The organism is Henriciella litoralis (genome assembly GCF_002088935.1).
In the GTDB taxonomy this organism is placed as follows: Bacteria; Pseudomonadota; Alphaproteobacteria; order Caulobacterales; family Hyphomonadaceae; genus Henriciella; species Henriciella litoralis.
Window position 1 is genome coordinate 1342369 of the sequence record NZ_NCSS01000006.1, and the last position, 56271, is coordinate 1398639.

The following is a 56271-nucleotide window of genomic DNA, read 5'->3' on the forward strand; positions in this document are numbered from 1 at the left end:
AGGCGGTCGTTTCAGCATACATAACCGAGCGTTGGGCGGGTTCATCACGTTTCATCAACGCCGCCCAGATTGTCCCGGTATAGTCCACATAGACATCGATCGAGCTGCTCGCGAGGGCATCAAAGGCGACCGTCGTGCCCAGCCCATCACGGATTTCGACCCGCGCGCCCTGCTCCTCAAGAACCCGCTTCAGCAGGTCTGCAAGAATATACTGTTCGGTAAATCCCTTGCTGCCCACCGTGATGATTTGTCCTTCCAAGGATGCCAGCTCAACACCGGGCGCTGCGAGGTTCGCGGCTGGCGCACCGGTCCGGGCTGACGACGGATAGAACACGGTCAGCGCCGGCAAGATGATCAGGAAGAGCCCGACAAGCCCCGCCCCTGCCCTTAGACGAGAGCGATCACGGGCTGACTTTTCGAATTGCGCGATCACCTGATCCAGCGCGAGCGCCAGCGCGGCCGAGACAAGACAGCCAAACAGCACAGCGCCCCAATTACGGGTCTGCAGTCCCTGGAAAATATAGTTGCCGAGACTGCGGGCCCCGACCGGCGTCGACAGCGTCGCCGTGCCGACAACCCAGGCTGATGCGGTCCGCAGACCGGCAACGATGACAGGCGCGGCCAGCGGCAAATCAATCTGGCGCAAGCGCTGATTGGCCGTCATGCCGACGGCGAAGGCCGCCTCGCGCACATCCGCATCGACGCCCTGCAGGCCAACGATCGTATTGCGCAAAATCGGTAGGATCGAATACAGCGACAAGGCTGCAAAGGCGGGCCAGAAGCCGATCATGCCGCCCATCAAGGGCACCATCAACGCAAGCAGCGCGATCCCCGGAATGGTCTGAATGACACTGGCAGCTCCAAGCGCCGGACCGGCAAGCTGTTTTCTCCCGGCAGACAGAACGCCCAGCGGCAAGGAAATCATGAGGCCTGTCAGCAAGGCCCCCAGCGCGAGCTTCAGATGCCCGGCATAATGGCCCGGAAAGACCGCCCACTCTTCTGCAAACAGCCCGCTCAATGCACTTTCGCCTCAAACGCCCGCGAGATGCCCGCAGCCATTTTCTTGGGTGCCTCCAACAGCGTTTCGACCGTCTTTGACGCCGGCGAGGCAATAAGCTCTTCCGGTGTGCCGATTTGAACGATCCGACCACCGTCCATCACCGCGATCCGGTCCGCCAGGGTCAGCGCTTCGCCAAAATCATGGGTCACAAGAACGAAAGCAAAGCCGAGTTCACCGCGCATGCGAACGATGTCGTCAATCAGGGCCGACTTGGTCAGCGGGTCCAGTGCGGCAAACGGCTCGTCCATCAGGACGACCTCCGGTTCACCAGCAAGCGCCCGTGCCAGACCTACACGCTGGCGCTGCCCGCCCGAAAGCTCAGAAGGATGGCGCGCACCATAGTCAGCCGCTGGCAGGCCAACCATATCCAGCAATCTCTCCAGCTTCGACGATTGCCGGTCCTTCTCCCAGCCAAGCAGCTGGGGCGTGACCAGCACATTCTCCGCGACCGATTTGTGCGGGAAAAGCCCGGCATTCTGAATGACAAAGCCGATCCGGCGACGCCATTCATGACCGGGCATGTCGAAGGCGTTCACACCGCCCAGACGGACTTTGCCCTTATCCGGCTCAATCAACCGGTTCAGCATTTTCAGTGTTGTCGTCTTGCCGCAGCCGGAATGGCCGATCAGCGCCAGCGTTTCGCCTGCATCCAGCTCGAAGCTCACCTCATCCACGGCGACCGTGTCGCCGAAAAACTTTGAGAGCCGTTCGGCGGTCAGTAGCATGGCAGATCACCGCATCCGCAAGCAGGCCGCCTAAAGCGAAAAACCCCACAGACTGCGGATGGGCCAAAGATCAAAGCTAAATTCCTATCCGGAAAGGTCTTCAGACAGAACCGTCATCTGGAACTGGTAGGACGTCTCGCCCTCATCGACATCCTTATAGATGACCGCGATGAATTCGGCGCCAAGATAGGCTTCAACCGAGTCATCCGTCTGCGATCGGGGAACGAGGCGAATGCCAGGATTCAGCTTCTCTTTCAGGTACGTTTCCAGCCGCAGCATCTCTTCTTTATTCATCGTGCTCATCTTTATCTCCTAATGGTCGCGCTCACGGCTAACGCAATTGACGAGCCGCTTAAATGCTAAAGACCCTACTTTTCTCAGTTGCTGTAATAAGTCGGCGGTACGTCGTCTTCTGGCTCTATAATAGGCGGCGGGTCGTCCGGCTCTTCGGGCTTTTTCTTTGGATTGGCGATCCGCCACATGATCTTGAGAATCCAGAACAGAAACTCGATCACCGCGCGCGCAATCAGCGTCATGATAATTCCGAAGATCGTGTTCTCATTGACCAGCGTGCGAAACAGAAACTTGCCGCGATCATTCATGTCCGGATCGCGGATTTGCCCTTCGATCCAGTTTGTGAAGTCCGACAGCCGATTGAGCATGTCAGGAAAGAATGCAAACCCCAGCATCATCAAAATGATGACCATGAAAAAGGTCGCAACGATCTTCGACGAGACGAGCGTAAACCCGCCAAACAGCTTCATCATGTTGCCGTCCCTATAGCTGGCCCGCCCCCGTTTTAAGGGAAAGCGCTAAGCTTAGCCAGCCAGACTATTTCGCATCTGGAATCGTCTGATCCATATTGCGCGCAGGCGCACGGCTTTCACCGCCCACGGGACGCGCCGGAACGCCGGCCACAGTCGTGCGCGGCGGAACATCTTTCAGAACCACACTGCCGGCGGCGATCTTTGCCTCATCGCCGATCGTGATATTTCCCAGCACCTTGGCGCCCACCGAGACAAGAACGCCCTTGCCGATTTTCGGATGGCGGTCGCCAACTTCCTTGCCCGTCCCGCCAAGAGTGACCCCCTGAAGGATCGAACAGCCGTCGCCAACGGCAGCTGTCTCACCGATCGTAATGTCCGTTGCGTGGTCCAGCATCACCCCGACGCCCATTTTCACCGCCGGATGTATATCGACGCCGAAGCGTTCGCTTGCGCGCGATTGAAAATGGAAGGCCAGTGTCTCGCGGCCCTCCCGCCACAACCGATTTGCGATACGCTGGGTCTGCAGGGCGAGATAGCCTTTGAAAAACAGGAATGGCTGCAGCAGTCCGCGGCACGCCGGGTCCCGCTCCAGCACAGCTTGCATGTCCAGTTCCGCGGCTTCCACAAGCGCATGCTCGTGATCATAGGCATTTGCGATCACCTGACGGATCTGCTGCGCGCCCATTTCCGGGCCTGCCAGCTTTTCAGCCAAATGAAACGCCAATGCCTGACAGAGCGTGTCATGCGACAGGATTGCTGCATCAATATAGCTCGAGAGCGTTGGCTCATCTGCAGCTGCTGCACGCGCTTCGAAACGCAGGCGCTTCCATGGCGGCGGCGGAGCGCCAATGTCAGGATTGTCGACCATAGTGAAACCTGTTTGCGTCTGTCTGCGACTTGAAATGGAATGCGAAGCGGGCCGCTTCAACCCTTCCCTCGCGTTTTCAGCGCTTCCCATGCCCGGTGATATAGCGGATCGCAAATCCGCTGCGCAGCGTCCTGACGACTTCCCCTGTGAGGCTTCCAACCGTCACGATCTCGCCAACATGCGGCGCCGGACCGTCCGCAGTGAACGCAGCTCCAGTCAAGGAAATATCAATGGTTCGGCACTGAATGACCCGGCCGTCTGCGCGCGTCACCAAAGCAGGGCCGCCGCCAGCATGTCTTGGCGCGACGCGCTCATCCGACAGGCCAAGCTGTTTGTAATTGCAAAGCCATGTCAGCCGGTCCGCAATCTTGCCCAGCTTATGCGCTGTGCTGAGGAACCGCACCGCAAATCCATCATCTGTGGGCCGAATAACTTCTGCCTCGAGGCGCCCCAGATCATCCAGATAGCAGACAATTCGTTCACCCGCCGACGGCTTTACGTCGGCTCGAAACGCGGCACCACCACAGGAAATGTTCACAACGACGAGACTGAGATCATCGGCGCCGTCCATCAGGAAACGGCCACCCAGCGCTAATTGAACACGCTTGTTGAGGCGGCGGTCCTTCGCCGTCTCTGTACGCGCCAAACGCCTCACCCTGCCGGGCTGTGCAGTTTCCATCATCGCCTCCTGGCTGTCCCCAAACAAGCCTGGCAAATCAGCCGACCATTCCACAATTTAGACAGCTTTTGTTCACAAATGGTTGAAGGTTTCGACAAAGCTGACACTATCGTCATTTATTAACGAGAAACGAAGAATTTCTGGAGGATGCCAGCCATGGCGAAAGAAACGTTTGACTATGTCATTGTTGGCGCGGGCAGCGCCGGCTGTGTGCTTGCCAACAGGCTGAGTGCAGATCCTGACATCAAGGTCTGCCTGGTTGAAGCCGGCGGCAAGGATAATAGCTTGATGGTCCGCATGCCGGCCGGTGTCGGCAATCTGATCAAGGATGCCGGCCCTCAGAATTGGGGCTTCTACACGACTCCTCAAAAACACATGGGGGATCGCAAGCTCTGGTGGCCCCGCGGCAAAGGATGGGGCGGCTCCTCCTCGATTAATGGCATGGTCTATATTCGCGGCCATGCACGTGACTATGACCAGTGGCGGCAGATGGGCCTGAAAGGCTGGAGCTATGAAGATGTCCTGCCCTATTTCCGGCGCTCGGAAGGCTATCGCGGCGACGCATCTGTTCACCATGGCGTCGACGGACCGCTTGTGGTTGAGGAAAGCCCGCTCGACTCGGTCGCCTATAACAGCTTCATCAAATCCGGCCAGCAAGCCGGATACCCTTACACGCCAGACTTCAACGGCGCGCAGCAGGAAGGCGTCGGCCCCTATCAGCGCACGATAAATGACGGCGAACGCTGGAGCGCGTCATTTGCCTATCTGCGCCCCATTTTGAAAAGCCGACCAAATCTGACGGTCCGCTCAACCGCGCTCGTCAGCCGGGTGGTTTTCGAAGGCAAGCGGGCGATTGGTGTTGAGACCGTGGCCAAGCCTGGCGCGCAACCCGAAATGATCCGGGCCGAGCGCGAAACCATCATTTGCGCAGGCGCAGTGCAATCCCCGCAAATCCTGCAACTGTCGGGTATCGGCGCGGCGGCGGACCTGTCTGCGCATGATATTCCAGTCGTGGTCGACAGCCCCGATGTCGGTCGAAACCTGCAGGACCATCTCGACGTGTCCGTCGTTCACAAGATGACGCAAAAACTTTCAGCCTATTCACAGCAGGCTGGCCTCAAGAAGATCGCCGTCGGCCTGAATTACCTCATCCGCAAGCGTGGCCCCGGACGGGACAACTTCCTGCAAGCTGGCGCATTCCTGAAATCGCGCGAAGGCCTCGACCGCCCGGATCTGCAGCTTCACTACGTCAACGCCATGATGATTGATCACGGGCGCACAGCGGTCGAAGCGGACGGGTTCACCATCCATGCCTGTCAGCTGCGCCCAGAAAGCCGCGGCACGATCAAACTCGCGAGCTCAAACCCGTTCGATCATCCGCTGATTGACCCGAACTACCTCGCCACTGAGGAAGACCGGCGCGCCATGCGCCAAGGCGTCCGGATCAGCCGCGACATCGCCCGCCAGGAAGCCTTCAACCATCTGCGCGGTGAAGAATATATGCCAGGTGAAAGTGTCCAGACCGATGCGGAAATCGACGCTTTTATCCGGGAGAATGGCGAAACCATCTACCATCCGGTCGGCACCGTCCGCATGGGAACGGACCCTCACGCCCCGCTTGATGGCAATCTGAAAGTTCGCGGCGTGGACGGCTTGCGCGTCGTCGACGCGTCCGTCATGCCAACCTTGATCGGCGGAAATACCAACGCGCCGACCATCATGATTGCGGAAAAAGCTGCTGATCTGATGCTCGGGCGCAAATCCCCGCTGCCGGCAGATATGTCTGAGCCCGCCTAGGCGGCGTCGAGTTTGGCGTCCCAGACGCTGCGGATATGAACATCGGCCTCCGGGCCGAGGTTCAGCCAGGCCAGCCGGCCCGATGTGGCATTGGCGATCATCACCTGATCGCCAGACACGATCGTCGCCTGCAGCTTTTCGCGTAGCTTGTTTTGCTTGATCGACGAGCGCAGCGCCCAGACGCCAGGCATGATCTCGGCGAATTTGCCCAGTCGGTTGAGAACGCTGATCAGCTGCATTTCGCCGGTGCCGGTCAGGCGGGCAATGATCAGATAGTTGGACACTTCGGCGGCCGTCGTTTCGGACTCCTGCGTGCGCATATGGAACATCTCAAGCAGAGCCGGGTGTTGTTCGGCTGCGAGAAACGCCCCGCCATCTCCGTCGGCAATCTTGGTGCCCGGCCGAATGCGGCGCTCATAGATGAAGGATTGCATCTGCCCCAGCGTATAGGGCCCGTAAACCGTACCGCTAACCAGCACCCGCCACTGCGGTGGGTCAATTTTAGAAAGATCGAGAGCTTTCTGAGCTGACATGAATTCCTACCTGTCTTTCGACATCCTATCTGCAGACAAACCCGATCATGCGCCCAAAGGGTAATCAGCAGGTTACGCACGCAAAGAAAATACAGGCGTTTGCTGCATGATTACTTGGCAGACTCGCCGCAATAGATGGCACGCAAGATGCGAGCGCCCTATTCAGCAGGTTTTGGCGAGTAATTGCTACGCCCCCGAAGAGAGCGATAAAGCCTGCGAATGGGCTTCATCGTCATGATCCGATACGCCGCTGGCGTGAAATAGAGCGCCAGCAGGGCCGATCCTGCAACGCCGCCAGCAATCGCCGTCGCTAGCGGTAACCAGAAGACATCTCCGGTCAGGATGATCGGCACAAATCCGCCCATTGTCGTCAAGGTCGTCGCCACGATGTGACGCGTCGCGTCGACGACGATTTCCCTCTGCGCCAGCACGTCATCGGCCCGCGCCGCCGCACTCCCCTGCAGAAGTGACAGGACCACAATCGAACTGTTGATCGAAATACCCAGCAGCCCCAGAGCACCGACGATCGCGTTAAAGCCGAGCGGCAGGTTGAACATCCACACCCCGCCAAAAGCGAGCCCGACCGACAGAAAGCCCGTCACCAGGATCAGCAGGGACATCCGGAACGAATTGAAGACCAGCGCCACCGCGCCTGCCATGATCAGCACGAGCGGCACAGCAAGCGACATCAGATTGCCCATCGCATCAGACCGCGTCTGCGCCTCGCCGCCAATGATGATGTCATAGCCGGGCGGTGTGCTGAAGCCGGACGCCTCAAGCGATGCCTGAAATTGCTCCATCACGGGCGGCGGTAGAGAAAACGGCTCGGTAAAGCCGTAAATCTGGTTCACCCGCTGGCCATCGAGGCGCGTGATAACCGCGGTCTGCGGGTCAAGCGTAATCTCGCCAAGCGAGGCCACGGGCGTCCCGGCCCCGTTCGGGCCATTCCCAATGGTTTTCGAGCGCAGGTCTGCCAGTTGCGACCGGCGCGATTGCGGCGCGATGACACGAACCGGAATTTCCTCAATGCCTTCCAGGATCGATCCGGCAGGAACCCCATCCAGTTCAGCCCGCACATCATTTGCCAGATTGGCCAGCCGTTCACCGGACATGGCGGTCAGCGCTTCGTCCGCGCGTATCGTCAGTATGGGCGCGCCCATTTGCAGGCTGGCCTGGGTGTAGGTGATGCCTGGCGTCGCAGACAGGATCTGACGGCTCTCATTGCCAAGCCGGTTCAGGATTTCGAGGTTATTGCCGCGGATGAAATATTCGATAGGCGCGTCGACGGGCGGGCCTTGCTCGAAGGGCAGCGCAAGGAATTGCGCATCTGGGAACTCGACACGCAATTCGTCCTGGATCTGGCGCACCATCAGCCGGGTCGAACGGCTGTCAGACAATTGCACCCAGCCCGCCGCAAAACCCGGCACGCCTTGTGTATTATTGAAGGAGTTATAGTAGACGCGCGGCGCAGGCGCCCCGAGCGTGAAGTTCACCATCTCAACGTGCGGATAGCCTTTTAGAAGTTCAGTCGCTTTCAGCGCGGCGCGCTCTGCCTCATGGATCGTTGCGGTCGGCGGTAGCGAAATCTCAACCTGAAACTGGTCGCGCTCGGTCTGAGGGAAAAATTGCAGCGGCAGACTGCCGCCGAGCATGAACCCGCCAATCGCCGGGACAAGTCCGATCGCAAGCCCAAGAACCGGAAAGCGAAGTATGGTGCCGATGGTCCAGCGGTATCCGTCGGTTACGGCATCGATTGAGATGCCATCGCGGAACCAGTTCTTCCTGTCGGTTGGTTTGCGCGCCCGGTCAAAACGCCCCGCCATGAAAGGAATGATCGTCATTGCCACCAGGAAGGACGCTGAGACAGAGAAGATCACCGAAACGCCAATCATCCCGATAAACTCACCGGCGCCGCCTGGCATCAAGGCGATCGGCGCGAAAGCCAACGCCGTCGTCAAGGTTGAGGCGAAGAGCGGACCGAACAATTTGCCGATTGAGATGTCGATGGCATCGATAATCGAATGTCCACGCCCGCGCTCCTGATCATACTCATCGTAGACTACGATGGCGTTGTCGATCAGCAGACCCAGCGAGATCACCAGCCCCGTCACCGACATCTGGTGCAGCGGAAAGTCGAAGATCTTGAACAGGATCAGAACCAGCGCCACCGTCAGCGGCAGGGCCGTACCCACGACAAAAGCAGCCCGCCACCCCATCACAAGGAAGAGCGCCAGAAACACGATCAGTGACGAGTAGAGCAAATTCTTCGCAAGGCCATTGAGGCGTTCGCCAGTATATTCGCTCTGGTCGAACAGGACCCTGACATCGATCTCGGCCGGGGAGCCGGCTTCGAACTCGGCGATCAGTTTGTGGGCGTCGTCAGCCCATTGATCGACCCGCCGGTTCGATTGAATGTAAGCGCTTACGACGATTGATCGCTGGCCATTGGTCAAGTTCATCGCCGTCGCAGGGTCTTCTATTCCCTTGCGAACATCTGCGATATCTCCCACCCGAAGGGCTGTCCCATTGTCACGCTGGATCAAGGGGACAGAGCGTATGCGCGAAATCCCGTCAAAGGCCCCGCCTATTTCGACTCCAACATCGGCCGTATCGCCGCGCACCTGCCCGGCGGGGGCTCTCGCATCAGCCGTCGAAATCAGTTGCGCTGCCTGGTTCATTGAAAGCCCGGCTGCCGCTAGCGCCTCAGGGTCTATGACAACCCGAACCTCTTCTTCCGGCAGACCAAACGTCTCTGTTTCCTCGGTCCCCGGCAGATTCTGGAAACGATCAGACAGGTTGCGCGCATACCTCGACATGACCGCCAGTTCCGGCTCGCCCTCCCCCGTCCAGACAAGGCCGACAAGCATCGTCGACGCGCCGACATATAAGCGTCGCACGTCAGGTGTGCTGGACCCAGGTGGCAGATTTGAGCGCGCGCTTTCGACCTTGCCCCTGATAAGCGTCCAGGCGTCATCGACTTCGGCTTCCGACAGGTCTTCATCGATCCGGATCGTGACCTGTGAAACGTTCTGGCGCGAGACTGACTGAACTTCCTCAACTTCCGGCAGCTCGCGTATCGCGGACTCAATCGGGTCTGTGACCGTTGCCTCCATGCGTTCTGCATCAGCGCCGGGCAGCGTCGTCAGCACAAACCCATAACGCTCGATCAGCGTCGGGTCTTCCTGACGGCCGAGGGTCAGGATCGAGCCAGCCGCGCCCGCAAGCGCCACCAGGATGAAAAGAACGCTAAGACGCGGCAGACGATAGAAGAGCGTGCGCATGGCCGGGATCTATCCTTCCACGTCTGTGGCAAGGGCGGTTGGCGAAAGCCTTGGCAGCACTTGTTGTCCCGGCGTGATGCGTTGCAGGCCATTCAGGATGACCCGATCACCGTCGGAGACAGCGCCGCGGACATAAGCGCGCTCGCTTTCGCTCTGGATCACTTCAACAAGGCCGGGTTGAGCTACCCAGCCATCATCTTGCTGGCGTGCGATATAGACAGACCAGAGACCGCGCTGGTTTTCAGCGAGCGCGCTGACAGGGACCCAAAATCCCGGCTCGTTGACATCGCGCTGCATTTCCAGCCTGACGACGGCGCCGGTGGATACCTTGGACGGATCAATAATGTCGAACACGCTGGTCACCGTGCGCTGACCGGCATCAATCACGCCGGTAACGGATTTCAGACGCGCATCGACGGGCCCAAGATCACCTTTCAAAGTGTAGACCCGGCCGGGTTCGAGCTCCGCTGCCAAATTCGCTGGCAGGCCGATGCGGGCTTCGAGCGCGGTTGTTTCAACCAGCTCAAAGACAGGCACGCCGGGCGAGGCGATCGCGCCTTCGTCATAACGCCTTTCCGTAATGACACCGGGATAGGGCGCGGTGATACTTGATAGATCGATCTGAACCTGAAGCGTCGCAGCTTGCGCTTTCGCAGCATCGATACGCGCCTGCGAGGTTGCGGCCTGAGCGCGCGCTTCATCGACGCGCTGCTGGGCAACATGCCCCTTCTCCAGAAGGGTCTGCTGACGGTCCACCGTCGTCATAGCCAGCCTGTGATTGGCCTCTGCCTCTTTCACCTGTGCCCGCGCCGATGTCAGCTGGGACCGCAAGGCGCGCGTGTCGAGCGCGGCGAGTAACTGCCCATCGGTCACCCGGTCGCCGACATCAACATTCAACACAGCGATGCGACCGCCAGATGAAAAACCAAGACTGCTCGACCGCCGGGCATTCACGATGCCTGTAAATTGCTCGTCGAGACCGAGTGTCGACTGGATACGCACGGGCATCACATCAACGCCGAGCGGCGCTGGCGCTTTGGTTATCACGAGCGGACCTTCGCTGGAGCGCTGGCTTAAAACAAAGAGGGCGAGGCCGATTATCGCGACGGCGATAACCGCAATGAAGAGCAGGCCTTTTGCCAGATTCGGGCTCGGCTCACGCTTGGGCGGGCCGGATGGATGTGTCGATTGATCAGACATTCGAGGCCTCCCCAGCCTTGATGAAATCTACATTTGGCCGTTCGAGGCTTCGGATCAGAAGGTCGGCGTGGAAACTGATGAAATCGGCCTGAGACAGTTTTTGCGGCATTCCCTTAAGGAGCGGAAACTCCGGTAGGTGGGCGATCATCATCGAAAGGCCATGCATCGAGGCCCACAAAGATTTTGCCGCGTCGGTCGGGTCGAGGTCCTCACGCAAGTGTCCTTCGCCGATGCCTTCGGCCATCATTCCGCACAGGACTTCAAACGCTCTGCGCTTGTTTGTGTCATCGTAGCCGTGCTCAGGCAGGTCGCTGTTCAGGACAATGCTGGAAAAAGCGGCGACGTAATGGTGAGGCTTCTCGATCGCCAGGACGATATAGCCACGCACACATTTGCGGGCGCGGACCAGAAACGGTTCGTTTCGATCCACGATCTCGTGGACGCGTTGAAGCAAGCGACCAAAAAACGTCTCCTTGAGTTCCTCAACAAGGTCGTCTTTTGAATTGAAGTATTTGTAGATCGCAGCCGGTGAATAATCGATCTCGTCCGCGATCCGGCGGATCGACAGTCCGGCCTCGCCTTCCTGGGCGAAGACACGTTCGGCGGCATCGAGGATCGCCCCGCGCACCTTGATACGGCGCCGCTCCGCCGGAGTTATTTCAAGCTCGTCCATACCCTGCCCGCCCGCTTTTGACATCCGATCATAGCCCGGATTTGCCATAGAAGCAAAGCCTGTTCATTTTGTGAACACTGTTCACTTATAAAAGTGCGTTCACCCGCACAAATGACATTGCCTCAAGGAAATCTGCGGCGCCCGACCTATGAACGCGGCATGGCTCAAACTATGTAGTGGCCATGACAAATATCTTTCCGCCCGCCCCGACCGTCGGCACGCCAATGTTGCCGGTTCGGCCTTCGCAAGAGACCCGCGAATTTCTTGCCCTCAGACGCTCTGCCAACAAGGCGTGTCTCGGCAGTCCGGGCCCCACGCCGTCGCAGCTCGATGAGATTATCGCTGCCGCGACACGCGTGCCAGATCATCGCCGACTGTCTCCATGGAAGTTCATCGTTTTTGAGGGCGATGCCCGCCGCCAGTTCGGGGACGCTGCCGCCGAAGTCCAGAGAAGTGAAGACCCTGGTCTCGATGCCGGGGCATACACATTCACAGCCGGTCTGCTGATGCGGGCGCCAACTGTCGTTGCGATCATTTCATCGCCGACGGAAGATGGACGCACACCTGTCTGGGAGCAGGAATTATCCGTCGGCGCCGTCTGCCATAATTTGTTGCTCGCGGCGAACGCCGCGGGATGGGCAGGCTGCTGGCTGACCGAATGGATATCCTTTTCCAAAGGCATCGACCGCCTGCTTGGACTTGCAGAAAATGAGCGTGTCGCAGGCTTCATCTATCTCGGCACCGCCACAATGAACCCACAGGAACGCGCCCGCCCCGAAACAGCGCAGCTGATCACGCGCTGGGCCCCATAGGTCCGAGGGCCGCCCAAAGGACAATATGTTTTCTTTCATCAGGCAGAATGCGCGATGGATCGCTGGCGGATTTCTGCTGACCCTCTTTTCCTCCTTCGGGCAGACCTTCTTTATTGGGCTGTCGGGCGAAGAACTACGCGCCAAATTTGATCTCACCGACGGTCAGTTCGGGCTCACCTACATGGTCGCGACGCTGGCCAGTGCGCTCACCCTGCCGTGGCTGGGCCGGACGCTCGATTATATGCCGGGCCGGCGGGTCATATTGTTTGTACTGCCCTGTCTGGCCGCCGCATGTCTTCTCATCGCCTACGCTCCCAATGTCTTGGTCATGGTTCTGGCGCTCTATATGCTGCGCCTGTTCGGTCAGGGCATGATGACCCACACCGCATTGACGGAAACCGGCCGCTGGTTCGCAGCTAGCCGGGGACGAGCCATCTCTCTCGTATCGCCGGGCGTTGAAGCGGGTACCGCCATTCTGCCAGTCACTTTCGCCGTGGTGGCCGCGATGACCGGATGGCAAGTCGCCTGGGTTCTGTCCGCTGCGACGCTTCTGCTCGTCACACTTCCGGCTGTCAGCCTTCTCTGGGCGGTCGATCGCCAGCCCACGCAAGCCGAAGCGTCCTCAAAGCCGGCACGGACAGCGCGCGACTGGCGGGTCGGCGAAGTGCTTCAGGACCCGCTTTTCTATGTCATGCTCGCCTGCGTCCTGGCCCCACCCTTCATCGGAACGACGATCTTCTTCCATCAGGACTATCTTATCGAGCTTCGCGGCTACAGCCCACTCGCCTTTGCTGGCGCTTTTCCGATATTGGCCCTGACCAGCGTCTGTTTTGCGCTTGTCTGCGGCCAGCTTGTCGACACGTTCGGAGCCTCAAGGCTTCTGCCCTACTTCCTGCTGCCACTAGCCACGGCAAGCGCGGTGGCCGGTCTGCTGGACGCCGTCTGGGGCATCTACATCTTCATGTTTCTGATTGGGGTCTCGAACGGGTTTACGTCCACCCTGCTCGGCGCGCTCTGGCCTGAGACGTATGGGGTCAAATATCTCGGCTCCATCCGTGCGGTCATCGTATCTGCAATGGTGTTCTCGACCGCGCTTGGGCCGGGCGTCACCGGCGCTCTGATTGATGCCGGTGTCGCCCTGCCCGATCAGCTGATCTGGATGAGCGGCTGGTGCCTTCTCGCCTGCGTGACGCTGGGAGCCGTATCGCCCAGACTGGCGGCGCGAAGCGCGCCGTCGCCGTCCTAGGACACCCCGAACAGCGCCTCGCTCTCACCGAGGAAGCTCTCACCACCACTTGTGATGCCGGACACTTTGCCCGGCGCCTCAGCGAGCGAGGTCTCCGCAAAGAATCCAGCGAGCGCCGTCATCCGCCCCCGCAGCGACGGATGATCCTTACGCGCAGCAAGGGCCCCACGTGCCAGGAAGTGGCCACCGATCACATCGCCAGCCAGCTCCAGATAGGCGGTCGCGCCTGAAAGGCCCTGCTCGCGGTCGGTCTTCATCGCTTCAGCCATCCAGGCCGTTGCCTCGGACAAGGCATCTGAAGCCGTCTCCAGCCGATCCGCGATCTGCACGAGCTGCGGATCATTTGTTTCGCGAGCGGCCTGGGCCGTTTGCATGACCTCTTCGATCATGTCACTCATCGCTCGCCCTCCAGCCATCGAGAGTTTCCGGCCGACAAGGTCGATCGCCTGAATGCCGTTCGTGCCCTCATAGATCGGCGCAATACGCGCGTCTCTGTAAAGCTGGGCGGCGAGCGTTTCATTCATGAAGCCCATCCCGCCATGGATCTGCACGCCCTTGCTCGCCATCTCGACGCCGATATCTGTCGACCAGGCCTTGGCAATCGGGGTCAGCAAATCCTCGCGCAGCTTGGCGGCTTCGCGGGCGCTCTCGTCCTCAGACGTATCGGCAATATCGGCCGCAACGCCGCAAGCATAACAGATCGCGCGGGACGCCATAACGTGCGCCCGCATCGTGGTCAGCGTCCGCCGAACGTCCGCATGATGCAGAATCGGCGCTGGCCCCTCAACGCCCTGCGCCGTGCCCTGCTTGCGCTCATTGGCGTAGGCATAGGCGGTCTGGAAGGCCGCCTCAGCAACACCAACGCCTTCGAGGCCAACGTTCAAGCGCGCCGAGTTCATCATCGTGAACATGCAGGCGAGCCCGCGGTTTGGCTCCCCCACCAGCCAGCCGGTCGCCCCATCATATTCCATGACGCAGGTCGGGCTCGCATGGATACCGATCTTCTTCTCAAGGCCGATGCAGGAAACGCCATTGCGTTCGCCAAGCGAGCCATCTTCATTGACCAGAACCTTCGGCACGACAAAAAGCGAGATACCTTTCGACCCGGCAGGTGCATCCGGCAGACGGGCGAGAACAAGGTGAATAATGTTCTCCGTCATGTCGTGGTCGCCCCACGTGATGTAGATTTTCTGGCCCGAGATCGCGTAGCTGCCATCCTCATTCGGCACAGCTTTGGTCTTCAGCGCGCCAACATCGGAGCCTGCCTGAGGCTCAGTCAGATTCATCGTGCCGGTCCATTCGCCAGACACCAGCTTTGGCAGATATTTCTTCTGTTCGGCCTCATGCCCATGCGCGACCAGCGCCTCGATGGCCCCGAGACTCAGCATCGGACAAAGGCCGAAGCTCATATTCGCTCCGTGCACCAGCTCCAGCACGGCGTTGGCCAGCGTCCGCGGCAGGCCCTGCCCGCCCCATTCCACAGGCGCGGCAAGCCCCATCCAGCCGCCCTCGGCAAATTGCTTGTAGGCTTCTGCAAACCCATGTGGTGCGACCACGCCATCGCCGGTCAGCTGCGCGCCCTGTTCGTCGCCGGGCTGGTTCAACGGCGCCAGTACATCGGCGGCCAGTTTGCCCGCCTCTTCAAGTACAGGGTCAATCAGATCGAGATCAAAGTCGGCATAAGCGCTGCCCACCAGCCGGTCGATCCGTGCCACTTCTTTCAGCGCAAAGGTCATTTCTTCAATCGGGGCACGATAACTCATCTGATGCGTCTCCAGGATATGTGCTATGCCTCGCTCAAATCCGGCGAGGGCTGGTCAGGCCGTATGATTTGACTAGTTAATTGCTTTGTACCCGTTTGACCATTCACGAGGAGACACGTCCATGCGTCGCATTCTACTGACCGCCGCCCTGGCTGCCATTGTTACAACACCTGCCATCGCAGAACAGACGCTCGACGGCGTTTCTGCCGACACTTACGAGCTCGACAAAACGCACGCCTTCCTCACATGGACGGTCACCCATAATGGTATCTCCCATTACACCGCCAACTTCACCGATTTCGACGCAACGCTCGAATTTGATCCTGATGACCTCTCTGCCTCGTCAATCGAAGTGACGATCAACCCGACAGGTATCGAGACGAATTATCCGGGCGACTACAAGGCCGGTCACCCGGATAGCGAGTACGCCTCCTGGAACGAAGCCCTCTCCATGGGTGACAACTTCATGAAAGCGGGCGAGTATCCGGAGATTACCTTCGTATCGACCAGCGCCGAAACAACGGGCGACTTTACGGGCACGGTCACAGGCGACCTGACTTTCCTTGGCGTGACCAAACCAGTCACCATGGACGTCACCTATAACGGAATGGCGAACCTGCCTTGGTACGGCCCACGTGATCTCGTTGGCTTCAACGCATCGACCACGATCAGCCGCTCTGAATTCGGCCAGACATCCCTCGAAGGCATGATCTCCGACGATGTCAAAATCGAATTCTCGGGCGAGTTCCTGCAGGCCGAATAAATCATTTTCACAAAAAAGGGGCTGAACCCAATGACTCCCAGAAATTTGCTGCTTGCCAGCGCATCCGCTTTGCTCGTCGTTGCTTGCTCACCTTCCGAGTCAGCAGAGACAACGGCGCCAATTGAAGCGCCGACACCGCCAGAGGCCACCGAGACGGCTGATCTGCCAGAGAAGCTGACAGATGTATCTGCGGCGACCTATAGCCTTGAGCCGACCCATGCCTTTCTGACGGCAACCGTCATGCATAATGGTCTGTCAGAGTACACGATCGATTTTACGTCCTTCGACGCAACGCTCGATTTTGATCCGGCCGCGCCAGAAAACGCATCTCTCAATGTCTCGATCGATCCGACCAGCGTGAACGTTAATTACGCTGGCGATTACAAGGCCGGTCATCCGGACAGCGAGTTCAGCTCATGGCCTGAAGCGCTCGCGAAGGATGCGCGCTTCATGAATGCGGGTGAGTTCCCTGAGATCACTTTCGTGTCCACCGGCGCAACCCGCGAGGAAGATTATTCCGGCACGCTGACAGGCGACCTGACCTTCCTTGGCGTGACGCGCCCGGTAACGCTTGAGGTCACCTATAATGGTGTCGCCAATGCCCCTTGGTACGGCGAACGCGACCTTATTGGTTTTGATGCGTCGACAACCATCAACCGTTCCGAGTTCGGACAAACCTCACTGGAAGGCATGATTTCCGACGAGGTGGCCGTCGCATTTTCTGGCGAATTCCTGCAGGATGAAGTCCCGGCAGAAGATTCTGCTGAAACACCGGAATAGACGACCAGGAACGATCAGGATCAAATGACACAGTCTTCGCGTTACAGCGCAGTCGCGATTGCCCTTCACTGGGTGATCGCGCTCGCCATCGGCTTCATGATTTGGCTCGGCTGGAACATGGACGGAAATGAAGCGCGCTATCAGCTTCATAAATCCGTTGGCATCACGATCCTGCTGCTGACGGTGGCGCGGATTGTGTGGCGATTGATCAACCGCCCGCCCCCATTACCTGCCGGTATGCCGGCCTATGAACGCGCGGCCAGTCATTTCGTCCATATTGCGTTTTATACGCTTCTGATCGTCATGCCGCTAAGCGGCTGGCTTCTGGTCTCCACGTCCTATGATTTTGACGTGCCGACCGTGCTTTATGGACAGGTCAGCTGGCCCGACCTTCCAGGCGTCGGGCCTCTCTCAAATGAGACCGGCCATGGCATCATCGAATTCGTTCACTCAAAACTCGCCTGGGTGATGATCGGACTGGTTGCGCTCCATGTGGCCGGCGCCATCAAACATGAAGTCTCATCCGAAGAGGGCGTCCTGAAACGCATGCTGCCTGGCCTCTTCGGCAAGGCTGATGCGCCCAGCCCTCCCCCAAGCGGCTTTTTCATTGCCTTTGGGGCCGCCATCGCCCTGTTCTTGCTCATCGCCTTCGTCCCGCCGCTCTTTTCCGGCAGCTCGCAAGCCTCATCCAGCGCGCAAGATAGCCCGGCGCAATCGAGCGGCATCGAGCCGAACTGGAACGTTGATTATGACGCGTCCAGCATCCAGTTCTCCGGCACACATGAGAATGCCCGCTTCGAAGGCGGCTTCTCTGACTGGACCGCAGACATCCAGTTCGACAAGGACGCGCTCGACACGTCTGCCGTTAAAGTCACTGTCCGCACAGCCTCAGCAAGTACCGGCAAGAAACTCTACACAGACAGCCTGAAATCCGGCGAATGGCTCAACCCGTCTGACTATCCTGAAGCGGTTGTCAGCCTGACAGATTTCAAAGCGACAGCGAATGGCTATACCGCCGAAGCCACGCTGACCCTGAAAGAAAATTCGGTGTCCTTCCCTTTCAACTTCACGCTCACCGAAGAGGGCGATCAGACCCGCATGACGGGCGAGGCCCAGCTGGAGCGTAAACCGCTTGATCTCGGCCAGAAATCTGATCCCGGCGCCGACTGGGTCAGCGAAACAATCGACATCAATGTCGACGTGCTGGCCTCGCCTCGCACCTGAATGGGTGCTAGGCGCTGATCATGGTCGCGCCCGTCTGTCTTCCCGATAAAACTGCCCTCGACAAGGCAGCCTCCCTTCTTGAGCGGGGCGGGCTTGTCGGCATGCCGACAGAAACGGTTTATGGGCTGGCAGCAGATGCGGCGAACCCCGACGCGGTCGCGCAGATTTACAGCGTGAAAGGTCGCCCGGCGTTCAACCCCCTGATTGCGCATGTCGCAACGCCAGAAGACGCGTTTGCCCAAGGGGATTTCTCGGCTGAGGCGCGGGCCTTGGCCGCCGAATTCTGGCCCGGCCCGCTGACATTCGTCGTCAACAAAGTGCCTGAAACAACCGTTTGCGACCTTGCCCGCGCCGGCTTGCAAACGCTCGCGCTGAGAGTACCTGCACACCCCGTTGCGCAAGCCCTGCTTCAACGGTTCGCACGCCCTGTCGTCGCACCGTCAGCAAACCCTTCTGGCCGCATCAGCCCGACAGAAGCTGCGCACGTTGCCACCGATCTTGGAGACGCGATCGACATGGTTCTTGATGGCGGCGCCTCACAAGTCGGCCTGGAATCGACCGTTATCGACGCGCGCGGACCGCACCCCATATTGCTGAGGCTTGGAACCATTACTCAAGATCAGATCGCGGCCATCTGGCCCGGCGTCGAGATGGGCGGCAGCGAGGGAAAACCGGTTTCTCCGGGACAGCTGCTCCGGCACTACGCGCCGGATGCTGCGCTACGGCTTAACGTAACCGAGCCGCAACCGGGTGAAGCCTTCCTCGGTTTCGGGCCCGGCGAAGCGACCCTCAATCTGTCTCCATCGGGCAATCTCATCGAAGCGGCCGCAAACCTATTCGCGATGCTCCGCAAGCTTGATACGGACCATTCCCGCATCGCCGTCGCCCCCATCCCCGATGAAGGCCTCGGCGCGGCGATCAATGACCGGCTGGCCCGGGCCGCAAATTCGGGCCATGACAAGTAGGCCCGAAACACCCACGCCCCGGACTGCCCTTGCATTGAAAGCAGCCGGTGATGACATAACCCTATCAAGTATGATGGACTTTAGCGCATGAACAATCTGACGAACGAATTTCTGGCGAAGGCCAAGTCCATTCTTGGCGACAGCGGCTGGAGTGAAGACCCCGACAAGCTGCACGCAGCAGCGTCTCCATGGCGGGCGACAAGTCAGGGCGAGACGCCCTTCCTGGCAATGCCGGGGTCCACGGACCAGGCATCCGCGCTTGTGCGCCTTTGCGCCGACCATCGCGTCGCCCTCACGCCGCAAGGCGGAAATACTGGCCTTGTCGATGGTGGAACCCCGCATGGCGAGATCACTGTCTCAATGCGCCGGATGACCCGCATTCGCGCGCTCGACAAGACCAACAATTCCCTCACAATCGAGGCAGGCGCGCCGCTCGTCGATGCGCAGAACGCCGCGGATGATGCCAATCGACTGTTCCCTCTTTCACTGGGCTCGGAAGGCATCGCAACGATCGGGGGCCTCATTTCCACCAATGCTGGCGGCGTCGCAGTGCTGCGCTATGGCATGATGCGGGACCTGTTACTCGGCCTCGAGGTTGTCTTGCCATCCGGCGAGGTCTGGAACGGCCTGTCGGGCCTGCGGAAAAACAATACTGGCTACGACCTCAAGCACCTCTTTGCCGGAGCTGAAGGCACGCTCGGCCTGATCACCGCGGCAACGCTCAAACTGTTCCCGAAAGTCGCCAAGGCCACAGGCTGGGTCATCTGCAAATCCGCTGAAGACGTTGTCGATCTGCTTGCCCTCGTGCGCGATCACGCAGGCGACACAGTAACCAGCTTCGAGATTATCCCGGCCAATGCCATTGAAATGGTAACAGCCGACATCCCGGACACCAGAGATCCGGCGCCGTCGGCGCTGCCATGGCGTGTGCTGGTCGAGGTGTCCATGGCAAGAGAGGATCAGGCCCGCGAAACGCTGATGAGCGCGCTAGCCGATGCGATGGAAAAAGATCTCGCAGACAATGCGATCATCGCTGAAAGTGGCCAGCAGGCCGACAGCTTCTGGCATATCCGCGAGACGATCCCCCTCTCAAAGAGAGCCTATGGGACCGCCATCAATCACGACGTAGCTGTGCCAGTCTCCGCCATTCCGGAATTCCTCAAGACAACCGAAGCGGCCATCCACAAAGTCGACAATCATGCGGAGATCGTCGCATTTGGACATGTCGGTGACGGAAATCTGCACTATTCAGCTTGCGAGCCTCTAGGCGTTTCGGAATCAACGCTTGCCCGCCACGCCGACGAAATCACCCAGATCGTCCACACTCAGGCGATGAAATATGGCGGATCGATCAGCGCGGAACACGGTGTCGGCCGGCTCAAACGCGACGAACTCGCTTCTATCCGCCCGCAGGCAGCGACCGATACGATGCGCGCAATCAAACAGGCGCTGGATCCATTGGGCATAATGAATCCCGGCCGCGTTGTGTCGATGTCGGACTGAATTTTCAGATGACGATATGATGGCCGTCTCCTGGGTGAATGGAGGCCATGAAAATTTGCTGGATATCTTTGCACATTTGAAAAGCCCCTAAACATATAAAGATCAGACCAAGAACATATCCGCATCAAACCCCATCACACCATCGCCCAAGCTATGGCTGAGGCTTAATCCCGTCTCAACAATGCGCGGCTGGCCGAACAATGCATCGTCTCCACGTCCAAACTTGCCGTTTAGCGCCACCTAACAATTACGTTAGAACACAGCTTTGGACACAGAAGCGCCCTTTTCGGAATTCAAAAATATTCTTAAGAATTCCATAGTCGAAGCAGGTCATATTCTGCTTGAGGCGCCCGCCTAGTCTGGAGATACCTGAATGCCAAAAATCCCGCGCTCGCTTGCGATTCCAAAAAACTGGAAAACGTTCAACGCGGCTAGCTGCTTCTCGGCAATTGTTTATCCGCTTCTGGGTGTCGCGATGTTAGCAACCATGGTCATTCTTGGCTTCGCACTGACGCAGATTGAGCTGAAGCTCTGGTATCTTCCACTGTCGCTCGGCGTGATCGCCTTCACGATTTTTATTTGCAATGCCGGTATCGGTCCACTTCACCGTCTGATGCAGCACCGCGCAGGCGAATTGCGCTGGCCAGCGCAGATCATCACCATGCTCAATCTGGTAATTGCGATGCAGGGCAATGTGAAAGACTGGGTGAATTACCACTCCCAGCACCACCGTTTTGCCGACGGCCCCGGTGACCCGCATAACCCGTTCGAGTCCAAGCGCTGGGCCTGGGTCGGCTGGATCCTGTTCCGCGATACAAAAGACATGCTCCGTCCCATGCCGATGTGGCTTAAGAACCATCCAATCATTGTCTGGATGGACGGCTTCTACAATTCGATCTCGCTGGTTGTGCACCTCCTCATCCCCGCCGCCATCTATCTGATCGTCTGGGCGGCTGGCGGCTCACTCGTGCTCACCGCGATCATCCATGCGAGCATCGTGATTGGCCGCGCCATCCAGTTCCACGCCACAACCTATGGCATCAACGTCCTCGGCCATCTGAAGACACCGAAATGGGCTGACCATGCGATGGCGCTTCTGACAGGCGGCGAAGCCTTCCATGACCACCACCATGATGAGCCGATTTCCGCGCTTCACCGCCCCCGCAAAGGCGTCTGGAACCGGATCGTCGACTATAACGGCACCATGCTCCTGTTTTATGAAAAGCTCGGCTGGGTGAAAAACCTCAAGATCGCCGAACGTTTCAGGTGAGTGCAAAGCCTCTGAAAGACCGGGTAGACATTATTGAGACGTCTACCCTTTCGGATAACTGGACGGCTCTCTCCAAAGTCAGTTTCAATTATGAGCGTCTCGACGGGCGGCGCGAGCGCCAGGACCGTGAGGTTTATGAGCGCGCCAATGCGATCGCTGTTCTGCCCCACGATCCTGCGCGGAGCACAGTTCTTCTCGTGCGTCAGCTTCGTCTTCCAGCTTTTCTCAATGGCGATGATGCGCCCCTGATCGAAGCCTGCGCCGGAATTATCGAAGACGAGCCTCCTGAAGACTGCGCGCATCGCGAGGCAATCGAAGAGCTCGGTTACAAATTACCCGTCCTGAAACCTGCCTTTCGCGCCTATACGATCCCGGGCAGCGTGATGGAATGCGTTTATGCCTTTACCGCAGAGTACGCCCCGTCGGACCGCATCAGCGCTGGCGGCGGAGTCCACGATGAGGGCGAAGAGATAGAAGTTCTGGAAATGAAGCTGAGCGAGGCGCTGGCCATGATCAAGTCAGGCGAAATCATCGACGCCAAGACCATCGCGCTTCTCTATCATCTCGCGCTTGAAGGTCAGTAGGCATCGCTTGCCAGACAGCTGGAGCAGGCCTAGTCTTTCCATATCTTTGTGTGGGGACGCAATTTTGATGAAACTCAGCTTCAGAGCCGGGCTTTTCGCTCTGGCCATCACCACTGGCCTCGTCGGCAAAACAGCTGCCGACGAGAGTGAACAAATTCCGCCATGCCCGGAAAACGCGCTTGCGCATGTGAACACGGTCCGCAGTTATTTCGAGAAGAAGGATGAGCCGCTGAATGAAGCCGCCGTCGCAGATGCCAACATAATTGAACGGCTATGCAGCGACCAGTTCATCACCATGTATGAGCTGGCCGATACCTGGTATCAGCTTCTTTCGCGGACAGACCTTACCCTTGAGCAACAAGGGCAAATCGCAAACCGTGCGCTGAACATTCTTCTGAACGCGGACAAGGCCGAAAGAGCGCCTCACAATTACGATGCCGCACGGGAAACGCGCAAACGCATTATGAGCGCCGCTATTGTGTATGCAGAAGCTGGCGGCCCACGTGAAAGCTACTTCAATGAAGGCGGAACATTTGGCAGCTGCGAGAACCATTGGGGCAATGTCACCCAAACCCTCTGGTACGACTACAAAAAGGACTGGAGCGGAGAAATCCCGCCCATTCTGATCGCGAACGCCTCTCTCTCGTGCAAGGATAAACCGGGGCTCTATGCCCATCGCTACTTTGGCGAGCTAAGGTCTGAACAAGCTGCCCGCCTGGATGATCCGGCAGCTCAGCTTGTTTTGCTGAAAGACGCCGAAGCGGCCTTCAACCTTTATTACAGCTCAGATTCCGGAGAGATGCGCAGTTGGGACGACAGCGTCAAATCAGAGTTCGACAAACAGTATGACGCGGCCCGGCTTGGCGTTGCCACTGATCAGCCCCCGCTCCCTCAATCTGAATGGTTCTTGCCCGAGAACATAGAGAACGGAAACACTCGGATCGCGATCGCCCTGAAAGCCAACGAACTCTGGGGGCCGCACTACTCCTTGGCGAACGACATCGCCACCGAAGCAGAATTCAAGGCGCAACTCACTGCCTATAATTCATTCGTCAGCTCTACCTTCAAAGAGGCGAAAGCCGCTGGCCCGGCCGCTCAGACGGTGCTGTACGAGGCCCTGCGCGACCATGCGAACGGCCCGCTGCGCACGCCAGAAACGGCCGACTACAAATTCCCGACCGACGCGCTGTGGAGCTGGACCGATCCTGCAAAGCAACAGTAGGCGCGCAAGATCGGTCCATTGAAGAGCTTGGCTTAGCTCGTGATGTCCTCAACGCGCGCATCAGGCGCGTTCTTCATCACAGACTCGATCCCACCATCGCGTGACGACGCGCTGGCATAGGACTGAGACGTGCCGACAACCTGACCATTGGTGGATTTCAGATTGAACATGAACTTGCCGGCAGCCGTTTCTTTTTTCTCGAAGCGCGCTTCATCGACAGCGTTTTTCTTAACCGACTCAATGCCGTTTTCGGCGCTCGCCTTGGCTTTATAGCCTTCGCTCGCCAGAATGTTTTCGCCATTGCCCGCTTTCAGGCGGAAACGGTATTCACCCGCATTGTCTGTATAAAGTTCGAACTTGGCAGCCATGGTTTGATCCTCTCTGGGTTTGAGCAAGGGCGCTAATCTGGCCCCTCTTACTGGGTTGCCCATGCTTGCGCGCAAGGTCAAGCCCGTGGCCCGTCAAGGCATTGGCTTTGAACGCAAAATTCAGCCGATAAACAGCAGCGCCCTGAGGAGGTAGGCCGTCGCCGCCACGATCACGAGGCTGAGCAGGGCCAGTCCGGCAAACCAGGCGATCCGACGGCCGAACGGCGGCGGAGCGTTACCAGCCTCCGCCGGCCCCTGCGGCTCAAACAAGTTCCTAGTCATGATAGGCCTCGTCCGGGTCGACCTTCCCCCAGAACAGCGAATAGACGTAGCCGGTATAGATCAGGATCACGGGCAGCATGATCGCCGCCCCCACCAGCATCAGCATCAACGAATTGTCGCGCGCCGCAGCCTCCCACAGATCGACATCGTAAGGCACGAGATCCGGGAACAGGCTCACCGCAAGTCCGAGATAGCCAGACAGGAAGATGCCGGCGGACAGGACATAGGGCCGCCAGTCCGGCGCCTCGACCTGCATCGACAAATCCCGCCAGACGAGAGCCGTCAGAATGAGGCCAGCGGCCGGGATCGGAAGCAGCGGCAACAGCTTTGCCGGTTCGATCGATGACATTGTGAACCCCCAACGCTCGGTCACCTGAGGATCAAGTGACAGCGTCGCGAGGCTTACGGCCGCAAAGCAGAGCGCCACACCAATCAGAGCTATCAGACCGCGGCGCCGCGCGCGCTTCTGCACTTCGCCTTCTGTTTTCAGGACAAGCCAGCATGCACCGAGAAGCACATAGCCGACCGCCACAGACACGGCCACGAGCAGTGAGAACGGTGTCAGCCAGTCAAATTGGCCGCCCGCAAAACTGCGGCCTTCAACTGTGACGCCTTGCACAAATCCGCCAAGGACAAGCCCCTGTGACAAGGCTGCGACGAGCGAGCCGCCAAAGAAGGCCCCATTCCAGAAGAGGCGCGTCGGCTTGCGAACGGCCTTGTGGCGAAACTCGAACGCCACCCCGCGGAAAATCAACGCCGCCAGCATCAACATAACCGGCAGATAGAACGCCGGCATCAGGATCGCATAGGCCAGCGGAAAGGCTGCGAACAGTCCGCCGCCGCCCAGGATCAGCCAGGTTTCATTGCCATCCCAGACCGGCTCAATCGTTGCGGTCATCAGATTGCGCTCATCATCGCTCTTGGCGAAGCCCGTCAGGATGCCGACGCCGAGGTCCATGCCATCCAGAAGCACATACAACATGACGGCAGTTGCGATCAGTCCTGACCAGATCAGTGGCAGATCCATTGTCGTATCCCCCTATTCTTCCGGCTGCGTATTTGACGTGCGCGCATCCGCCTTGTCGTCGACAGAGCCGAGCGGTGTACCAGGTGCGCGATTTTCCTTGGACGGCGGATCGGTCGGATCATCGCCAAAGCCGCGTGTCGCAATGCGTGCCATATAAACCGTGCCCGCCGTGAAAACGATCGCGTAGACAATCATGAAAATCAGCAGCGACGTCGCCACCTGACCGGTTGAGACCGGCGCAACACTATCTTCGGTGCGCAAAAATCCATAGACGGTGTAAGGCTGACGCCCGACCTCCGCTGCTATCCAGCCGGTAATGACCGCGATGAAGCCAAGCGCGCCGCCGGGTATCGCCAAAATGTGAAAAATCCCCGCCTTGTCGATGCGGCCGCGCCACCAGAGGAAGGCGCCCCATAGGCCCAGCCCCAGCATACAAAGGCCAGCACCGACCATGATCCGGAAGGCCCAGAAGACCATAAAGACAGGTGGCCGGTCTTCCTTCGCAAAATCCTTCAAGCCGAGCATCGGCCCTTCAGCACTCGGAAAGAGATAGGGGCTCGTGCCGGGAATATTGATCTCGGCGATGTTTCGCTCATTTTCCTCATCAGGAATGGCAAACAGCGCAGTGCCCTGCACGTCGCGTGTTTCCCACCAGCCTTCCATGGCCGCAACCTTGGCCGGCTGATATTCATACGCCACTTCGCCAGACCAGTGGCCGGCAGCGATCTGCATCGGCATCAACACGCACAAAGTGCCCGCCGCCATGCGAATCTGCCAGCGCGTCGGCGCTGAGGAATGCTTACGCACAACCTGCCAGGCACCGGCTGCCATGATGACAGCTGCCGTCGTGATGAACGCCGCCAGCATCATGTGGACATAGCGCGATGGGAAGCTCGGATTAAAGATGACTTCCCAGAAATTGGTTGCGTAGAAATTGCCGGTCTCAGCGTCGATCGCAAACCCGGCTGGCGTCTGCATCCAGCTATTGGCCGACAGGATCCAGAAGGCAGAAATCGTTGTACCAACGGCGACAGCGGCCGTCGCAATGAAGTGCAGCTTGTTGCCGACCCGCTTCCAGCCGAACAGCATCACGCCAAGAAATGTCGCTTCGAGGAAAAACGCCGTCAGCACCTCATAGCCAAGCAACGGTCCGATCACGCTGCCCGCCTTGTCAGAGAAGACAGACCAGTTGGTGCCAAACTGATAGGACATCACCACGCCGGACACGACGCCCATCGCAAAAGCCAGCGCGAAAATCTTCACCCAGTGCAGGTATAGACGCTTGAAAACATCCTTCTTGGTCCAGAGCCACAGCCCCTCACAAACCGCAAGGAAAGCCGCGAGACCAATCGTGAAGGCTGGAAACATGATGTGGAAGGCAATGACGAATCCAAACTGGATACGCGACAGGATCAGTGCGTCAATTTCCATATCAATCAGCTCCCGAGTCAGAACACCCGTATACTTTATACACATCTCTGCGGCACACCATAAGCCACCAAGCTGACGCGCGACAGGATGGCGCAAATTTCCAAATCCGCGCCAAGGGTCAAATGATGCATTGCGCCCGCCATTCTGAACTGGTGTAAACCGCCAGACCTTGAAAAGCGCTTACGGACCCGGACCATGCCAGCACGCCACAAACTCATCGCCTGGGACTTTGACGGCGTTCTCAACGCCAATGTCGAAGATGGCATTTTCAGATGGATGACGACGTTCGAAGCCGATTTGGGCCTGCCAATACAGTCTCTCGCCAGTTATTTGTTCTCAGGCCGCTTTCAGAAAGCCATGGTCGGAGAGGCAGACCTTCATGAGCTGGTCGGCGACTGGGCTGAGACTGAAGGCGTGCGCCACCGGGCCGGCGAAGTCGTCGATTACTGGTTCGACAAGGATCATGTCCCCGACCATGCGACACTCGACATTGTCCGCCGCGCCCGCGCTGCCGGCATCACAAATGTCATCGCCACCAATAATGAGGTGTACCGCGCCGACTGGATTGAGGAGGCAGGCTTTGGCGAGCAGATGCACACCGTCTTTGCCGCCGGGCGTATGAAACTCGCCAAGCCCGATCTTGCCTATTTCGCCCATATTGAAGATGTGATGGATGTCAGGGGCAAGGATGTGATCCTCGTCGATGACATGGAAGAAAACGTCGCCGCCGCCCGCGCGCATGGATGGGACGCGTTTCACTTCACGCCGGGCTGCCACGACGCCCTCGTAAAGGCGATCGGGCTCTAACGCCAACCTTGCCCACAGCGGCCCCGCAGCGCTATACTTACCCCGTTTGTTGCGCAGAAGGGGACGTCTGCCATGATCGCCAGGGCATTTTTACTCAGCCTTTTCCTTATCTGCCTGGGCCCGGCCGCACCGGCTCAGCAGCTCCCGGCAGGCCCGGAGGTTGAAGCCCAGCTCGACGAGGCGGCTGCTGCCGGAAATGCCGGGCGCTATGCTGACGCCATGGCGATCTACCGTCCGCTTGCAGATGCCGGCCATCCCCGCGCCCAGTACAATATGGGCCTCTTCTACGCGAACGGCTTCGGCGTCCCTGTCTCAAAGGAAACTGCGCTGGCCTGGTTCCTCAAGGCCGCCGCACAAGGCGAAGCGAACGGACTCTACCATGTCGCGCTCTATCATGATCAAGGACTTGGCACGCCGCAGGCGCCTGCTGTCGCGCTCGACTATTACAAGCGGGCTGGAGACGCCGGCCATGCGCAGGCAGCCTATAATGCTGCCCAACTCCTGCTGACCGGTGACGGCGTCCAGGCCAATGAGACCGAGGGCGCCCAATACCTGATGATGGCCGCCGACGCAGAGGAGGCGTCGGCCAGGGCGCTGCTCGGGGCTGGCTGGATCCATGAAAAAGGTATCGGTGTCACGCCGAACATCTCTACCGCCTCGCACTATTACGCCAAAGCCTATGAGGCCGGCCTGCCCTATGCCCGTGACTTCATCTATGGCCTCTACAGGGCAAGCAGTGAGCGGGCCGCCGCCGCTTTCGAGGCGGGCGATCCTGTCACAGGAATGACCGTGCTGGACGAGTTGTGCAGCCTCACCGTCTTTAAAGCGTGCTATCATGCCGGCACCTATCGCCTGCGCGGCACTTATGGCGTCACGCGCGACGCCCAAAAGGCCATGGAAGACCTCCGCCTTCCCTGCACACACAAGCTGGACGGGGCCTGCACCTATCTCGCCGAAGCGGTGATCTTTGCGCCGGGTCCGTTCAGGGCCGATGATGTAAAGCTGGCGGCAGACCGCTACAGGCAAGGCTGCGAGGCTGGCGATCAGGCGCTCTGCTACAATCTCGCTTATATGAAATACTATTCGCGCTTCGACATGGACGATTATGAGGGCGCCAAGAAACTGCTGGCGCAGGCCTGCTTCCATAATGGCTACCAGAAGGCCTGCGGGCCGTTCACCGACATGTTCAATGCCGAAGGCCGCGCCATGGGCTGGATCGGCGAACCGACGGAGAAGAAGAAATCGATCTGGAGCGCCATCGACAATGCGCTCGCCCCACTCGCCGATGCCATGGTCGGCTATAGCCAGATCGTCTCCAGCGGCGGCTACTCAACGAGCTATGGCGACTACACGCCGCCCACGAGCAGCTATAATCAAGTCTCGCAGAGCAATGCCTATCGCGACAATCTGCAATTCAACGAGATGATCAGCCGTATCGAAACCTACGGCACGGCTACGAACTGCTCATCCGGCAACCCGTATTGCTGAGCCGCCGGAAGCGCCTCAGAGCAGCCCGCAGGCGAAGAGAACCTGCTCGCTCCAGAAGCCATTCTCCGACTCGTTGAAGGGAATGGTGCTGCTCGCCCCGCCGCCTTCAATCGTCAGCGTCCCTTTATCCTTCTCCCAGATCGCATAGACGAGCGTTGCCGCATCGCTTGATTCACCGCGCTCCAGCCAGGAATAGTCTCCCCGGTCATTGTTCGCGACGTCATGGGTAAAAAGCGCGTCGCCATTGATGCTGAACGTCACCGGCACCAGAATTCCACCCGTCAGCGCGGCTTGCGGTTTCCACGAGACATTCACCCCATACCCAAGCGTGCATCCAACGGAAAACTCAAAGTCAGCGCCCGCATAATCTAGATAGACGGAATAGCCGCCATCCGTGTCAGCCTCGCCATTTTCAATGACACTCCAACCGTCCACGGCCAAAGGCGTCACCTTTTCAGGCCCGGCCTGTGCGCTGGCATGCGATACACAGCTGACAGCGGCCAATGCCGCGCCTGCAACACGTAGATTTTCTATTTTCATCTTGGTCCCACCCAAAGATGGCCTGAAGAAGCTCAGGTCCACCTCGCATCAATGAACCTTTCCGGGCAAACTGACAAGCAACCAAAAATCAAGCCATCGGCACGCTCAGTATCAAAGCTGCTGGCTTGTTCTCTCCACCAGCTTCGGATCCGTCTCGATTGCAATCATTTCATCGACAATGCCCTGAAGCGCTTCGATATCATCGGAAGTGTGCTTGCCTGCGAGAATTCGCTGTCTGAATACCGCCGCAGGAAGCAAAAGATCCCAACGTGCCGTTGGAGACGCAATCTCCAGCAAATCCCGGCGCAATCCCCCAAGGATAGCACCGGCTTCATCAACACAGCCGGTTTCCAGACAGATGACCGAAAGATGATAGTCTAGCAGATGCACGCCGGCATAATCTTCACCTGCCGACGCTGCAAAACCGTCCCGAGCCGCGCGAATAGCGAGAGCAGCCTCTGCGTATTTCTCGGCTTCAACGAGTGTAATCCCTTCGTTTGCCAGATAAGCCAGACACTGCATGTGTTGCTCTCCATGGGAGGCGCAAACACTCTCGCGCAGACGAGTAAAAATCTCTGCAGCCTCAGACCATCGCGCTAGATCGCCATACAGAACACCAAGGTCATTCATGGCTTTCAGGGTCTGTGATCCGTCGGGCCCATATATCACCTCCATTTCGCTGACGGCCGCAAGAATTGTCTTTTCGGCGAGTTCATACTGCCGATTATACATGTAAGCGGCTCCGAGCAGGCTCTTGGCGTCGGCCAGCTCCCACTCTTCTAACACGCCATCGGCGTAGGGTGGCTCAAGCAGTTGTTCCAACAGCGAAATTGCAAGGTCGTGCTGCTCTGTCCGGCTGTACACCTGAGCTAGATTACGCATGATCACAGAACGCATGGTGAGGTTTTCGGCGTCTTCCTCGTCGAGCACCTCCAATGCCGTCTCGTACCAGTAACTGGCATCTTCAAGCTGGAGTTCATGCAAGGCGAGTCGGCCTTTGGAGCGCGCATGGCGCAACCGCACCACCCCCTCAAATTTGCCTCCGGACGCCTCCTCGGCGCGCTTTATGACATCCCCAGCGGCGTCAAATTCAGAGTTCTGCACGAATGCATCTGAAAGGTCGAAGCGAGCGGTTTGCACTTGCGCACTGGAAGGCGGGTAGAGGCTTTCCGACAATGTCAGCGCGTTTTGATATGCTGACGCGCTTTCAGAAAAGCGCCCTAGCCCGCTTTCGACACGTCCCAGCGTTTGCAAAAGGTATATCTGTGTTTCGCTATCATCGGCATAGATCTCCGGCATGATGTCACTGGCACGGGACAATGCATCAGCAACGGTCTGGTCGGGAGAGCCTCCCAGCGTTCGCGGATCGCCGCTGACCAGAATCTCTGTCAGAAATGTATTGCTCGCTTCCAGCTGCTGGCCGCTAACACGCAGCTTCTCGTTTGCTTGATGAGCAGACAGCGCGAAAGTCGTCGACCCAACAAGCGCAACCACGAGCGCGCTGGCTGTTGCGATCATCCATGGTCTTCGCGCACGCATACGCCGAAGTTTCGCATCGGCTTCCTGTGACAGGGTTTCGAGTTCATGCTGGTTCTGCCATTCCTGCTCGTACTTCCAGAAATTCGACAGCTGCTCGGCCAATTGGCCCGCAGATCGCAACCGCATTTCGGCATCGCCCCGAACCGCTGTAGCAATAAAGTCTCGCAATAATGGATGCTCGATATCGGCTTCCCAGCCTGTCGCCAGCGGCTTGTCGATATCTGCAGCCATGATCTGGTAGACGATAATTCCAAGGGAATAGATATCTCCCAACGTGCTGGATGGCTGACCACGCATCCGCTCCGGGGCCATATATACCGGCGTTCCGTGTTCGGGATTTCCCTCGGCATCAACGGTAAGGCCCATTACCGTGAGATTTGCCTGATCCAGAGCTTTCCTGTCGGTCAATCGGCTACTGCCGAGATCAATCAATTTGATCTGATGCTGGTCGGCTTCATTTCCCGGTATCGGTGAAATCACGATATTCGAAGGCTTGAGGTCGCCGTGCAATATTCCCAGTTCGTGAATCCGGGCGACCGCTGATGCGATTTGTCCGGAGAGACTCATCCGCTCGGCAAAACTCAGATTTGAAAGACCTTTATTGCGCGCCCATTTCTGAAAGTCTTCGCCGGCCACTTCACATTCAATGAAGAAAGGTTCGGATTCAAAATTCCAGTCGATTATTTCAGCAATCGGCAGCGATCCGGCCAAAGACTGCTTTGCAAGCCGGAACAGCGTCACCTCGCGCTTCAGTGACGAAAGCGCCTCTCCAGAACTCGCAAACTTGAAAATCCGCGGCTCGCCTGTTTTGCGATGTTGCGCTGTCCAGACTTCGCGCCCCGACCGAGCAGATAGCTGTGTCTCCAGCAACCAGTTGGGCCGTCTTGGCACGGCTTGCCCTTTGGCAAACTCATGGGCGCTTGACAGCTTTCGTCCGACGGCCTGACGCTCAATTGGCCCCTGAAAGCGATAGCCAATTCGGGGATGTGTCACGATCCGCTGCGCCAGATCTTCTCCGAGCGCTTTTCGCAATTTTGCTATGGCGTTGGGCAGGACGTTTTCAACAGTGATGACACCGGGCCAGACGGCTTCGAGAAGCTCATCTTTGGTAACGACTTCATCGACGTTCTCGATCAACACTCGAAGCAAATGCAAAGGTGTTCGTTCAACAGAAACCCGTTCGCCAGCCCTTACCAAGGTCATCGCGGCGACGTCAAAAATCAGATCATCGAAACGGTATCGATACTGAATAGCCCCAATGCGCTCTGACTCCATACGGCGCATACCCCATCGTTAGAGTTTCGTGATTCAACCGTTAGGACATGTCTGCCGAGTACAGCGTTTGATGCAAGCCTTAATCGGCAACCGATAAGGCAAGGCGTTCGATGAAAAGACTCCCGAGCCAGTTGTTTGCTGATCCTAAGCATCAAGGGAAAGGCAAAAGACATGACATTCAAAAGCAAGTTTCGCTTCAAGAGAGGCAAAGTAATTTCAGCTCAGCGAATGAGCGAAACTCATTTGTCAGGCGGCGGACACCATTCAATTAGCTCTCACACCTCCCATTGGTCAGAAGTCAGAGTCGAATGGGAGAATGGTTCGCAGGACGATGTTGATGTATCCGGAAAGTACTCTCCGGGCGACCAAGTCGCTGTTCTGTGGTATGGCAAAAAGAAGGTTGGCGACAAGAACATCACCACCGGGTGGTATTGGTCCAAACGGAACAAATTCAATCCTGTGGGGTCGTTCTTTTTCTGGTTATTCTTTTCGATTGCCGTGATTATCGGTCTGGTGGTTTCGGGATTTCTGGGCCCTTTGGCCATCTTCGGCTGGGGCTTCATTGTGTGGGCCGTTTATGCGGTCAATGAAGTCATGACCATCCATCGGCAAACATGGAAATTGCTTTCACTGATCAACGCAAACACTTCAAGCATCGAGAGTCTGAGTTGAAACACTGACAATTCTCTCCAGCGGCGTTATATGCCCCAGCACACGAAACCTTTGCACGGGCCCTTGAACCCGCTGGAGAGACAAAATGAATATCGCGAATACGGATGCGCCCTCCACGATGGTGGATGGTCTCAATTCACTTGGGTTTGCAAAACCCCCTTCGGAAACACGCGTTGTGGCCGCCATGTCGGGCGGCGTCGACAGCTCCGTCGTAGCCGCCCTCCTCAAGGATGAAGGCTATGACGTGGTTGGTATCACGCTGCAGCTTTATGACCACGGCGCTGCGATCGAGAAGAAGGGCGCCTGCTGCGCTGGGCAGGACATTCACGACGCGCGCAATGTCGCTGACCAGATCGGCATCCCCCATTATGTGCTCGACTATGAAAGCCGCTTTCGCGAGCAGGTGATGGAAGACTTTGCCGACACATATCTGTCCGGCTCCACGCCCATCCCCTGCATCCGCTGCAATCAGACGGTGAAGTTCTCGGATTTGCTGAAAACGGCCAAGGAGCTTGGCGCCGATTGCCTCGCCACGGGTCATTACATCCAACGCACCGATGACGGAAACGGCCCCGAGCTGCACCGCGCCGCCGATGCCTCGCGTGACCAGTCCTACTTTCTGTTCGCCACAACGCGTGAGCAGCTGGACTATGTCCGCTTTCCCCTTGGCGGCCTGCCGAAGACGCAAGTGCGTGAACTTGCAGAGCGGTTCAACCTGCCTGTCGCCTCAAAGCCCGACAGCCAGGATATCTGCTTCGTACCGCAAGGCTCTTACGCCGATGTCGTTGAAAAACTCCGCCCTGGTTCGGGGCGCGGCGGCGATATCGTCCATCTTGATGGCCGGGTGCTCGGACAGCATGACGGCGTCATTCGCTACACGGTCGGTCAGCGCCGGGGTCTGGGCGTCGCAACCGGCGAGCCGCTCTTCGTTGTGAAGATTGATGCGCCCAAGCGTCAGGTCATTGTCGGCCCGCGCGAAGCGCTGCTCACGGCGGGTCTGACCATGGAAGAGCTGAACTGGCTCGGCGATGGCTCGCTGGAAGAGGCGTGTGACCGCGGCGAGGCGGTTCTGGCACGCGTACGATCCACGCGTGAGCCCCTTCCCGCGCATCTTGGATGGTTGAAAGATCAACCAGCAGTGTACTTTTCGATCCCTGAAGAAGGGGTCGCAAAGGGCCAAGCGTGCGTCCTGTACGATTCTTTATCAAAAAGTCGTATCCTTGGGGGTGGTTTTATTTCGTCCACAATCCCTGCGGATGAGCGGATTCTCGCCTAAAATCTGTAGTAAAATGTACAGATCTAGGACACCTGCACCATGCCGGCACAGGTTTGCAAACGTGTGCTTAACGAGGCCGGGAAGAACGTTTTCAATTTTCATGAAAACTCACAGGTCCCGCTGAAATTTGATTTAATTCCGCTGCGCTAAGACCAATTCCTAGGCGCAGAACGCGTCTTCGGTATCAACCGCTAGTAAGGGTAGATCTCATGGCGCAGCAGAATGCGAGAACTTTTAGTGTAAATGGCCCGGATGGGCAGCCACTGACCCGGGAGGACTTGCCGCCTCCCGGTATCCGTCGCTGGGTTACCCGCCGCAAGGCAGAAGTGGTGGCAGCCGTGCGCGGCGGCCTCCTGTCCAAAAACGAAGCTTGCGAGCGATACGCCCTCTCGGAAGAAGAGCTGGCCGGCTGGGCACGTCTTTACGAGGAATTTGGCACCAAGGGCCTGCGCACGACGCGGCTCCAGAAGTATCGTGCCTAAGGAGATCTGGCGCTCCATCAACCGCAAACGGCGCGAACGTTAAAGCGCCGTTTACGCTGACCTGCCTAGCATCTGGCTGAACGTGTCCCTCATTTCCAGGGTCGCGGCGGACTCAGGGGCAGGCAATGTCAGTGATAAGGTCAACCTTGCCAGGAGGCACGCGGCTGGCGGCGCTTATCGCGCTGGCCATTACCGCGTGCCTTTTCGCATGGCGGGCAAACACGCTGCTTAGTGACGGCCTTGCCGACAGCGAGGCCCAGTCTTTCGAACAGCGACAGCTGACCAGTCTTCTGGAGCCCGTTTTCGGGCGCAACAATGTCAGGCTGGCCTCAAATCGCGTCGAAGATGGTTCGCGACGGTTTCTCGTCATGGTGAACTCGGCGTCGGATGATGTCGTCGTGGACGCGCAAACCTTCGAGCGCATGGTGACCATCCTGGAAGCTGCGGCGGGCTATGACCGCGCGACCGACAGCCTGCACGTCCAGCCCTTTGAGTTTGCAAGCGGCACGACGGGCGGCTTACAAACGATCGACCTGTTCGAGCTCGGCGCTATCTCGCTCGTCGGGTTTCTCCTGCTCTTTACCGCCCTGACCCCTTCGCGCGGGCGTCAAGAATTGCCGATGCCGCTCCGGCAGGACAATGATCCCCCACTTGCGACCGAGACACGCCAGCCGCCGCAATTGAGGCCCGCGCTGGTTCCGCGCGCTGCGGCCAATGAAGATATCAGCGAACAGGCAAGGCAGCTTGCCCGTGAGAATCCGCGCGAAACCGCCCGAATTCTCAAAGCCTGGATGAATCAGGAAGGAGACGAGCGATGAGCCTTCTTGCCCGTTTGCAAACCACCGAGACCGCGATCGCGCCAGGCGTCGCCAAAGCGGCCCGCCTGATGCGTGCGCTTGGGCCGGCTGCCGCGCAGATCTGGGGTGAGCTGTCTCCTGACGATTCGAGAGAATTGCGCGCCGCGATGACGTCCGGCGAGATTGATCTCAGCGAGCCGTCATCGACAGAGGCCGCAGCCCTTGTTTCCGAACTGGAGATGACGCGCCCGCCTTTCAGCGCGCCGTCCGAGGTGCCTGCCATGACAGGTATCTGGTCGCGCATATCAGCCATGGCGCCAGCCCAACTCGCCAACGCCATTCGCAACGAGCACCCGCAGACAATCGCGCTTATCCTGTCGCGGCTCTCCCCGCCAACCGCCTCTCAGGCCGTTCGGGCTTTGCCGCGCCTCATAGCCATCGATGCCCTGCGCCGTTTGCTCCATCTCGGGCGCCCGACGCAGTCATCGACATCGATCATCGCAAAGTCGCTGTGTGCAGACCTGGAAGGGTCAGGCTCGTCAGGTGCCGGCCAGGGCGATGAAGCCGTGGCCCGGATTTTTGACCGTCTCGATACTGCCACCGAGGAAGGCCTCCTGTCGTCCCTCGACAAGTCCGAGCCGGGCGCGCGCGAGCGTATCCGCGCGCTAATGTTTACGTTTGACGACCTCGCGCGCCTCGGACCAGCCGCCATCCAGACCATTCTGTCCAGCGTCGACCGGGCAGATCTCGCCACCACGCTGAAAGGCGCAAGTGCCCCGGTCTGCGAAGCGTTCTTCCTCAATATGACCCAGCGCGCAGGCGATATGTTGCGCGCAGAAATCGAGGCACTCGGCCCGGTCCGCAGATCGGTCATCGATGCTGCTCGCGATGAGATTACGACTCTCGCCCGCACGCTCGCGCGGCGCGGTGATATTCTCTCGGCAGATCATGAAGACGATGAGTTGGTCGAATGACGAAGACTGAAGTTTCAGGCCTCAGGCCGTTCGAATTCCAGAGCGATTTTTCCCCGCCAGCTCCGCCGCCCGCACCAGCTGATGATCGTATACTGATCAGCGTCGCAGAACTTGCCGGCTTGCTGGACGACACCCGCAACAATACGGCCAAACTCGTCCGTGACCGCTATGTCCAGCAGCAGACAGAGGCGATGAAACAATCGTCTGCCTCACTGCGCACAGCGCTGATCAAGGTCGTCGAACTCGCAGATGCCCTTGAAAAGGCAACGCTTTCCAGCGAGGTCCGCGCGGAAGCAAAATCCAAAATTCGTCAGATTGCTGCAGAGTTGGTTGACGGACAGGGCAATCTCTTTCAGACGTGATTCGCTTGTCAAATGACATCAGCGAGACTGGTAACCGGTCGGAAACCATTACACGCGAGTCTTCGCAACAGACGATGAGGGAGCACACCATGAGCGCTAACCGTGCACCAGACGCAGGTCTGTTCGATGTCCCCGTACGCGTTGATGTCGTGCTGGGTGAAGCCCGTATTCCCATCGAGGAATTGATGGCGCTCTCGCACGGCGAGATTGTCGCGCTGGAAAAATCCGTCACTGAACCTGTCGACATCTATGTCTCTGACCGCCTCATGGCGCGCGGCCGACTGGTGGTCGCTGATGGACAGCTCGGCGTGAAACTTTCAGAGATCATCGACGAGCGCAAAGCCGCCTGATCTCCCTCTCAAACCTGATCACTGTCCCGGCTGATTTGTTCACAGCCTATTTCTCCATTCCTAACAAATCGACAGATTTCGTTAACCTTTCCGCGCGAATGTGTGATTCCAGAAGTGGAGTTATTTGCTCATGCGCATGAAAATGTTCGCAGCTGAAAGCGTCGAAGCGGCCAAGGCAATGATCTTTGCCGAGATGGGCGACGACGCGATTATTCTTTCAGAACGCGAAGTTCCTGGCGGCGTGGAAGTGCGTGCAGCGACGGACAAGCTGGGCGGCGGTATGGTGCCTAGCGATCCGCGCTTCCTGACACGTTTGAACCGGCCTGTAGGCGCCGCCCCACGGCCACAGGAAAATCCACTCCGTAATCGCGTGCGCGATGCCTTGATCTGGCATGGCGCACCACAGAGATTTGCTGAGCGTGTTGCAGACGCAGGCGCGCCCATGTGTGCGCGGTCGCAAGACCCGGCCGAGATTATGGCCAGCGGCCTCGATGCCCTGATCACATGTGATCCGATCCCGCCAATGCCGACGCGCGACATTCTTCTTGTTGGCCCTCCAGGCCATGGCCGAACAGCTGTCGCCGCTAAACTCACGCGCCGCGCGGCGGTCGCCAAAGCCAAGATTCTGCCAGTCGCAGCTGACCTTGATGCCACCGCTGGCGGCGCACAGCTTGCTGCCTATCTGGAGCTTGAACAAAAACAGATCCGTGTCGCAAAGACGCCGGATGACCTGTTCAATCTTCTGAAAACAGCCCGTCAAAACTCAGAACGCTGCGTCATCGACCTTCCCGCAATCGTGCCCTTCGATGAAGAAGACATGGGAAATCTCGAGCAACTGATTTCCGTCATTGATGCCGAGCCGGTGCTCGTGCTTTCAACCGAAGGACACCCCGATGACCTCGCAGACATTGCCCGCGCCTTCGCGCGCGTCGGTGTTCGCCGGGCCATTATAACCAAACTCGATGTTACCCGCCGAAGAGGCGGTGTCGTCGCCGCCCTTTCCGGCGCAGGTATCGCATTTGCCCATCTCGGCGTGACACCATTCATCGGCGGCGGACTAGTCCCGGCCGCTCCAGGCCGGCTTTCAAGAATCCTGCTGGAAGAAGCTCCAGCAGATATCGCACTAAGAGGAGCTGCATGAGATGAGCTTCATGCTTCCAAAATCCATGGACAGATCTAACCGGTTGCCCAAGACGCCCCAGCGGCGAGTTGAGCCTGGAACGATTATCGCTGTTGCATCTGGCAAGGGCGGGGTCGGCAAGACCTTCATGTCGATCACACTCGCAAGTGCCTTTGCCAATCTCGGAGAGCGAACGCTCCTCGTTGATGGCGATCTTGGCCTTGCCAATGTGGACGTCCAGCTGGGCATCGCCCCTGAGACCGATCTCGCAGCTGTCATAGCCGGCTGGATCGAGCTTGAGGATGCCGTGATCAACGTCGATGGCGGCGCCGGGAAAGGCGGATTTGATGTCCTTCCGGGCCGCTCAGGTTCAGGCGCCCTGGCTGAGCTATCGCCAGAAGAAGTCGCCCGTCTCGCTGCAGGCCTGTCCTCTCTGTCGCTGCAATATGACAAGATCGTTCTCGATCTTGGCGCTGGCATCGAAGCCAACTGCATGCGTCTTGCTCGGGCAGCCGACAAAGCGCTGATGGTCATTACCGACGATCCGTCCTCGATGACGGACGGGTATGCCTTCATCAAGGTCCTTCGCGGCTATGCACCTGACGTCGAACAACATATCGCGATCAATCAGGCGCCAAACCGCGCGACCGGTCAGCAGACCTATGAGGCCATCGCAATGGCCTGCCGCCAGTTCCTCGGCTTCCGCCCGACACTGGCAGGTGTTGTCATGCGAGACGAAAAAGTGCGTGAAGCCGTTCGCCGCCAGCGTACCCTCATCTCCACCGATCCGAAGGCTCAACCGATCCAGGATGCGATCGCAATTGCCCAGACATTCGTCACACGCGGCAAGCGTCCGCACCTTCCGATCTAGGCTGACGGCCATTAATTATTTCAGAGGGGCGCGGCCAACACTGCGCCCCTTTTTCATGTGGCTGAACGCAATTTCGGTAAAGAGAACCTCAACTCGGTAAACCATTAAACATTGAAACATCTGCGCCGAGCAGCATATCCGGGCCCTACTTCCAGACAGTTTGAGAGCATTTTTTCCTGCAGCGTCAGGGGCTTGCAGCAAGGCAAGGATGGCGCGGCCCTCAAACGGAAAGTGTGAACAAATTCTGCGGTTTTATTAGCCCGTTAATTCTCTGGTAATTATCGGTTCGTAGATTCACATTGGTTAATGGGGCGGCTACGTTGTCGCTAGACTGATTCGGGAGCAACACATGAGAGTTCTTCTTATCGAAGACGACAACTCCGTCGCCCGCAGCATCGATCTGATGTTGAAGGCCGCCGGTTTCACCACCTACACCACCGATCTGGGTGAAGAAGGCGTCGACCTGGGAAAGGTGTACGAGTTCGATATCATCATCCTCGACCTCTCCCTGCCAGACATCTCCGGCTACGAAGTTCTCAAACAGCTCCGCATGGCGCGCATCAACACCCCGGTGCTGATCCTGTCGGGCAATCCAGACATCGAAGCCAAGGTCAAGACGCTCGGGTACGGTGCTGACGACTACCTGACCAAGCCGTTTAACAAAGATGAGCTGATCGCCCGTATCACAGCCATCGTTCGCCGCTCCAAGGGTCACGCTGAAAGCGTCATCCGCACCGGCGAAATCCTCGTGAACCTCGATTCCAAGACCGTCGAAGTCGATGGCGACCGCGTCCACCTGACCGGCAAGGAATACCAGATGTTTGAGCTGCTTTCGCTCCGCAAGGGCGTCACGCTCACCAAGGAAATGTTCCTCAACCACCTTTATGGCGGCATGGACGAGCCTGAACTCAAAATCATCGACGTGTTTATCTGCAAGCTCCGCAAGAAGCTCGCAAAGGCCACCGCCACCAACGAAAATCCAGGCGGCGAGCATTACATCGAAACCGTCTGGGGCCGGGGCTATGTGCTTCGTGATCCTAAGAAATCCAAAGACGAGGCGCTCGCAGCGGCCTAAAGCCCACGCCCAGTCTGGAATACCCCGTTATCAGCGAAACCCCGGCCTTTGCGCCGGGGTTTTTCTTTGTCGCTATTATTTCTTCAATCCGGCCTGCTCAGCCAAAGGCTTCAGACTTTTCAGAAACGCCGCGACCTCCCCAGCCAGTGGACCCGTCTGAAACTGCTGTAGAGCCTCTTGCGTCCAGTCCACGCCGTCTCCAAGGCTTGCCTCCAGGCGGGTGGCCTCATGAAGCTGCTGCGCAGACAGCGGCAAACGCCTGGCTTCCCTGATCAGCACCAGCATCTCGTGAATTCGGCGCATGACACCGAACGCCTCTGACATCGGTTTTATCAAACTGGGGTCATCACGCCAGCTACGGCCATCAAACACGTCCTGCGTGACGCGCTGGCCTGCACCATAGCAATTAAACAGCACGCACCCTTTGAAGCCGCGCGTCTCCAGCGACGCATGGATCGTGCACGCATGGTCAGGCCCAAGATGCTTGCACCCTTCCCCACCCGGCTTGTCGAACGCGAACATGTCCGACTTGTCGAATGGAAGCGCCATACAACAGAGCGCCGCACAGGACGTGCACTCAGGCTGCAGACTGACTGTGCTCATTCGCCCTCGTCGCCGCCACCGGCGTCTGCGCTGCCCTTGTCACCGCCCCCGCCATCAACCGCGCGGCCAGCGGGCTGCGGACCGGACGTGGACTTGCCGCGGTTCTTCTTCGACGCCTTCGCACTGGAGCTTTTATGCTTGTCAGGCACGTCACCTTCATCGACGTCATCTGCGCCATCCTCAGCCTCCTCAGAGGCCTCTTCGTCAGACGGCGGTGAATAGGCTTCTGGCGCAAAGCCGTCCGGCAGCTTTTCGAAATAAAGTGAGCGGCTAGGAAAGGCGAAGCCTGCGCCAGCTTCTTCCACCGTCTTCTTCACGAAGAAGGCAAGCTTTTCCTTGATGGCCAGCCATTCGCCCCATGTCGTCGTATTGGTGAAGCAATAGACCATGACGTTCACGGCACTGTCGGAGAACTCATCGACATGCACGAATGTGGAGACCTCGGCGGCCGGCGCGAAGTCATCTTCAGACGAGATATAGTCTTCAATGGCATTGCGGATCTCTGTCAGCTGCTCATCGGTGGTCCGATACTCCAGTCCAACCTTCCAATAGATCCGGCGATGCGTCATGCGCGAGAAGTTGGTCAGCGGATTATCGGCGAGCTTCGAGTTTGGCACGTAGACCGGCGCCTTGTCGAAGCGGCGCACTGTTGTCGAGCGGAAGCCGACATCTTCAACTGTCCCCTCAACGACACCGTCCACAAACACCCAGTCACCCTTGGCCAGACGGCGCTCACCAATGATAGTCATGCCCGCAATAAGGTTCTTGAAAAGGTCTTGCGCGCCCAGCGCAACGGCAACCGAAAGAAGCGACAGCGACGCGAGGAAGGGCATCACCGGCACGCCCCAGACGTCAAGAATGGCCGCGCCGCCGACAAAAGTAACAATCGCTTTCAGGATACGCCCGAGCCAGCCCACAAACGTCTCGCCGAGCGTCCGCTGCATGCCAGTGACCAGCTCAAGCAGCGGAGAAACGACACGGTAGAGCGCCCAGAAGATCGCCCCGATAATGATCGACTTTGTCAGCGACCCAAAGAATGTGTCGACCTCACCGCTCGCGCCGAGCGCTTGCGCCGCAAAGAAAATGCCGGCCGCGATTGGGAAAAGCGCAATAGGCGGCTTAAGCGCCTTGACCATATTGTCATCGAAAGTGTTGTCGGTCTTGCCAGCCAGCTTACCGATGGTCGCAACGATAAAACTGGCCAGGAGTCCGCGCAGCAAAAACGCCGCGGCAAGGATGACAAGCGCCACGAGCCCCCGGCCGATTGGTTCACCGAGAAACCCGGTGTCGAGCACGGACTGGACCTGCGACCAGAAGCCTTCCAGTGAGGATAATATCCCCAGATCGTCGGTATTGACGCTTTCGGCGGCGCCGCCGCCGTTTCCGCTTCCGCCGTCCTGGACTCCGAATATCATGTCAGCCTCGCGCTAATACCAAAACGCCCCGCAGGGTCTGCGGGGCGCCTTGTTTTTAAGTCTGGTGGAAGGGTTTAGGCCGACTTGCGACCGTCGTCCACTTCCTCAAAGTCTGCATCCACGACATCGTCGTCGCTTCCGGCAGAATCTGCCTTCGCATCTGCCTCAGCCGATTCAGCCTGCTGGCTGGCATAGATCGCTTCACCAAGCTTCATCGCGGCGGTCATAAGCGCCTGATGCTTGGCCTGGATATCTGCAAGGTTTTCACCTTCAGCAGCGGTCTTCAGCTCTTCAGCGGCTTTCTCGATCTCGGCCTTCACTTCGGTGCCAACCGCGTCGCCATGCTCTTCGAGCTGCTTCTCGGTCTGGTGCACCAGGGCTTCGGCGCCGTTTTTGGCTTCGACGAGTTCGCGGCGTTGCTTGTCTGCGTCAGCGTTCGCCTCGGCATCCTTCATCATCGAGTTGATCTCGTCATCGGAGAGGCCGCCATTCGCCTGAATGGTGATCTTCTGCTCTTTGTTCGTCGCCTTGTCCTTGGCGCTGACGGACACGATGCCGTTTGCGTCAATGTCGAAGGTAACTTCAATTTGCGGAACGCCGCGCGGTGCAGGCGGGATACCTTCCAGATTGAACTGGCCAAGCACCTTGTTGTCGGCCGCCATTTCACGCTCACCCTGGAAGACGCGGATCGTCACGGCCGGCTGATTGTCTTCAGCGGTCGAGAAGGTCTGACCCTTCTTCGTCGGGATTGTGGTGTTGCGGTCGATAAGACGCGTGAACACACCGCCGAGCGTTTCGATACCGAGCGACAGAGGCGTCACGTCGAGCAGAACAACGTCTTTCACGTCGCCCTGAAGCACGCCGCCCTGAATGGCTGCACCGATGGCAACAACCTCATCCGGGTTCACGCCCTTGTGTGGCTCCTTGCCGAAGAACGACTTCACAGCCGCCTGAACAGCCGGCATCCGGGTCATGCCGCCAACGAGAACGACATCGTCAATCTCGGAGGTCGATTTGCCAGCATCGGCGAGCGCTTTCTTACAAGGCTCGATCGTGCGCTTCACGAGGTCCTCGACGAGGCTCTCGAACTTGGCACGGCTCAGCTTGATGTTGAGGTGCTTTGGACCGGACTGGTCAGCCGTGATGAAAGGCAGGTTCACTTCATACTGCGAGGCAGATGAAAGCTCTTTCTTCGCCTTCTCGGCTTCTTCCTTCAGACGCTGCAGGGCAAGCTTGTCCTTCTTCAGGTCAATGCCCTGATCCTTTTTGAACTCGTCAGCCAGGAAGTCGACGATGCGAAGGTCAAAGTCTTCACCACCGAGGAAGGTGTCGCCATTGGTCGAGAGAACCTCGAACACGCCATCACCGATCTCGAGAAGCGAGACGTCGAACGTACCGCCGCCAAGGTCATAGACTGCAATCGTCTTGGACTCTTCGTCCTTGTCGAGGCCATAGGCCAGCGCAGCCGCTGTCGGCTCGTTGATGATGCGCAGCACTTCCAGACCGGCAATCTTGCCTGCGTCCTTGGTGGCCTGACGCTGGGCGTCGTTAAAGTAGGCTGGAACGGTAATTACCGCCTGCTCGACTTTCTCGCCGAGATAGGCTTCTGCCGTTTCCTTCATCTTGGTCAGGATGAATGCAGAGATTTCCTGCGGCGCGTATTCCTTGTCGCGGCCTTTAACCCAGGCATCGCCATTATTGCCTTTGACGATGTCAAACGGCGAAATGGCCTTGTCCTTCTGCGCCGTCGGGTCGTCGAACTGACGACCAATCAGACGTTTGATCGCATAGAAGGTGAAATCCGGGTTGGTGACGGCCTGACGGCGCGCCGGCATCCCGATGAGGCGTTCGCCGCCTTCGGTAAAGGCAACAACCGACGGGGTCGTGCGGGCGCCTTCAGAGTTTTCGATAACTTTGGCTTCGCCACCATCCATAACCGCAACGCAGCTATTGGTGGTACCAAGGTCGATTCCGATAATTTTTCCCATGTCTCTTACTTTCTCTTCTTTCAGCCGCCGCAGTTTCGATTTCTTGGCCTGTCGAGGCAGCACCCCGAAACAGCGGCTCTACGGGTTGAGATTTTCACGCCCGCTTTTCCACGAACGTGTCTTCAAGCTGCGATATGGGAAAGCCTTTCGCAGGCTCAAGAGGCTGGCTCACATTTCGGTGAAACTCCCTGCGCAATTTCATGACGTTTCATCAGGCCTTTTGCAGCTCGGAATGGCTCTTCAACACGGCGTCACCATCGTCCTGAACGATGTAATAGGCTGGATTTTCATCATCCGCATCGCGCGTCACCTCAGATCCCTTGATCTTGCGGGTGACCTTTTCGGTATACGTCTTCTCGACCTCGCCAGTTCCGGTGCCGTTACCCCAGTCCCATTGGACCTTCGTGCCGACATTGTACGCCTTGCTCATATTCAGTCTCCTTCTGCCCTGACGAACGCGAATGCGCGCGAAAAGGTTCAGGCGGGACGCGGGGCGACCCCGGGCAGTTTGCCATTTTCTGGCCAACTCCGCGCACTAGTCTCAAATGTAAACCGAAGCACACGGACCATCCTATGCCCAGATATTTCGCCGCGCCGCTCCTCAGCCTCCTGCTTGCCAGCGCCTGCCAACCTGCAGACTCCCCTGCAGAGGATGCGAGCGTGCCGCCTGAAACCGAAATAGACGTCGAAGACAGCACAGACGCACCGGCGACTCACCAAACAAGCCGTGAGCCAAGCCCGGTCGCCCTCACGGAGAACTGGGCCGCAACCGGTCTGCCCAACCCATCAGCCGTCACGCCCTCCGACGAGGGCGGTCTCTTCGTGGCCGGCATGTCTGATGGCACGGGCCAGATCCACCGGCTGTCATCTGATGGCAAAATCATCGCGCGCGATTATGCGACCGGGCTCTCCAAGCCATCCGGCCTGCAGATGGATCGCGGCTTTCTCTACGTCGCAGATACAGACGAGATCAAAGTCCTGCACCGGCTGGACGGGACTGAACTCAAATCCATCCCTGTTTCAGGCGCAACGCGCCTTTCTGGCATCGCTGCATGGAATGCCAGCCTGATGATCGCTGAACCGAGCGCAGGGCGCATATACCGCCTGTCAGGCGACGATGTCGGCATCTGGATGGAAGATGCGCGTCTCGAAGGCGTAAGCTCTCTCACGGCAGACCAGAACCGCCTCGTCTTCGCCTCCTCAAAGACGGGGAGCCTCTATGAAGTCACTGAATCCAAAGAGCTGAAAGAACTCGCCACGGGCCTGATGGCGCCCGACGGCGTCGCCATCATCGATGATGGCTATCTTGTTTCATCTCTGGTCGGCGGTCTCTACTTCATCGATGCCGACGGCGCCTCATTCGACCTCAAGATGCCTGAGGTCAGAGGGCCACTGCTCAGTATGGGCGACATGACAATTGGCCTGTCGCCCAAGCCGGGCACAGTCACCGCGTGGTCCATCGAGAAAAAATAGAGCCTAGTTCGCCTGTCCGGCGCTGACGGCCACCATAGCAGCCCGCAACACACGGTCGCCGATACGCCAGCCGGTCTGGTAGGTCTCGGCAATTGTACCCGACGGCTGATCCGACGGCACCTGGCTGACAGCCTGATGCAGGTTCGGATCAAACGCTTCACCCGGCTCAGCGGCGACAGACGTCACGCCGTGACGGGCAAGCTTCGCGTGAAGCTCTTTCTGCGTCATCTCGATGCCGTTGAGCAGGTTTTGCCCTGCCTCGGTCAACGCAGCGCGCTCCTCATCCGGCAGCGCCCCAAGCGCGCGAGACAGATTGTCTGAAACGCTCAGCATGTCGCCTGCAAATTTCTCGACCGCATAGACCTTGGCGTCGGACACTTCACGCGCAGCGCGCTTGCGGACGTTTTCTGATTCAGCCAGCGTGCGCAGAATCTGGTCTTTGAGGCCGGTGACCTCGCCTTCCAGCTCGGCGATGCGGGTTTCGGCGTCCGGGCCTTCATTATCTGCTTCAGCAGCCGCTTCAAGCGCTTCTGATTCCGGCGAACCGGCATCCAGTGTTTCGGTTTCAACCGCTTCTGGCGGGCGTTTCTGATCTTCACTCATGCTCATTTGTCACTCTTCATGTTTTCTGGCGCTCACCGAGAATCTGACCAACCACCCGGGCCGTATAGTCCACCATCGGGATCACACGGGCATAGTTTAACCGGGTCGGGCCAATCACTCCAAGTGCGCCGATAACCTCTCTTGAGGCGTTCATATAGGGGGCAACGATCAGGCTTGAACCCGACAACGGAAAAAGCCTGTTCTCCGAACCGATAAAAAGTCGCACGCCTTCGGCTTCCCGGGTCGAGTCCAGCACCTCCAGAAGGCCCTGCTGACGCTCCAGAATATCAAACAGTTGCCGCACCTGCTCCATGTCTTCTGCAGCGCGCGCATCAGACAGCAGGTTGGCGCGGCCGTGCACGATTAGTGCGCGTTCCTCTCCAGGCACCTGCCCGCCCCATTCCGCCAGCCCTTGCTCAACAAGCGAGGTTGCAGCTGCATCGAGCTGCGCGCGGCGCTGCGCAATTTCCTCGCTGATACTGGCAGAAGCCTCTCGCAGCGTCTTCCCCTTCATCCGGGCGGCGAGATAATTGCCCGCCTCAATCAGCGTTGTTGCCGGCAGTCCCGGCGGAATTTTCACGAGCCGGTTTTCGACATCGCCCATTTCGTCAACCAGGATGCAAAGCGCTTCGCCCGTGGCGAGAGGAACGAACTCCACATGCCGCACCGGCCGTTCACGCGTTGGCGAGGACACAAGCCCTGCGCCCCCGGCCAGACCTGACAAGATCGACGAAGCTTCCTTCAGCATGCCCTGCATGTCCCGCCCGCCAGAGCGCAGCCTGTCCTCGATCTCCTGCCTGTCGCGATCCGATGGCTGACCAATCTCAAGAAACCCGTCGACGAAGAGGCGCAAGCCGATATGCGTCGGCAGACGGCCCGCAGACACGTGCGGGCTGTCCAGTAGGCCAAGGTCAGTGAGGTCCGCCATGACATTGCGGATCGAAGCCGCAGACAGACCGATCGTGCCTTTGGAAAGGGTCCGTGACCCGACAGGCTCACCCGTTTGCAGATACGTCTCCACGATCTCACGAAAAATCGATCGTGAGCGCTCATCGAGGCTCTGAAGAAGGCCGCTTGAAGAAGAAAAATCAGTCATGTTGGCGAATTTTCGATCTTTGCAATCACCGGTTTTATATTGGCGTTTTCGCTTGGAGCGACACACAAAATCAGATTGTGTGGCGCTATGTCGAGTGTCCCTGAAAAACTACCCCTAACACAAGTCATCGCATATGGTTCGGTCGGAATACCGTTCGGGGCCGTTGGACTGCCCATGGCTGTCTTTATCGCGCCTTTCTATGCAGACCAGATGGGGCTCGGCACCGCAATGGTCGGTGTTATCTTCATGGTCCTGCGCTTCTGGGACCTGTTTTCTGATCCTGTCATGGGCTGGCTGGTCGATACCCGCCCCTCCCGCCTTGGCAAGGTGCGTCACTGGCTGTTGATGGCCGTGCCGATCCTGCTTCCGGCGGTCTGGCTCCTCTATAACCCGATAGGCCCACCCATTTCGCCTCTGGTCCTCGCGGTCATCCTTTTCGTTTTCTACATTGGCACGACGATGATCGTGACCCCGCACCAGGCCTGGGCCCCGTCCATCGCGCGCAGCTATGACGAACGTTCACGCCTCTTCATGTGGCGAGAGCTGTTCTCGATTTCCACCATGCTGATCATGCTCGCCCTGCCGACCATTCTCGCCACGACAGGTGGGGTCGATCGCGCGGCCCAGATTTCCATGATGGGCTGGATTCTCGTTATCGCTCTGCCGCTCACCGTAGGCGCCGCCGTCTGGCTCGTGCCGGACCCGAAACCCGCATCAGACCTGCCAAAAGCGGACTTCAGCGCAAAGGCGATCACCGACGCACTGAAGAAAGCCACGCTATGGCGCCTGCTTGCGACCGAGATTTTCATCGGCATCGCCATCGCCGGTACGGCCGGCACCTTCCTGTTCGCCTCCCAGTGGGGCTTTGGCATCATCGAACTCGCACCGCTCATCCTGATGGCGCACTTCATCGCCGGTTTTGCCGCCATGCCGTTCTGGGTGTGGATCTCGAAACGCACTGAAAAATACATAGCGATGCGACTGGTCTGCCTGTTCTCAGCGGTGACCTACATCTCATATCTGCCGCTCTCGATGATGGACGTCGGCCTGTACGGCCTGCTGGCCGCAGCCGTCATCAGCGGGCTCGGCTATGGCTCGCCCTTCATCCTCGTTCGTTCCATGATGGCAGACCTTGTCGAAGCTGAAGAAGTGCGCGGCGGCGGCAATCGCTCCGGGCTCTTCTTCTCCCTCATGTCGGGGGCCTACAAGACCGGCGCGAGCTTCGCGATCGGCATCCCCTACATCCTCCTTGGCGTGCTCGTGGGCTTTAATCCGGCCACCGACAACTCACCGCAAACTGTGCATGGCCTGATGCTGGTCTTCGTCGGCGTGCCAGTTGTCTCATATGCGCTCGCTGCACTATTGATCTGGCGCTATCCGATCACGCGCGCGGCGCAGGCCAACAATGCGGATGCACTCGGCATCGCCCCGACGGTCGACGTGATCGACTGAATATGCCTAAAGAGCGCGCAAGATGCTCTAAGGAAAGATCATGACAGAATTCACCCGCCCCTCGGGCCGCGCCGTCGATCAACTGCGCGATATCGTGCTTGAAACCAACGTCACCCGCTACGCCGAAGGCTCCTGCCTCGCAAAATTCGGGCACACCCACGTTCTCTGCACCGCTTCCTGGCAGGACAATGTCCCGCCATGGCTGCGCGGTCAGGGCAAAGGCTGGGTCACCGGCGAATACGGCATGCTGCCCCGCGCGACCCACACACGCGGCCGCCGCGAAGCAACCGCCGGCAAGCAGTCCGGTCGCACGCAGGAAATCCAGCGCCTCATCGGCCGCTCGCTGCGCTCAGTGGTCGATCTCTCCGCGCTTGGCGAAAACCAGCTCACCATCGACTGCGACGTGCTGCAGGCCGATGGCGGCACACGTACAGCCTCCATCACGGGCGGCTTCGTCGCCATGGCGCTCGCGATGAAATACATGCGCGAAGAAGGCGTCATCAAGACAGACCCGATCACCAAGCAAGCCGCAGCCATCTCCGTTGGCCTCTTCAAGGACACCCCCGTCCTTGACCTCGACTACCCTGAAGACTCCGGCGGCGAAGGCGACATGAATGTCGTGATGAGCTCCGACGGCGGCTTCATCGAAATCCAGGGCACCGGCGAAGAACGCCCAATGACCCGCCCGGAAGTCGAAGAGCTTCTGAAGCTCGCCGAAAAGGGCTGCAACGAGCTTTTCGAGGCGCAGCGCAAAGCGATCGGCTAACCCGGACCTGCGCGCTATGCCGCGTGGTTCGGTTTCGATGATGGGCGTATCGTGCGCCCATGGCCGACATAGCGATCAACCGAGCAGACGACCCGGAGAACTTGCTCTTGTTCAGGTCTCCGCGGCTCGTCCTGCTTGCCTGGTTGCTCGCTGGACCGCTTACTCCAGCTTTTTGGCTATGGCTGCTGATAGATGGACGTCCGCATTTAGCTGAACTACCGCTTATGCTCTTCGTAACTGCCGTCCCCACGACCATCGGCGTCTCACTGGCCCTGCTGATTTACACGAAATTTCGTATCAAGAGCGATATCAATGTGTTTCTCGCCGGCTTGGCTGCATTCACTTTAACGCCCGTTGTACTCCTTCTGGGTTTGGCCGGGTTCGACCTCATCCGTCAGGTTTCAACTGGCTTTGATGCACTAAACTTTTTGGGATTGGCCGGCACCTTGGTGTCGAAATTTCTACCTATCGCCTATGTGATGGGCCTGCCATTGGCGCTGATGTCTTATTCCATCATCAGGGTAATTGCACTGAAGCGCATCCGGCTTAATCCGCCAGAGGCTTCTCACGCCCCTGCCACGTAACATCCGCGCCATAAAGCGGCACGGTCGACAGGCTCATCTTGGCAGACCCATCCACCAGTTTGCGGCTGAAAGAGACATACATCAGCGAGTCCGTTTGCGGATCGCGCGCCCACTTCCACGCCGGCTTGCGCTAGACGGCGACATACATCATCGCTTCAACCACCTGAGTACAGATGCAGCGAAATGCGTGGACTACCCACTCGCCTCAAGGCTATCCAGCCCGAACATGGCAAGCTGCAGGCTTTGCGCAATGCGCTCGGCGCGTTGCATGAAATAGGCGACGGTTTCTTCGCCAGGCGCAATCTCTTCCAGCGTCCTGTGAAACAGCCCAAGCCACAGACCGAAATCCTCGCGCTTAATCCCGTCAAGCTTCATATGCGCCGGCACCGGCTTGCCGGAATAGCGCCCCGCATTCATCGCGACCGAAGCCCAGAAATCCTTCAGCTTTGAGAGGTGTTCTGGCCAGTCATCCACCTCGCCATTGAAGATGGGGCCAAGGCGCGGATGGGCGCGCACACGCGCATAGAAGGTCTCGACCAACTCCGAGATGAAATTGTCGTCAATGCCAAGACGGGCAGCGTTTTTCTGAATGGCGAGCCGTCGCTCTTCCGCCGAGCGGACTTGATAGGTCATGCCCGTACTCTGCTAGATAAATCCGATCCGGGCGATAGGGACATCACCTGATAGTGCAGCCTAGTCGCGCGGTTGAGGCTTTTCCCGCCCCTGCCACGTCACATCCGCGCCATAGAGCGGCACCGTCGACAGGCTCATCTTGGCGGAGCCATCCACGGGCTTGCGGCTGAACGAGACATACATCAGCGAGTCCGTCTGCGGGTCATAGATCCGGCGTACGGCGAGCTGCTTGAAGATCAGCGACCGGCCCCTGTCCCAGACTTCCTCGCCAGAACGGTCCAGATCGATCTTGCCGATGACAATCGGCCCGGTCTGCAGACAGGAAATCGATGAATTGGACGGATCCTCGAACCAGTTGCCCTTGCCGAGCCGGTCCCAGACGCCGCGGTCGAAATACGAGACATGACACGAAATCCCGGCGATCTTAGGATCGGCCAGCCGGTCGATCTTGATCTCATTGCCCAGCCAGTCATTCTTGAACTCGCCCGCCTCGCGGTCACCGCCAGTACATGCCACGAGCGTCAAAGTAAGGGCTACACCCGCAAAAAATCTGTTTTTCATGATCATGGAAGTGCAACCGCGCTGCGGCGAGGAGGTTCCGAACTTCACCTTAGGCCGCGGCCTCATCTGACTCTTCTGCCGCGCCATCACCCTCTTCATCGAAGATCAGGATGTCACCGGGCTGGCAGTCCAGCTCACGGCAGAGCGCTTCCAGCGTCGAGAACCGCACGGCCTTGGCCTTGCCCGTCTTTAGAATGGACAAATTAGCGAGCGTCACACCAACACGGTCTGACAGCTCGGTCAGGGACATGCGGCGCTCAAGCAGAACGCGGTCGAGAGTTACGCGAATGGCCATATGGTTCGAGGCCTCCTAAATCGTCATCTTCTCTTCCTCACGCAACCGGCTTCCTTCTCGGAAGACCTGCGCAAGGATGAAAAGCGCTATGACTGCCGCCCAGGCAGCAAGGTTAATGCTGAGGCGCAGGGGCTGATCCGTGCCAAGATCGACAAATACATTCAGCAGGATCACACTGAGATACCGCGCCAGCTCGATCAGCGCGATGGCCACAGCAATGCGCGTCAGGCGCGGCCCATTCTCGGGCACGAAGGGGTCACCGGTTGCCAGGGTCGACAGGATTTTCCGTAGCTGCATGCAGACATAGATGATGCCCGGCGCAAAAACGGCGAGCCCGGCAAGACCCGCGATAAACTGTCCCGGCGCGACATCCTCGACATAGGCTTCCATGCCGGGAACGCGCATAGTGCCGCCATTCAGGCTGCCGATCAGACCAGCGCCAATAAGAAGAAAAGCGATCACACCGCTGACAACAGCAATCCAGATCACAACCTGCATCAGTCCCGACAGGAAGGCAGCCATGGAGTTTTGCGGGCGGATCGTCATATGTCTCTCATAACCTCTTGAGGCGGTTTACATGACCGTCTCTTGTCTTCCAACCAGTAATTTACCGTTAAACGATAATACTCTTTGTTCAGAAAGCAAGATCGGAGCCACATAGACCCATGACTCGCACGCTCGATAAAGGAAGACTTGTTGCCGCCACCCACAACAAGGGAAAAGTCAAAGAGCTCAAGGACCTGTTTGAGCCTGCCGGTTATGAGGTGGTGTCCGCAATCGAGCTCGATCTTGAAGAGCCCGAAGAGACCGAACAGACCTTTGAGGGCAATGCGCTCATCAAGGCCCGCGCGGCCTGCAAGGCGACCGGTGCGCCTGCCCTGTCAGACGATAGCGGCCTCGAAGTGACGGCCCTTGGCGGCATGCCCGGCGTCCACACGGCGATCTGGGCCGGTGAACCACGCGACTTCTACGTCGCCATGGAAAAGGTCGAGACACTCTTGAAAGAGTCCGGCGCCACAGACCGCAGCGCCCGTTTTGTCTCAACGCTCGCTGTTGTCTGGCCGGATGGCCATGAAGAAGTGTTTCGCGGCACGGTCGAGGGAGACCTCGTCTGGCCACCGCGAGGCGAACAGGGCTTCGGCTTTGACCCGGTCTTTGTTGCAAAAGGAGAAACCATCACCTTCGGGGAGATGGACCCAAAGAAAAAGCACGCCATCAGCCACCGCGCCGACGCCTTCGCAAAGCTGAAAGCGGCCTTGCTTTGACACCCCCCACCCTGCCCTTCGGCCCGCACTATGGCTTCGGGCTTTATTTACACTGGCCCTACTGCACGCGCATCTGCCCCTATTGCGACTTCAACGTCTACGCCGCCAAGGACCGTGATCCGGGGGCGCTGATCGCCGCCATGTCCGCCGACATACAGCGCCATGCAGACCGGTTGAAAGGTCATCCGCCGCTGACCTCGCTTTACTTCGGCGGCGGCACGCCCTCGCTCATGCCTCCAGCTGAGATCGAGGCCATGATCGCGTTGGCCGACCGCCTGTTCGGCCTAGCTCCCGGTGCAGAGATCACACTGGAGGCCAACCCCAATGATGTGAGCGCCACCAGCCCCTCAGACTGGGCGGCCGCTGGTGTCACGCGCCTGTCGCTCGGCATCCAATCGCTGGACGATGACGCGCTCCGCTTCCTCGGCCGAGAGCATGATAGCGCAGGCGCCCGCACCGCCGTTCAGCGCATCGCCCCCGTCTTCGACAATTTCTCCATCGACCTCATCTACGCCCGCCCGGGCCAGACCGAAGCCGAATGGCAAGCAGAGCTGACCGCCGCGCTCCAGCTCGGCGCGCCGCATCTGTCTCTTTATGAGCTGACCATTGAAGAACGCACAGCCTTCGGTCGCCGCGCCACCCGGGGGGAACTTTCGCCCATGCTGGATGACGATCAGGCAGACCTCTATGAATTGACGCAGGACATCACCGCCGCGCACGGCCTTCCCGCATACGAAGTCTCCAACCATGCGAGCGGCCCCGCCTACCAGTCCCAGCACAATCTCATCTATTGGCGCGGCGGCGACTGGATCGGCATCGGCCCCGGCGCCCATGGTCGCATCAGCCTGGACGGCCAGCGCATCGCCACAATCGCTGCACGCAAGCCTGCCGTCTACATCGCCGAAAACACCCCACCAGACGAACACCTGTCCGCTTTGGACGCCGCGCGCGAATTGCTCGCACTCGGCCTTCGTCCATTGGAAGGGTTTGATCTTGCCAGACTGGCTCAGCTGACAGGTGCAATGCCACCGTCAGACAAGATCGAGGATCTCGTCTCTGCCGGTCTCGTCACACATTCAGGCAGCCATATCGCGCTGACCGCGTCCGGGCGGCTCCTCGCCGACAGGATCACGATGGAGCTTGCGCCCTAATCCTTTGACGCTTCCCGCATCCGGCGAGAACGCTCATTCATGATCGCGCGCCCCAGTGGCTCCGGCAGTATCTTGGTCAGCGTGGTGATGCCCTTATTGACCATCCCTGGCACGACAACGGGCTGTCCCTTGCTGACCGCATCGATACCGGCTGCGACAACAGGCTTTGCCTCCATCCACATCCAGTCAGGCGCAGCTTCCATCTGCTCGCGCGATCCATTCACATCATGAAACTCGCTCTCGGTTAGACCTGGGCAAAGCGCGGTACAGTGAATGTCATGCCCGGCCGCCTTGGCGTCGGCATGCAGGCTTTCAGAGAATTTGATGATTCCCGCCTTCACGCTGCCATAGAGGGTCTGGCCCGATGTGCCCGGCGTATATCCGGCAACTGAGGCCACATTGATGATCCGCCCGAAATTACGCTCGACCATGCCCGGCAAGAGTTTATGTGCCAGTTCAATGGGCGCACTATACAGCACACGTATAAACTTCTCTTGCTCGGCCCAGTCTGTCGTGAAGAAGGTGCCCGAAACGCCATAGCCCGCATTATTGACCAATCCGTCGACATGCCGCCCGGCCTCTTTCAGGGTCGCCAATATGTCATCGACGCTATCGGGACGCGCCAGATCCTGACTGATCACGATCGTCGCAACATGATATTTTTCCTCAATGTCGCGGGCGAGCTTCGCCAGACGGTCCAGACGGCGCGCCGTCAGCGCGACATCCCAGCCCTTCGCGGCATACTGCCGGGCGAATTCTGCCCCTAATCCAGCTGATGCGCCCGTGATTAAGGCAAGTCTGTTTGTTTTTTGCGGCATTTAGACTTTTCCCTTCCAATATTGCATTGAGGCAACTGTCACAATTTCGCCACGGTTGCGCATCGACGACGGTTTATCACCTTGTTTCATTTCTCTCGCTCCCTCACATGTGCAGGACTCTCGGAGCGCTAAACTGTTCCGGCGTACACAAGGAATAACAAATGACTCATCTCAAAAAAATGCTCTGTGCAGCGGCTCCAATAAGCCTGATCCTCGCCTCCCCAGCAATCGCCCAAGACTCCTCTCCCTCCAGCGAGGAGCTGAGACAGTCCTCCGTCGTCGTCACCGGGACGCGCAGCACGGACCGCACGGCCCTCGAAACTGCAGTGCCCGTTGACGTCTTTCCTGTTTCCGAACTGACGGAATCCGGCCGCGTCGAACTCAACCAGATCCTTGCGACCACTGTTCCCAGCTTCAACTTCAACCAGACCGCCATCAATGATGGCACCGACATCATCCGCCCGGCAACGCTGCGCGGCCTGTCGCCAGACCAGACGCTCGTCCTGCTGAATGGCAAGCGGCGTCACACCTCAGCTCTGGTCAATATCAACGGGTCGGTGGGCCGCGGCTCCGCTGCCGTCGATCTCAACTCGATTCCAACTTCGGCGATCGGCAGTGTCCAGGTCCTGCGCGATGGCGCCTCGGCTCAATACGGCTCTGATGCGATTGCAGGCGTCATCAACGTCTTGCTGCGCGAAGACAGCTCTGGCGGCGGCGTGAACGTTCGTTACGGCGCACATGTCACAGACCCCGAGGGCCTCAACCGTAGCGAAATTGACGGTCAGACCACCACAGTCGGCGGCTGGGCTGGATTCGGCCTTGGCGAAGACGGCTTCCTGACCGTTTCCGGGGAATACTCCCTTCGCCAACGCTCCAACCGCGCCGGGCTGGACCCGCGCCAGCAATTTCCTGACGATCCTGCGTTCGCTGATGCCGAACGTAACTTCAACCGCCTGAACCATGTCTACGGCAATGGCCGGACCGAGAACATAAACTTCTTCTTCAATTCCGGATACGAACTGGACAATGGCATGGAGCTCTATGCCTTTGGCGGCGTGCAGGACCGTGAGGGCGAAAGCCCCGGCTTCTACCGGCGTGCCAGCGACTCCCGCAACAT

Annotated in this window: 58 protein-coding genes and 1 pseudogene (2 of these 59 cut by a window edge); 30 read left to right on the forward strand and 29 right to left on the reverse strand. The window is 58.6% G+C overall.

The window, feature by feature from the left end; all coding sequences use genetic code 11:
- The 6 genes from B8783_RS09935 to B8783_RS09960 all read right to left on the reverse strand — a co-directional run.
- Positions 1-1018, reverse strand: partial view of an ABC transporter permease/substrate-binding protein gene (locus tag B8783_RS09935; protein WP_084419982.1) — the 5' portion only. It extends 548 nt beyond the left edge of the window; the window shows 1018 of its 1566 coding nt (coding positions 1-1018); its start codon is at positions 1016-1018; its stop codon lies off the left edge, out of view.
- Entirely contained in the window at positions 1015-1785 is a 771-nt protein-coding gene (locus tag B8783_RS09940; RefSeq protein WP_233355734.1) for an ATP-binding cassette domain-containing protein, read from the reverse strand. The genes B8783_RS09935 and B8783_RS09940 overlap by 4 nt, the downstream gene beginning before the upstream one ends.
- An 84-nt stretch (positions 1786-1869) precedes the next feature.
- The gene (locus tag B8783_RS09945) at positions 1870-2088 is read right to left on the reverse strand and encodes a DUF3126 family protein (RefSeq protein WP_233355735.1); all 219 of its coding nucleotides are present in this window, start codon (positions 2086-2088) and stop codon (positions 1870-1872) included.
- Between the two features lie 74 nt (positions 2089-2162).
- Positions 2163-2552, reverse strand: coding sequence for a hypothetical protein (locus B8783_RS09950; protein WP_084419983.1), 390 nt, complete (start codon positions 2550-2552; stop codon positions 2163-2165).
- A 64-nt stretch (positions 2553-2616) separates the two neighbouring features.
- Positions 2617-3420 (reverse strand): serine O-acetyltransferase EpsC, encoded by an 804-nt coding sequence (gene epsC / locus B8783_RS09955; RefSeq protein ID WP_084419984.1) that lies wholly within the window; start codon positions 3418-3420, stop codon positions 2617-2619.
- Positions 3421-3496: 76 nt separating this feature from the next.
- Entirely contained in the window at positions 3497-4099 is a 603-nt protein-coding gene (locus B8783_RS09960) for a PilZ domain-containing protein (RefSeq protein ID WP_084422036.1), read from the reverse strand.
- Between the two features lie 156 nt (positions 4100-4255).
- On the opposite strand from B8783_RS09960, the gene B8783_RS09965 reads away from it, so the two are divergent.
- On the forward strand, positions 4256-5896 hold the full coding sequence (locus B8783_RS09965; RefSeq protein ID WP_084419985.1) for a choline dehydrogenase: 1641 nt from the start codon (positions 4256-4258) through the stop codon (positions 5894-5896).
- On the opposite strand, the gene B8783_RS09970 is transcribed toward B8783_RS09965, so the two are convergent.
- The 4 genes from B8783_RS09970 to B8783_RS09985 all read right to left on the reverse strand — a co-directional run bounded on the left by B8783_RS09970 (position 5893) and on the right by B8783_RS09985 (position 11583).
- On the reverse strand, positions 5893-6429 hold the full coding sequence (locus tag B8783_RS09970; protein ID WP_084419986.1) for a hypothetical protein: 537 nt from the start codon (positions 6427-6429) through the stop codon (positions 5893-5895). The two genes, B8783_RS09965 and B8783_RS09970, sit on opposite strands and share 4 nt — an antisense overlap.
- Positions 6430-6587: 158 nt before the next feature.
- Positions 6588-9710: an efflux RND transporter permease subunit gene (locus B8783_RS09975; RefSeq protein ID WP_084419987.1), complete on the reverse strand. Its 3123-nt coding sequence runs from the start codon at positions 9708-9710 to the stop codon at positions 6588-6590.
- Between the two features lie 9 nt (positions 9711-9719).
- Positions 9720-10910: an efflux RND transporter periplasmic adaptor subunit gene (locus B8783_RS09980; RefSeq protein ID WP_084419988.1), complete on the reverse strand. Its 1191-nt coding sequence runs from the start codon at positions 10908-10910 to the stop codon at positions 9720-9722.
- Positions 10903-11583 carry a TetR/AcrR family transcriptional regulator gene (locus tag B8783_RS09985; RefSeq protein ID WP_084422038.1) on the reverse strand — a complete coding sequence of 227 codons (681 nt, stop codon included), beginning with the start codon at positions 11581-11583 and terminating at the stop codon, positions 10903-10905. The genes B8783_RS09980 and B8783_RS09985 overlap by 8 nt, the downstream gene beginning before the upstream one ends.
- A 182-nt stretch (positions 11584-11765) precedes the next feature.
- Between B8783_RS09985 and B8783_RS09990 the strand changes: the two genes are divergently transcribed.
- Positions 11766-12395 carry a nitroreductase family protein gene (locus tag B8783_RS09990; RefSeq protein ID WP_084419989.1) on the forward strand — a complete coding sequence of 210 codons (630 nt, stop codon included), beginning with the start codon at positions 11766-11768 and terminating at the stop codon, positions 12393-12395.
- Between the two features lie 25 nt (positions 12396-12420).
- Positions 12421-13641: an MFS transporter gene (locus B8783_RS09995; RefSeq protein ID WP_084419990.1), complete on the forward strand. Its 1221-nt coding sequence runs from the start codon at positions 12421-12423 to the stop codon at positions 13639-13641.
- On the opposite strand, the gene B8783_RS10000 is transcribed toward B8783_RS09995, so the two are convergent.
- Positions 13638-15404: an acyl-CoA dehydrogenase gene (locus tag B8783_RS10000; protein ID WP_084419991.1), complete on the reverse strand. Its 1767-nt coding sequence runs from the start codon at positions 15402-15404 to the stop codon at positions 13638-13640. The genes B8783_RS09995 and B8783_RS10000 overlap by 4 nt on opposite strands.
- A gap of 121 nt (positions 15405-15525) precedes the next feature.
- On the opposite strand from B8783_RS10000, the gene B8783_RS10005 reads away from it, so the two are divergent.
- From B8783_RS10005 to B8783_RS10040, 8 genes are all read left to right on the forward strand, one after another.
- On the forward strand, positions 15526-16167 hold the full coding sequence (locus B8783_RS10005) for a YceI family protein (RefSeq protein ID WP_084419992.1): 642 nt from the start codon (positions 15526-15528) through the stop codon (positions 16165-16167).
- Positions 16168-16197: 30 nt separating this feature from the next.
- Positions 16198-16947: a YceI family protein gene (locus B8783_RS10010; protein WP_084419993.1), complete on the forward strand. Its 750-nt coding sequence runs from the start codon at positions 16198-16200 to the stop codon at positions 16945-16947.
- Positions 16948-16971: 24 nt separating this feature from the next.
- Positions 16972-18171: a cytochrome b/b6 domain-containing protein gene (locus B8783_RS10015; RefSeq protein WP_084419994.1), complete on the forward strand. Its 1200-nt coding sequence runs from the start codon at positions 16972-16974 to the stop codon at positions 18169-18171.
- 20 nt (positions 18172-18191) lie between these two features.
- Positions 18192-19136: an L-threonylcarbamoyladenylate synthase gene (locus B8783_RS10020; RefSeq protein WP_084419995.1), complete on the forward strand. Its 945-nt coding sequence runs from the start codon at positions 18192-18194 to the stop codon at positions 19134-19136.
- An 87-nt stretch (positions 19137-19223) separates the two neighbouring features.
- Positions 19224-20639: an FAD-binding oxidoreductase gene (locus tag B8783_RS10025; protein ID WP_084419996.1), complete on the forward strand. Its 1416-nt coding sequence runs from the start codon at positions 19224-19226 to the stop codon at positions 20637-20639.
- Between the two features lie 373 nt (positions 20640-21012).
- The gene (locus tag B8783_RS10030) at positions 21013-21909 is read left to right on the forward strand and encodes an acyl-CoA desaturase (RefSeq protein WP_084419997.1); all 897 of its coding nucleotides are present in this window, start codon (positions 21013-21015) and stop codon (positions 21907-21909) included.
- Entirely contained in the window at positions 21906-22493 is a 588-nt protein-coding gene (locus B8783_RS10035; protein ID WP_233355736.1) for an NUDIX domain-containing protein, read from the forward strand. Before B8783_RS10030 ends, B8783_RS10035 begins: the two co-directional genes overlap by 4 nt.
- Positions 22494-22560: 67 nt before the next feature.
- Entirely contained in the window at positions 22561-23715 is a 1155-nt protein-coding gene (locus tag B8783_RS10040) for a hypothetical protein (RefSeq protein ID WP_084419998.1), read from the forward strand.
- A 32-nt stretch (positions 23716-23747) separates the two neighbouring features.
- Here B8783_RS10040 and B8783_RS10045 read toward each other — a convergent pair whose 3' ends face one another.
- From B8783_RS10045 to B8783_RS10055, 4 genes are all read right to left on the reverse strand, one after another.
- Positions 23748-24083 carry a YegP family protein gene (locus B8783_RS10045; RefSeq protein WP_084419999.1) on the reverse strand — a complete coding sequence of 112 codons (336 nt, stop codon included), beginning with the start codon at positions 24081-24083 and terminating at the stop codon, positions 23748-23750.
- Between the two features lie 120 nt (positions 24084-24203).
- Positions 24204-24365 carry a hypothetical protein gene (locus B8783_RS18500; RefSeq protein WP_169711771.1) on the reverse strand — a complete coding sequence of 54 codons (162 nt, stop codon included), beginning with the start codon at positions 24363-24365 and terminating at the stop codon, positions 24204-24206.
- Entirely contained in the window at positions 24358-25392 is a 1035-nt protein-coding gene (gene cydB, locus B8783_RS10050; protein WP_084420000.1) for a cytochrome d ubiquinol oxidase subunit II, read from the reverse strand. Before cydB ends, B8783_RS18500 begins: the two co-directional genes overlap by 8 nt.
- A 12-nt stretch (positions 25393-25404) precedes the next feature.
- Positions 25405-26823 (reverse strand): cytochrome ubiquinol oxidase subunit I, encoded by a 1419-nt coding sequence (locus tag B8783_RS10055; RefSeq protein ID WP_084420001.1) that lies wholly within the window; start codon positions 26821-26823, stop codon positions 25405-25407.
- A gap of 195 nt (positions 26824-27018) precedes the next feature.
- Here B8783_RS10055 and B8783_RS10060 point away from each other — a divergent pair, with 195 nt between their 5' ends.
- Both B8783_RS10060 and B8783_RS10065 read left to right on the forward strand, forming a co-directional pair.
- The gene (locus B8783_RS10060) at positions 27019-27630 is read left to right on the forward strand and encodes an HAD family hydrolase (RefSeq protein WP_084420002.1); all 612 of its coding nucleotides are present in this window, start codon (positions 27019-27021) and stop codon (positions 27628-27630) included.
- Positions 27631-27702: 72 nt separating this feature from the next.
- Positions 27703-29118, forward strand: a complete 1416-nt coding sequence (locus tag B8783_RS10065) for a tetratricopeptide repeat protein (RefSeq protein WP_084420003.1) — start codon at positions 27703-27705, stop codon at positions 29116-29118.
- A 15-nt stretch (positions 29119-29133) separates the two neighbouring features.
- Here the strand turns inward: B8783_RS10065 and B8783_RS10070 are convergent, their stop codons facing one another.
- Complete coding sequence (locus B8783_RS10070; RefSeq protein WP_084420004.1) at positions 29134-29658, reverse strand: hypothetical protein; 525 nt, start codon at positions 29656-29658, stop codon at positions 29134-29136.
- A gap of 111 nt (positions 29659-29769) precedes the next feature.
- The gene (locus B8783_RS10075; protein WP_084420005.1) at positions 29770-32481 is read right to left on the reverse strand and encodes a tetratricopeptide repeat protein; all 2712 of its coding nucleotides are present in this window, start codon (positions 32479-32481) and stop codon (positions 29770-29772) included.
- Positions 32482-32643: 162 nt separating this feature from the next.
- On the opposite strand from B8783_RS10075, the gene B8783_RS10080 reads away from it, so the two are divergent.
- The 10 genes from B8783_RS10080 (at position 32644) to ctrA (ending at position 40451) form a co-directional block, all read left to right on the forward strand.
- Entirely contained in the window at positions 32644-33144 is a 501-nt protein-coding gene (locus B8783_RS10080) for a hypothetical protein (RefSeq protein WP_139792323.1), read from the forward strand.
- 118 nt (positions 33145-33262) lie between these two features.
- Positions 33263-34420 carry a tRNA 2-thiouridine(34) synthase MnmA gene (gene mnmA, locus B8783_RS10085; protein ID WP_084422041.1) on the forward strand — a complete coding sequence of 386 codons (1158 nt, stop codon included), beginning with the start codon at positions 33263-33265 and terminating at the stop codon, positions 34418-34420.
- A 209-nt stretch (positions 34421-34629) separates the two neighbouring features.
- Positions 34630-34902, forward strand: a complete 273-nt coding sequence (gene sciP / locus B8783_RS10090; protein ID WP_084420007.1) for a CtrA inhibitor SciP — start codon at positions 34630-34632, stop codon at positions 34900-34902.
- 125 nt (positions 34903-35027) lie between these two features.
- Positions 35028-35720 (forward strand): hypothetical protein, encoded by a 693-nt coding sequence (locus B8783_RS10095; protein WP_084420008.1) that lies wholly within the window; start codon positions 35028-35030, stop codon positions 35718-35720.
- Positions 35717-36673, forward strand: a complete 957-nt coding sequence (locus B8783_RS10100; RefSeq protein WP_084420009.1) for a flagellar motor switch protein FliG — start codon at positions 35717-35719, stop codon at positions 36671-36673. Before B8783_RS10095 ends, B8783_RS10100 begins: the two co-directional genes overlap by 4 nt.
- A complete protein-coding gene (locus tag B8783_RS10105) occupies positions 36670-37035 on the forward strand; it encodes a hypothetical protein (RefSeq protein ID WP_084420010.1) in 366 nt (121 codons plus the stop codon). Before B8783_RS10100 ends, B8783_RS10105 begins: the two co-directional genes overlap by 4 nt.
- 89 nt (positions 37036-37124) lie before the next feature.
- The gene (fliN, locus tag B8783_RS10110; RefSeq protein WP_084420011.1) at positions 37125-37385 is read left to right on the forward strand and encodes a flagellar motor switch protein FliN; all 261 of its coding nucleotides are present in this window, start codon (positions 37125-37127) and stop codon (positions 37383-37385) included.
- 130 nt (positions 37386-37515) lie between these two features.
- Positions 37516-38526 (forward strand): flagellar biosynthesis protein FlhF, encoded by a 1011-nt coding sequence (locus B8783_RS10115; protein ID WP_233355738.1) that lies wholly within the window; start codon positions 37516-37518, stop codon positions 38524-38526.
- A gap of 1 nt (position 38527) precedes the next feature.
- The gene (locus B8783_RS10120) at positions 38528-39376 is read left to right on the forward strand and encodes a nucleotide-binding protein (RefSeq protein ID WP_084420012.1); all 849 of its coding nucleotides are present in this window, start codon (positions 38528-38530) and stop codon (positions 39374-39376) included.
- Between the two features lie 349 nt (positions 39377-39725).
- On the forward strand, positions 39726-40451 hold the full coding sequence (gene ctrA, locus B8783_RS10125) for a response regulator transcription factor CtrA (protein ID WP_084420013.1): 726 nt from the start codon (positions 39726-39728) through the stop codon (positions 40449-40451).
- Positions 40452-40526: 75 nt separating this feature from the next.
- Here ctrA and B8783_RS10130 read toward each other — a convergent pair whose 3' ends face one another.
- From B8783_RS10130 to B8783_RS10145, 4 genes are all read right to left on the reverse strand, one after another.
- Positions 40527-41054, reverse strand: a complete 528-nt coding sequence (locus B8783_RS10130; protein WP_139792324.1) for a hypothetical protein — start codon at positions 41052-41054, stop codon at positions 40527-40529.
- Complete coding sequence (locus B8783_RS10135) at positions 41051-42469, reverse strand: mechanosensitive ion channel family protein (RefSeq protein WP_084420015.1); 1419 nt, start codon at positions 42467-42469, stop codon at positions 41051-41053. Before B8783_RS10135 ends, B8783_RS10130 begins: the two co-directional genes overlap by 4 nt.
- A gap of 74 nt (positions 42470-42543) precedes the next feature.
- Positions 42544-44457 carry a molecular chaperone DnaK gene (gene dnaK / locus B8783_RS10140; protein ID WP_084420016.1) on the reverse strand — a complete coding sequence of 638 codons (1914 nt, stop codon included), beginning with the start codon at positions 44455-44457 and terminating at the stop codon, positions 42544-42546.
- Between the two features lie 211 nt (positions 44458-44668).
- Positions 44669-44887, reverse strand: a complete 219-nt coding sequence (locus B8783_RS10145; protein WP_084420017.1) for a hypervirulence associated TUDOR domain-containing protein — start codon at positions 44885-44887, stop codon at positions 44669-44671.
- A gap of 143 nt (positions 44888-45030) precedes the next feature.
- Between B8783_RS10145 and B8783_RS10150 the strand changes: the two genes are divergently transcribed.
- Positions 45031-45930 (forward strand): NHL repeat-containing protein, encoded by a 900-nt coding sequence (locus B8783_RS10150; protein ID WP_084420018.1) that lies wholly within the window; start codon positions 45031-45033, stop codon positions 45928-45930.
- A 3-nt stretch (positions 45931-45933) separates the two neighbouring features.
- On the opposite strand, the gene B8783_RS10155 is transcribed toward B8783_RS10150, so the two are convergent.
- Together B8783_RS10155 and hrcA are read right to left on the reverse strand one after the other, a co-directional pair.
- Positions 45934-46539 (reverse strand): nucleotide exchange factor GrpE, encoded by a 606-nt coding sequence (locus tag B8783_RS10155; protein ID WP_233355739.1) that lies wholly within the window; start codon positions 46537-46539, stop codon positions 45934-45936.
- A 10-nt stretch (positions 46540-46549) separates the two neighbouring features.
- On the reverse strand, positions 46550-47629 hold the full coding sequence (gene hrcA / locus B8783_RS10160) for a heat-inducible transcriptional repressor HrcA (RefSeq protein ID WP_084420019.1): 1080 nt from the start codon (positions 47627-47629) through the stop codon (positions 46550-46552).
- Positions 47630-47716: 87 nt separating this feature from the next.
- On the opposite strand from hrcA, the gene B8783_RS10165 reads away from it, so the two are divergent.
- From B8783_RS10165 to B8783_RS10175, 3 genes are read left to right on the forward strand one after another with little or no spacing between them, the layout of a single operon-like run.
- Positions 47717-49081: an MFS transporter gene (locus B8783_RS10165; RefSeq protein WP_084420020.1), complete on the forward strand. Its 1365-nt coding sequence runs from the start codon at positions 47717-47719 to the stop codon at positions 49079-49081.
- 40 nt (positions 49082-49121) lie between these two features.
- Positions 49122-49847 (forward strand): ribonuclease PH, encoded by a 726-nt coding sequence (rph, locus tag B8783_RS10170; protein WP_084420021.1) that lies wholly within the window; start codon positions 49122-49124, stop codon positions 49845-49847.
- A 59-nt stretch (positions 49848-49906) separates the two neighbouring features.
- Positions 49907-50431 carry a hypothetical protein gene (locus tag B8783_RS10175; RefSeq protein WP_084420022.1) on the forward strand — a complete coding sequence of 175 codons (525 nt, stop codon included), beginning with the start codon at positions 49907-49909 and terminating at the stop codon, positions 50429-50431.
- Here B8783_RS10175 and B8783_RS18360 read toward each other — a convergent pair.
- The 5 genes and pseudogenes from B8783_RS18360 to B8783_RS10195 form a co-directional block, all read right to left on the reverse strand.
- Positions 50394-50522 (reverse strand): annotated as a pseudogene (locus B8783_RS18360) (CreA family protein); the annotation flags it as partial. The gene B8783_RS10175 and the pseudogene B8783_RS18360 sit on opposite strands and share 38 nt — an antisense overlap.
- A 101-nt stretch (positions 50523-50623) precedes the next feature.
- Positions 50624-51064: a group III truncated hemoglobin gene (locus tag B8783_RS10180; RefSeq protein ID WP_084420023.1), complete on the reverse strand. Its 441-nt coding sequence runs from the start codon at positions 51062-51064 to the stop codon at positions 50624-50626.
- 60 nt (positions 51065-51124) lie between these two features.
- Positions 51125-51625 carry a CreA family protein gene (locus tag B8783_RS10185; RefSeq protein WP_233355741.1) on the reverse strand — a complete coding sequence of 167 codons (501 nt, stop codon included), beginning with the start codon at positions 51623-51625 and terminating at the stop codon, positions 51125-51127.
- A 49-nt stretch (positions 51626-51674) separates the two neighbouring features.
- A complete protein-coding gene (locus B8783_RS10190; RefSeq protein ID WP_084420024.1) occupies positions 51675-51920 on the reverse strand; it encodes a helix-turn-helix domain-containing protein in 246 nt (81 codons plus the stop codon).
- A gap of 15 nt (positions 51921-51935) precedes the next feature.
- Positions 51936-52466 (reverse strand): DUF2975 domain-containing protein, encoded by a 531-nt coding sequence (locus B8783_RS10195; RefSeq protein ID WP_084420025.1) that lies wholly within the window; start codon positions 52464-52466, stop codon positions 51936-51938.
- Positions 52467-52585: 119 nt separating this feature from the next.
- Here B8783_RS10195 and rdgB point away from each other — a divergent pair, with 119 nt between their 5' ends.
- Together rdgB and hemW are read left to right on the forward strand one after the other, a co-directional pair.
- Complete coding sequence (gene rdgB, locus B8783_RS10200; RefSeq protein ID WP_084420026.1) at positions 52586-53185, forward strand: RdgB/HAM1 family non-canonical purine NTP pyrophosphatase; 600 nt, start codon at positions 52586-52588, stop codon at positions 53183-53185.
- On the forward strand, positions 53182-54336 hold the full coding sequence (gene hemW / locus B8783_RS10205) for a radical SAM family heme chaperone HemW (RefSeq protein ID WP_233355742.1): 1155 nt from the start codon (positions 53182-53184) through the stop codon (positions 54334-54336). The genes rdgB and hemW overlap by 4 nt, the downstream gene beginning before the upstream one ends.
- On the opposite strand, the gene B8783_RS10210 is transcribed toward hemW, so the two are convergent.
- Positions 54333-55154: an SDR family NAD(P)-dependent oxidoreductase gene (locus B8783_RS10210; protein ID WP_084420027.1), complete on the reverse strand. Its 822-nt coding sequence runs from the start codon at positions 55152-55154 to the stop codon at positions 54333-54335. The two genes, hemW and B8783_RS10210, sit on opposite strands and share 4 nt — an antisense overlap.
- Positions 55155-55315: 161 nt before the next feature.
- Here B8783_RS10210 and B8783_RS10215 point away from each other — a divergent pair, with 161 nt between their 5' ends.
- A protein-coding gene (locus tag B8783_RS10215) for a TonB-dependent receptor plug domain-containing protein (protein WP_084420028.1) crosses the window boundary here: on the forward strand, positions 55316-56271 show its beginning. It continues 1459 nt past the right edge of the window; 956 of the gene's 2415 nt are visible here — the first part of the coding sequence; it begins with the start codon at positions 55316-55318; its stop codon lies beyond the right edge, outside the window.

Bases quoted from the DNA above. Each gene is read 5' to 3' on its own strand.
- B8783_RS10095 (WP_084420008.1), top strand. From the start codon at position 35,028: ATGTCAGTGATAAGGTCAACCTTGCCAGGAGGCACGCGGCTGGCGGCG.
- B8783_RS10010 (WP_084419993.1), top strand. From the start codon at position 16,198: ATGACTCCCAGAAATTTGCTGCTTGCCAGCGCATCCGCTTTGCTCGTC.
- B8783_RS10115 (WP_233355738.1), top strand. From the start codon at position 37,516: ATGCGCATGAAAATGTTCGCAGCTGAAAGCGTCGAAGCGGCCAAGGCA.
- B8783_RS18500 (WP_169711771.1), bottom strand. From the start codon at position 24,365: ATGACTAGGAACTTGTTTGAGCCGCAGGGGCCGGCGGAGGCTGGTAAC.
- B8783_RS10065 (WP_084420003.1), top strand. From the start codon at position 27,703: ATGATCGCCAGGGCATTTTTACTCAGCCTTTTCCTTATCTGCCTGGGC.
- B8783_RS09970 (WP_084419986.1), bottom strand. From the start codon at position 6,429: ATGTCAGCTCAGAAAGCTCTCGATCTTTCTAAAATTGACCCACCGCAG.
- B8783_RS10070 (WP_084420004.1), bottom strand. From the start codon at position 29,658: ATGAAAATAGAAAATCTACGTGTTGCAGGCGCGGCATTGGCCGCTGTC.
- B8783_RS10020 (WP_084419995.1), top strand. From the start codon at position 18,192: ATGGTCGCGCCCGTCTGTCTTCCCGATAAAACTGCCCTCGACAAGGCA.
- B8783_RS10045 (WP_084419999.1), bottom strand. From the start codon at position 24,083: ATGGCTGCCAAGTTCGAACTTTATACAGACAATGCGGGTGAATACCGT.
- fliN (WP_084420011.1), top strand. From the start codon at position 37,125: ATGAGCGCTAACCGTGCACCAGACGCAGGTCTGTTCGATGTCCCCGTA.
- B8783_RS10100 (WP_084420009.1), top strand. From the start codon at position 35,717: ATGAGCCTTCTTGCCCGTTTGCAAACCACCGAGACCGCGATCGCGCCA.
- epsC (WP_084419984.1), bottom strand. From the start codon at position 3,420: ATGGTCGACAATCCTGACATTGGCGCTCCGCCGCCGCCATGGAAGCGC.
- B8783_RS09940 (WP_233355734.1), bottom strand. From the start codon at position 1,785: ATGCTACTGACCGCCGAACGGCTCTCAAAGTTTTTCGGCGACACGGTC.
- B8783_RS10150 (WP_084420018.1), top strand. From the start codon at position 45,031: ATGCCCAGATATTTCGCCGCGCCGCTCCTCAGCCTCCTGCTTGCCAGC.
- B8783_RS10025 (WP_084419996.1), top strand. From the start codon at position 19,224: ATGAACAATCTGACGAACGAATTTCTGGCGAAGGCCAAGTCCATTCTT.
- B8783_RS10055 (WP_084420001.1), bottom strand. From the start codon at position 26,823: ATGGAAATTGACGCACTGATCCTGTCGCGTATCCAGTTTGGATTCGTC.
- B8783_RS09950 (WP_084419983.1), bottom strand. From the start codon at position 2,552: ATGATGAAGCTGTTTGGCGGGTTTACGCTCGTCTCGTCGAAGATCGTT.
- sciP (WP_084420007.1), top strand. From the start codon at position 34,630: ATGGCGCAGCAGAATGCGAGAACTTTTAGTGTAAATGGCCCGGATGGG.
- hrcA (WP_084420019.1), bottom strand. From the start codon at position 47,629: ATGACTGATTTTTCTTCTTCAAGCGGCCTTCTTCAGAGCCTCGATGAG.
- B8783_RS10195 (WP_084420025.1), bottom strand. From the start codon at position 52,466: ATGACGATCCGCCCGCAAAACTCCATGGCTGCCTTCCTGTCGGGACTG.
- B8783_RS10135 (WP_084420015.1), bottom strand. From the start codon at position 42,469: ATGATATTCGGAGTCCAGGACGGCGGAAGCGGAAACGGCGGCGGCGCC.
- rph (WP_084420021.1), top strand. From the start codon at position 49,122: ATGACAGAATTCACCCGCCCCTCGGGCCGCGCCGTCGATCAACTGCGC.
- B8783_RS09995 (WP_084419990.1), top strand. From the start codon at position 12,421: ATGTTTTCTTTCATCAGGCAGAATGCGCGATGGATCGCTGGCGGATTT.
- B8783_RS10105 (WP_084420010.1), top strand. From the start codon at position 36,670: ATGACGAAGACTGAAGTTTCAGGCCTCAGGCCGTTCGAATTCCAGAGC.
- B8783_RS10080 (WP_139792323.1), top strand. From the start codon at position 32,644: ATGACATTCAAAAGCAAGTTTCGCTTCAAGAGAGGCAAAGTAATTTCA.
- B8783_RS09945 (WP_233355735.1), bottom strand. From the start codon at position 2,088: ATGAGCACGATGAATAAAGAAGAGATGCTGCGGCTGGAAACGTACCTG.
- B8783_RS10040 (WP_084419998.1), top strand. From the start codon at position 22,561: ATGAAACTCAGCTTCAGAGCCGGGCTTTTCGCTCTGGCCATCACCACT.
- B8783_RS10175 (WP_084420022.1), top strand. From the start codon at position 49,907: ATGGCCGACATAGCGATCAACCGAGCAGACGACCCGGAGAACTTGCTC.
- B8783_RS10210 (WP_084420027.1), bottom strand. From the start codon at position 55,154: ATGCCGCAAAAAACAAACAGACTTGCCTTAATCACGGGCGCATCAGCT.
- B8783_RS10030 (WP_084419997.1), top strand. From the start codon at position 21,013: ATGCCAAAAATCCCGCGCTCGCTTGCGATTCCAAAAAACTGGAAAACG.
- B8783_RS09965 (WP_084419985.1), top strand. From the start codon at position 4,256: ATGGCGAAAGAAACGTTTGACTATGTCATTGTTGGCGCGGGCAGCGCC.
- B8783_RS10005 (WP_084419992.1), top strand. From the start codon at position 15,526: ATGCGTCGCATTCTACTGACCGCCGCCCTGGCTGCCATTGTTACAACA.
- B8783_RS09960 (WP_084422036.1), bottom strand. From the start codon at position 4,099: ATGGAAACTGCACAGCCCGGCAGGGTGAGGCGTTTGGCGCGTACAGAG.
- B8783_RS10165 (WP_084420020.1), top strand. From the start codon at position 47,717: ATGTCGAGTGTCCCTGAAAAACTACCCCTAACACAAGTCATCGCATAT.
- mnmA (WP_084422041.1), top strand. From the start codon at position 33,263: ATGGTGGATGGTCTCAATTCACTTGGGTTTGCAAAACCCCCTTCGGAA.
- B8783_RS10015 (WP_084419994.1), top strand. From the start codon at position 16,972: ATGACACAGTCTTCGCGTTACAGCGCAGTCGCGATTGCCCTTCACTGG.
- dnaK (WP_084420016.1), bottom strand. From the start codon at position 44,457: ATGGGAAAAATTATCGGAATCGACCTTGGTACCACCAATAGCTGCGTT.
- B8783_RS10185 (WP_233355741.1), bottom strand. From the start codon at position 51,625: ATGAAAAACAGATTTTTTGCGGGTGTAGCCCTTACTTTGACGCTCGTG.
- rdgB (WP_084420026.1), top strand. From the start codon at position 52,586: ATGACTCGCACGCTCGATAAAGGAAGACTTGTTGCCGCCACCCACAAC.
- B8783_RS10130 (WP_139792324.1), bottom strand. From the start codon at position 41,054: ATGAGCACAGTCAGTCTGCAGCCTGAGTGCACGTCCTGTGCGGCGCTC.
- B8783_RS09990 (WP_084419989.1), top strand. From the start codon at position 11,766: ATGACAAATATCTTTCCGCCCGCCCCGACCGTCGGCACGCCAATGTTG.
- B8783_RS10145 (WP_084420017.1), bottom strand. From the start codon at position 44,887: ATGAGCAAGGCGTACAATGTCGGCACGAAGGTCCAATGGGACTGGGGT.
- B8783_RS10075 (WP_084420005.1), bottom strand. From the start codon at position 32,481: ATGCGCCGTATGGAGTCAGAGCGCATTGGGGCTATTCAGTATCGATAC.
- ctrA (WP_084420013.1), top strand. From the start codon at position 39,726: ATGAGAGTTCTTCTTATCGAAGACGACAACTCCGTCGCCCGCAGCATC.
- B8783_RS10000 (WP_084419991.1), bottom strand. From the start codon at position 15,404: ATGAGTTATCGTGCCCCGATTGAAGAAATGACCTTTGCGCTGAAAGAA.
- B8783_RS09975 (WP_084419987.1), bottom strand. From the start codon at position 9,710: ATGCGCACGCTCTTCTATCGTCTGCCGCGTCTTAGCGTTCTTTTCATC.
- B8783_RS10060 (WP_084420002.1), top strand. From the start codon at position 27,019: ATGCCAGCACGCCACAAACTCATCGCCTGGGACTTTGACGGCGTTCTC.
- cydB (WP_084420000.1), bottom strand. From the start codon at position 25,392: ATGGATCTGCCACTGATCTGGTCAGGACTGATCGCAACTGCCGTCATG.
- B8783_RS10190 (WP_084420024.1), bottom strand. From the start codon at position 51,920: ATGGCCATTCGCGTAACTCTCGACCGCGTTCTGCTTGAGCGCCGCATG.
- B8783_RS10120 (WP_084420012.1), top strand. From the start codon at position 38,528: ATGAGCTTCATGCTTCCAAAATCCATGGACAGATCTAACCGGTTGCCC.
- B8783_RS09980 (WP_084419988.1), bottom strand. From the start codon at position 10,910: ATGTCTGATCAATCGACACATCCATCCGGCCCGCCCAAGCGTGAGCCG.
- B8783_RS10155 (WP_233355739.1), bottom strand. From the start codon at position 46,539: ATGAGCATGAGTGAAGATCAGAAACGCCCGCCAGAAGCGGTTGAAACC.
- B8783_RS09985 (WP_084422038.1), bottom strand. From the start codon at position 11,583: ATGGACGAGCTTGAAATAACTCCGGCGGAGCGGCGCCGTATCAAGGTG.
- B8783_RS10180 (WP_084420023.1), bottom strand. From the start codon at position 51,064: ATGACCTATCAAGTCCGCTCGGCGGAAGAGCGACGGCTCGCCATTCAG.